Source organism: Pseudomonas nicosulfuronedens, assembly GCF_005877905.1.
In the GTDB taxonomy this organism is placed as follows: Bacteria; Pseudomonadota; Gammaproteobacteria; order Pseudomonadales; family Pseudomonadaceae; genus Pseudomonas; species Pseudomonas nicosulfuronedens.
Genome location: NZ_SWDV01000014.1, coordinates 113,716 through 170,270, shown reverse-complemented (window position 1 = coordinate 170,270; position 56,555 = coordinate 113,716). Strand labels below are relative to the sequence as shown.

Here is a 56,555-nt window from a genome sequence, read left to right as displayed (position 1 = left end):
TACCTGTGTGTGCACTGGAGCGATGGACACCGCAGCCAATTCGACCCAGGATGGCTGCGCGCCCATGCCTATGACGATGACTCCCGCGCCGAACGCCTGGCCGCACATCAGACCACCCGCGTCTGGCGCCGCGACTTCGAAGTGCCGGTGTTCCAGCACGACCAGCTGATGGAGGACGACTCGGCGCTGCTGGAGTGGATGCTCGCGCTGCGCGACCTCGGCCTCAGTCGCGTGGATGGCGTGCCCACCGCACCCGGCTCGCTGCACCGCATCGCCCAGCGCATCGCCTTCATCCGCGAGACCAACTTCGGCGTGTTGTTCGACGTGAAGTCCAAGGCCGCCGCCGCCGACAGCAACGCCTATACTGCCTTCAACCTGCCGCTGCACACCGACCTGCCGACCCGCGAGCTGCAACCGGGCCTGCAATTCCTGCACTGCCTGGTGAACAACGCCGACGGCGGCGACAGCGTGTTCGTCGACGGTTTTGCCATCGCCCAGGCGCTGCGCGACGAAGCGCCGGAAGACTTCCGCACGCTCTGCGAGATGCCCATCGAATTCCGCAACAAGGACCGCCGCAGCGACTACCGTTGCCTGGCGCCGGTGATCGCGCTGGACGCGCGGGGCGAGATCAGTGAAATCCGCATCGCCAACTTCCTGCGCGGTCCCTTCGACGCACCGGCCGAGCGCATGGAGGCGCTGTACCACGCGTGGCGCGCCTTCCTCTCGCTGACCCGCGATCCGCGCTTCCGCCTGCAACAGAAGCTGCGTGCCGGGCAGATGTGGTGCTTCGACAACCGCCGCACCCTGCACGCCCGCACCGCGTTCGACCCGGCCAGCGGCGAACGGCACCTGCAGGGTTGCTACATCGACCGCGACGAACTGCTGTCGCGCATCCTGGTGTTGCAGCGCGGGCGTTGACCTTTCCGGTCTGGGCCAGGCGTTGTAGGAGCGAGCTGCTCGCGAACCGCCCAGCGATGGAGTCGCCGGATAGCCTGTTCGCGAGCAAGCTCGCTCCTACCCTTTCGCTTTCACCTGGACAAAAAAATCCCCTGCGGCGCCCGACGCGCGGCAGGGGACAAATCGAGCCGATTCGGGCTCTCAGTGTGCGAGGCCCTGCAACCGGCGCCGGTGCCGGTTGCGGGGTATGGAATCCAGTCTGCGCGTCGTGCCGCCGTCTCGGTTAGCCGAAAACGACCTGCGCTTGCTCGCCGCGGACATTCTGTCGGACAGGTGCTTGCCGCGCTCCTCGGGGCTTACCAGAATCGATGCAGACCCCTGCCGCTCCCAAGGAGACCCGCGATGATGCACGCCGACCTGATCGACCAGGACGATTTCCGCGAACGCCTGCAAGCGTTGGGTTTCGCCGTGCCGCCGGGCATCACCGCCGAGCAGGCCTGCGAGTACGCTGTGCGCGGCCTGACGCCGGAGCGTTCGCTGGCGCTGCGCCACCTGGTGGAGGAAATGCTCGCTGGAAACGCGACCCTGCTGCCCGCCGTGCGCGAGGCGATCTCCCGGCAGTTGCTGCCGGCGTTGGTGCCCAAGCCCTTGTGATCGCTCAGTGCAGGTCGGCGGCTACTTCCAGCGGGATGAGCGGGAAGCTGTCGCCAATGGGGTCGCCCAGCAGGGCCAGGTAGCGTCGGCCCTGGTCTTCCACCGTGACCTTTCGGCCAGCGTCCAGCGGCAGGGTCGGACAAAGCACGCGCAGCTCGTTCGCCTCGGGCAGCAGCAGGGCATGGCGGGGAGCACTTTCCTGCAGCTTGCTGCGCAGGCTGAGGCGGCAGGGACGCGGCTGCGAGGATAGCCAGCGACCGCGCAACTCATAGTGATCGCCGCCGAGCAGGTGGAGGCTTTCCACGTTTGCCAGCTGCCAGGAACTCCTGGGAGAAAGGCGGATGCCGAGCAGTTCGCCGACCGCAGGCGGGGGGGAGTCTTCCCAGCGTCCACTGAAGTGCTGGCCTGTCGTACGAGGCTGTACCAGTGGCAGGACGGGTGGAAGATTGGGTTTGAGTGCGGGGCGGCTGAATTCGATGTCCTGCGAGTGCGCGACCACTTCGTCCAACCCGCCACGGCCGCCGGAGTGCTGGGACCAGACATCGCTCGCTTCTTGCTGGCGTTCGAAGTGGCGTGCGTCGAGTTGGGTGTCGTCCGTGATGCCAAGGTGCGCAAGCAGTGCCGGGAAGCCCAGGCAGATTTGCCAGGGCTCGGCGTCGGGCTCCGCCTCACTCCAGCAGGCAAGCAGGTGGGCATTGAGGTCGAAGGCTGCGCCACCCTCGCTGCCGGCGGTGAAGCGCTTGAGCATGTCCCGCAGTTCATCGAGCACCAGGGCGAGTCCGCCCTCACGGCCGGCGACGTCGGGATCCAGAAACGGATGGTCGTCTTCTCGCTCCAGTCGCCAGCGACTTCCAGGTCGTTCCGGTTGGACATGCACGACGGAGGCGAACACCTGGGTCGATTCGATCAACGCCGGCAGGTATTGCGTGGGAATCTCCAGCGGCCGGGAGCCGGCGATGAGCAGGCAGTGCAGGTAGCCGCCGGCAATGGTCTGGCTCTGTGGTTCGAAAGCTTCGCCGTCATCGATGGGCAGGTGCTGGACTTCGAGCTTCAGGGCGCGCCCGTAGACCTGGTGCAGCAGGCTCCACAGTCCCGGCGGGGCGGAGTGATGGTTCTGCAGGCAGTTGCAGTGGATTTCCTGCAGGCTGCGCACCATGCGTTGCATCAGCAGGGCGGCGGTCTTGCGCTCGGCGCGGCGGGTGCGCAACAGGTACCAGTAGCCGCTGAGCAGCCGTCGGTGGAGGGCAAGGATGAGCTTTTCCGCCTTGTCCGCCCGCGCCTGTTCAAGGGCACTGGAGTGCTCGCCGAAGAGTTCGGTGAGGTGGCGGCTGACGTCGAAGATCTGCGGGCGCAGGCGTTCGAGTTGGCGCAGCAACTGGATGCCGGTCAGGCGCGAGTAGTCCAGTTCGATGGCCGTGCGGTACAGCTCCCGCGTTTGCTGGGCCAGGTAGTCGAGGGCGGTGTCCATGTGTCCCGTGATTCCGAAGGATGCTGGCGAGCCCTTCGGAGACTGCGGGATTCGGGACGGTTTGCGATTCAGACGAATCTGAATGATGGGGAGTCATGCGTCACAGGCATGAAAAAGGGAGGCCACGGGCCTCCCTTTTCGTTTCCCGGCAACTCGGGCTCAGAGCACCCGTACGCTGGCGAAGGTGGATTCACCCTGGGCCTGGCTGAGGGCCGAGATGGCCGAGGAGTTGGGCATGAGGGCGAGGTCCTGCGGGATAGGCATGACCATGACCGGCTGGCCGATGGGCTGGCCCTGGCGCTCGTCGCGCGGTGGGATGCCGAAGTATTCGCGGTAGCACTTGGAGAAGTGCGGCGTGGAGACGAAGCCGCAGACCGAGGCGACCTCGATGATCGACATCGACGTCTGCTTGAGCAACTGGCGCGCGCGGATCAGGCGCAGCTTCAGGTAGTAGCGCGACGGCGAGCAGTGCAGGTACTTCTGGAACAGGCGCTCGAGCTGGCGGCGCGAGACGTTGACGTAGACTGCCAGTTCGTCGAGGTCGATGGGCTCCTCGAGGTTGGCTTCCATCAGCGCGACGATTTCCTGCAGCTTGGGCTGGTTGGTGCCGAGCATGTGCTTGAGGGGCACGCGCTGATGGTCCTGCTCGTTGCGGATGCGCTCGTAGATGAACATCTCGGAGATTGCCGCCGACAGCTCGCGGCCGTGCTCGCGGCCGATCAGGTGCAGCATCATGTCCATCGGCGCGGTGCCGCCGGAGGAGGTGAAGCGGTTGCGGTCGATGGAGAACAGGCGGGTGCTCATGGCGACGCGGGGGAAGGCTTCCTGCATGGCGGCCAGGCATTCCCAGTGCACCGAGCAGTCGTAGCCGTCGAGCAGGCCGGCGCGGGCCAGGGCCCAGCTGCCGGTGCACACGGCGCCGAGCTTGCGACCCAGGCGCGCCTGGGCCTGGAGGAAGGTGGTGTGTTCGCGGGTGACGCTGCGCTGGATACCGACGCCGCCGACCACGATCAGCGTGTCCATTTGCGGGGCGCTGTCGCAGGCCGCGTCAGGGGTGATCTGCAGGCCGTCGCTGGCCCAGACCTGGCGGCCGTCGAGGCTCAGGGTGTGCCAGCGGTAGAGTTCGCGTCCGGAGAGCTGGTTGGCCATGCGCAGCGGTTCCACCGCGGAGGCCAGGGAGATCAGGGTGAAGTTGTCCAGCAGCAGGAAGCCGATGGACTGCGGAGCTCGGTTTTGCGGGGGAACTCCGGGGTTGAACGCGTTCATTCAGTCACCTCACGCTAGTCACAGTCGCCTCGCTGGAGGCGTTTCTTATGCTTGTTCTTCTGTCGGGAAATTCGCTCCGGGATCGCCCGGGGCTATTCCTCTGATTGCTCGCTACCCAATAGCAAGGCAAATGCCGTGCCTAGGTTGAATGGGCGTTCAATTAAAAAAGAAAACGGCATGGGAATGCCGTTTTTGCAGGCCCGGATTGCGACGCCTCGAAGGTCGCAAATACGCATGGATCGTGGCCTGGGGTTTTTGGTAGCACTCGCCGGTCACGCGACTGTCGGTGCTGTGCCCGGAACGGTAACGCCCTGTGTGTCGTCGGGACGGGTGTTCCGTTTGCGCCATCGGGGGGCGCGCCGAAAGGCGCGTGGTCGATTGCGGGTCAGCACTCGATGATGCTGACGGCCAATCCGCCGCGCGAGGTTTCCTTGTACTTGTCGTGCATGTCGGCGCCGGTGTTGCGCATGGTGCGGATCACCTGGTCGAGGCTGATGAAATGCTGGCCGTCACCGCGCAGGGCCATTTGCGCGGCGTTGATGGCCTTCACCGCGGCGATGGCGTTGCGCTCGATGCAGGGCACCTGGACGAGACCGCCGACCGGGTCGCAGGTCAGCCCGAGGTTGTGCTCCAGGCCGATCTCCGCGGCGTTCTCCACCTGTTCGGGGGAGGCACCGAGCACTTCGGCGAGGCCCGCGGCGGCCATCGCGCAGGCTGAGCCGACTTCGCCCTGGCAGCCGACCTCGGCGCCAGAGATAGAGGCGTTCTTCTTGCACAGGATGCCGACGGCGGCGGCAGCCAGGAAGTAGCGGGTGACGTCGTCGTCGCTGGCATCGGGGTTGAAGCGCATGTAGTAGTGCAACACCGCCGGGATGATGCCGGCCGCGCCGTTGGTGGGCGCGGTGACCATGCGCCCGCCGGCGGCGTTTTCCTCGTTCACCGCGAGGGCGAAGAGGTTGACCCATTCCATGGCGGAGAGGGTCGAGCCGATGACGTTGGGCTTGCCGATGTCCTGCAGGCTGCGGTGCAGGCGTGCGGCGCGGCGTTGCACGTTGAGGCCGCCGGGGAGGATGCCTTCCTGGCTCAGGCCGTTGTTCACGCTGTCGCGCATGGCCTGCCAGATGACCTTGAGGCCTTCGCGGATGTCGGTTTCGCTGCGCCACATGCGCTCGTTGGCCAACATCAGCTCGGACACGCGCAGGTTGTGGCGGCGGCAGAGCATGAGCAGTTCGGCGGCGCTGGCGAAGTCGTAGGGCAGCACGGTGCTGTCGGTGTCGAGGCTGCCGGAGGCGGCCTGCTCCTCGTCGACCACGAAGCCGCCGCCGATGGAGTAGTAGGTGTCGCTGTGCAGCACGTGGTCGCCTTCGATGGCGGTCAGGCGCATGGCGTTGGGGTGGTAGGGCAGGTTCTCCTCGAGCAGGCGCATGTCGCGGACCCAGTCGAAGGGGATCGCACGGCTGCCGGCCAGCAGCAGTTCGCCGGACTCACGCAGCGCGGCCATGCGCGGTTCGATCTGGCGCGGGTCGATGCGGTCCGGCCATTCGCCCATCAGGCCCATGATCACGGCACGGTCAGTGCCGTGGCCGACGCCGGTGGCGGACAGCGAGCCGTACAGGCGCACTTCCACGCGGCGGGTACGTTCGAGCATCTGCCGTTCGCGCAGGGCGCCGACGAACAGCGCGGCGGCGCGCATGGGGCCGACCGTGTGCGAACTGGAAGGGCCGATACCGATCTTGAACAGGTCGAACACACTGATTGCCATGCCGGACTCCGGGCGAGCTGCACGTCCATGGGGAGGGGGATAGGCACGTCCCTGTGCCCGCGATGCCCGGCCATCATCGACTCAAGTTCGGCGCCGGCTGCGTCCATCGGCGACGCAGCCGTATCCAATAACGCCGCCTGCGCACCCCGTCGGTGCAGGGCGCCAGGCCTCCTGTTCCGGGGCCGACGAAAGCTTGCCTCTTTACGACGCGAGCGCTGCGAACCACGACCGGTCGATAGGCGCAGGCGGTTGCGCTGTTCCATGATCCGCCACCGACGAACGGCCACGTTCGCCCGTATCCACCCCCATTCTCCGCAGTCAGAGGCTGGTCTCATGAAGAGTCTTGTGTCGTCGCTGTTGGCGTTATCCGTGGTACTACCGGGCGCCGTGCGCGCCGCCGAACCTGAATCCTGCACCGTGGTGCGCTTCGCCGATGTCGGCTGGACCGACATCACCGTGACCACCGCGGTGACCCGCCTGGTGCTCAGTCACCAGGGCTACCGCACGCAAGTGGTCCGGCTGTCGGTGCCGGACACCTACAAGGCGATGTCGGAGAAGAAGGTCGATGTGTTCCTCGGCAACTGGATGCCGAGCATGGCGAACGACATCAAGCCTTTCGCCGACAAGGGCCAGGTGGAAACGGTGGGTGCCAACCTCGAGGGCGCCAAGTACACCCTCGCGGTACCGCGCTACGCGTATGAGGCGGGCCTGAAGACTTTTGCCGATATCGCAAAATTCAAGGAACAGCTGGGTGGACGCCTCTACGGCATCGAGCCGGGCAACGACGGCAACCAGCTGATCCAGAAGATGATCAAGGAAAAAGCCTTCGGCCTGGGCGACTTCAAACTGGTGGAATCCAGCGAGGCGGACATGCTGGCCTACGTCAAGCGAGCCGGGGCCTTGAAGCAACCCATCGTGTTCCTGGGCTGGGAACCGCATCCGATGAATACCCGAATCCAAATGAACTATCTGGAGGGAGGGGATTCCTACTTCGGTCCCAATTATGGCGGTGCGACGGTCTTCACCAACGTCAGAGCAGGCTATCTTCAGGAGTGCCCGAATGTCGCGCGGCTGCTGAAGAACCTGAAATTCGACCTGGCGATGGAGAACCAGCTGATGGATGCGGTGCTCAACGAGCGACGCAATCCCCGCCAGGCCGCCAAGAGTTGGCTGAAGGCCAACCCGCAGGTGCTCGACGGCTGGCTGCAGGGTGTCGCTCCCAGCACATCGGGCGTGGTGCCAGGGGGCCAGAAAACCGCCGCCATGGAATGATCCGGGCCTCTGGAAGTCGCTGGAACCGGGCCTTTCCACTGGATGCGACATGGCTGGTGCTGAATACGACTTCGCCTGCACTGGATGCGACCCACCCGGTAGGCGACGAAATTTTCCTGCTCCATGATCGTTTACGAAATGACAACAAAAGGACCTGCGCCCCGAGGTCCCACTCATAATTCAGACCGCCGCGCCCCACTGTGGGCAGCGCCGGCGCCCCACCCCGCAGAGGAGTACGCTCATGAATGGTTGCAAGTCTTTGCTGCTGGCTGCTGTGTCCGTTTGCGCACCGCTGGCGGTTCAGGCCGCTGAACCTGAGTCGTGCGGCACGGTACGCTTCTCCGACGTCGGCTGGACCGACATCACCGTGACCACCGCTACTACCCGTCAGGTGCTCGAGTCGCTTGGCTACACCACCAAGGTCACCATGTTGTCCGTGCCGGTGACCTACAAGTCGCTGGCGAACAAGGACCTCGACGTGTTCCTCGGCAACTGGATGCCGAGCATGGCCAACGACATCAAGCCCTACGCCGACAACGGTTCGGTGGAGACGGTGAAAGCCAACCTCGAGGGCGCCAAGTACACCCTGGCCGTCACCCAGGCCGCTTACGACGGCGGGCTGAAGTCCTTCGCCGACATCGCCAAGTACGCCGACAAGCTGGGCAACAAGATCTACGGCATCGAGCCGGGCAACGACGGCAATCGCCTGGTCCAGGGCATGCTGGACAAGAACCAGTTCGACCTGGGCAAGTTCAAGCTGGTGGAGTCCAGCGAAGCCGGCATGCTCTCGCAGGTTGGCCGCGCCGACCGTCGCAACCAGTGGATCGTGTTCCTGGGTTGGGAACCGCATCCGATGAACACCCGCTTCAAGATGAAGTACCTCGAAGGTGGTGATGACGTGTTCGGCCCCAACTACGGCGGCGCGACCATCTACACCAACGTGCGCAAGGGTTACACCCAGGAATGTCCGAACGTCGGCAAGCTGCTGAGCAATCAGACCTTCACCCTGGACATGGAAAACAAACTCATGGACGCCGTGCTCAACGGGGGCAAGAAGCCCGAAGAGGCGGCCAAAGCCTGGTTGAAGGACCATCCGGAACTGCTCGACGCCTGGCTCGCCGGCGTGACCACCCGTGACGGCAAACCGGCCTTGGCGGCAGCCAAGGTGGCGTTCTCGAAATAAGAGCCGAAGTAATTGCCGTTGGCCGATTCCTCAAGCTTCTGATGGGCCCGCATTATGTTTCTGACTGACCACAAGCTACCGCTGGGCGAGCATATCGCCGCCTTCGTCGACTGGCTCACGCAACATGGCGCGTCGGTGTTCGACAAGATTTCCGACACTCTCGAGTTCCTCATCCACGGCGTCACCAACAGCCTGCTCTGGTTCAACCCGCTGGCGCTGATCGCGCTGATGGTCTTCCTGGTGTTCTACATCCAGCGCAGCTGGGGCCTGGCGGCATTCGCCCTGGCCTCGCTGCTGCTGATCCTCAACCTGGGGTACTGGCAGGAGACCATGGAGACCCTGGCGCAGGTGATCTTCGCCACGGTGGTGTGTATCGCCATCGGGGTGCCGCTGGGCATCCTGGCGGCGCACAAGCCCTGGTTCTACACAGGACTCAGGCCGCTGCTGGACCTGATGCAGACGGTGCCCACCTTCGTCTACCTGATCCCCACCCTGACGCTGTTCGGCCTGGGTGTGGTTCCAGGCCTGATCTCCACGGTGATCTTCGCCATCGCCGCGCCCATCCGCCTGACCTGCCTGGGTATCCAGGACGTGCCGGCGGAGCTGATGGACGCCGGCAAGGCCTTCGGCTGCTCGCGCTGGCAACTGCTGACGCGCATCGAGTTGCCGCACGCCATGCCGAGCATCGGTGCGGGGATCACCCAATGCATCATGTTGTCGCTGTCGATGGTGGTTATCGCCGCGCTGGTGGGTGCTGATGGCCTCGGCAAGCCGGTGGTCAACGCGCTCAACACCGCGGATATTTCCCTCGGCTTCGAGGCCGGTCTGGCCATCGTCCTGCTCGCCATCCTGCTTGACCGGGTGTGCAAGCAACGTTCGCTGCGGGGGAGGTAAGCACTATGTCGGCGATTCGATTCGAACATGTGGATGTGATTTTCGGCACCCACACCAAGGAAGCGCTCAAGCTGCTGGACCAGGGCCTGGGTCGCGAGGAAATCCTCAAGCGCACCGGCCAGGTGCTGGGTGTCGAGGATGCCTGCCTGGACGTCGACCGCGGCGAAATCTGCGTGATGATGGGCCTGTCGGGCTCGGGCAAGTCCAGCCTGCTGCGCTGCATCAACGGCCTCAACCGGGTCAGCCGCGGCAAGCTGCTGATCGAGCACGAAGGCCAGCAGGTGGACATCGCCAACTGCTCGCCGGCGGCGCTCAAGACCATGCGTACCAAGCGCATCGCCATGGTGTTCCAGAAGTTCGCGCTGATGCCCTGGCTGACCGTGGCCGAGAACATCGGCTTCGGCCTGGAAATGCAGGGCCGCCCGGCCAATGAACGGAAGAAGGTGATCGACGAGAAGCTGGAACTGGTCGGCCTGTCGCAATGGCGCGACAAGCGTCCGGATTCACTTTCTGGCGGCATGCAGCAGCGCGTCGGCCTGGCCCGCGCGCTGGCCATGGATGGTGACATCCTGCTGATGGACGAACCTTTCTCCGCGCTGGACCCGCTGATCCGCCAGCAATTGCAGGACGAGCTGCTGGTGCTGCAACGGCAGCTGCACAAGACCATCGTCTTCGTCAGCCATGACCTGGACGAGGCGCTGAAGATTGGTACGCGCATCGCAATCATGAAGGACGGCCGCATCATCCAGCATGGCAAGCCCGAGGAAATCGTGCTCAGCCCGGCGGACGACTACGTGCGCACCTTCGTCGCCCACACCAACCCGCTCAACGTGCTGTGCGGCTCCAGCCTGATGCGTGGCCTGGACCAGTGCCGCCGCCAGGCCGACGAGGTCTGCTTCGACCAGGGCCGCGACTGCTGGCTGGGCCTGACCGAATCGAACCAGATCAAGACCGCGCGCCAGGGCAGCAACATCATCGACCTGCAGCAATGGCGCCCGGGCGACCCGGTGGAGAAGCTCAAGCACGAGCCGACCCTGGTGGACGTCAACATCCGCATGCGCGATGCGCTGCAGATTCGCTACCAGACCGGCCACAAGCTGGTGCTGCAGGAGCAGAGCCGCGTGGTCGGCGTGCTCGGCGACAGCGAGCTGTACCACGCGCTGCTGGGCAAGAACCTGGGCTGATCCTCGCCTGAATCAAGAACGCCGGCTCCCTGTGAGGGGAGCCGGCGTTTTTGTGGGCGCGGTGTGGTGGCTCTTTCGTAGGAGCGAGCTTGCTCGCGAACGGATTACCCGGCGGCACTGGCGCTGGGCGGTTCGCGAGCAAGCTCGCTCCTACAGGTCTGCCCTGTACTGCACTTGTAGGATGGGTGGAGCGCAGCGATACCCATGCGGTGGTTGCACGCCAATTGATGGGTATCGCTGCGCTCCACGCCATCCTACGGACTACCCGGATGGCTCGGGGCTGTCAGTGCTTGAGGTCCGCCAGCCCCTTGAGCAGCGCCTCGTGGAAGCGCTTCGGGTCCTGGATCTGCGGCGCGTGGCCCATGTCGTCGAACTCCACCAGGGTGGCGTTGGGGATGGCCTTGGCAGTCGCCTTGCCTAGTTCGGCGTAGTTGCCCAGCTTGGGTTTGAGCTCGGCCGGGGCGATGTCCTTGCCGATCGCGGTGTTGTCCTTGGTGCCGATCAGCAGCAGGGTCGGCATCTTCAGCTGGCCGAATTCGTAGACCACCGGCTGGGTGAAGATCATGTCGTAGAGCAGCGCCGAGTTCCACGCCACGCGCTCGTGACCGGCACCGTTGAACAGGCCGGCGAGCATGTTCACCCACTTGTCGTACTCGGGTTTCCACTGGCCGGCGTAGTAGGTCGCCTGCTCGTACTGGCGGATGCTCTCGGCGCTGGTCTTCAGCTCGCGCTCGTACCACTGGTCGGGGGTGCGGTAGGGCACGCCGAGGGCTTTCCAGTCTTCCAGGCCGATGGGGTTGACCATCGCCAGCTGCTCGACCTGTTGCGGGTACATCAGTGCGTAGCGGGTGGCGAGCATGCCGCCGGTGGAGTGGCCCAGCAGGGTGATCTTGCCGATCTTCAGGTGCTCCAGCAGGGCATGGGTGTTGGTCGCCAGCTGCTGGAAGCTGTACTGGTAGCGCTCGGGCTTGGTGGATTTGCAGAAGCCGATCTGGTCCGGCGCGACGACGCGGTAGCCGGCGTCGCTCAGAGCCGCGATGGTGGTTTCCCAGGTGCCGGCGCAGAAGTTCTTGCCGTGCAGCAGCACCACGGTGCGGCCGTTGGGCTGTTTCTTGGGCTTCACGTCGATGTAGGCCATGTGCATGTGGTGGCCCTGGGACGCGAAGCTGTAGTGACCGACCGGGTAGGAGTAGTTGAAGCGCTCCAGTTCCGGACCGTAGGTGGGTTTGGATTCGGCGGCGTGCAGTGGCAGGGCGGCGGCCAACAGCAAGGCGGGTAGCCAGCGTCGGGACATCGGGGAGCTCTCCTGGTGGTGGGGCACGGGTCAGACAGCGGGAAACGCCATAGGTTGGCAGATTTCCGGGCGCGATGCCGCATGCAACGGTATCGAGATTGTAGGAGCGAAGGGGGGAGGCACCGTCGACAAGCTGGAATCGTAGGATGGCGTGGAGCGTAGCGATACCCATCGATTGCGGACGCCAGCTGCATGGGTATCGCTGCGCACCACCCATCCTGCAACGCAGGGGTCAGGCAGCGCTGGCGTCGCCGGTCAGCCAGTCGATGAACAGCGAGAACAGCTCCGCCTGGGAGTTGATCGCCAGCTTGGTGTAGAGGTGCTTGCGGTGCATGCGCACGGTTTCCGGGGAGATATCCAGCACCCGCGCGCTGGATTTCACCGAGTGGCCGCGCAGCAGCAGGTGGGCGATTTCCCGTTCGCGCTCGGTGAGCCGGTCGGCGCCGAAATTCATGAATGCCGCGCGGATGTGCCGGTTCAGCGGCGCCTGGTCGTCCTGCACGCTGACTTTCACGCCGCGCCCGGCCAGCAGCAGGTCCAGCCCGCCATTGCGCTCGAACTGGCGGAACAGCTCACGCACCAGCGGCAGGGCGGTGGCCAGCAGGTCCAGCTGGGTTTCGCTGAAGCGCGCGCCGCTCTCGCCCTGGTACAGGCACAGCGAGACCTTGCGCGCTTCGCCCAGGTCGATGATGAAGTGGCAGTCCTCGGTGCAGCCGAACTTGAGGTAGTAGGTCTTGTAGTACTCGCTGGCGAAGAAGTCGTCCGGGGCGATGTCGGCCAGCGGATAGAAACCTTCGGTGAGGCCGTCTTCCATGGCCAGGCAGAAGGGGTCCAGCAGGTAGCCGCGGGCGTAGTAGCGGTCGACCAGCGCTTCGTGGTGTTCCGGGTGGACGCCGCGCTGGTACAGCGGTTGTGGCGGCTGGCCGCGCTGTTCCAGGCCGAGCATCACCGACTCCACCGGCACCAGGCAGCCCAGGGCGTCGGCCAGGCGCTCGACGAAGACGACTTCGCCGACGCTGGCCAGGGCGCGCGCCAGCCCCGCATGCCAGGCATGCAGGGCCGGTGCGTCGGACGTTTCGCTCAGTGCCTGAGATTCGCTCATGTCCGGCAGCATAAAGGGCTGCCGGGGTGTAGGCAAAATCCTCGGATCGATCATCAGTGCCCCGCGTAATCACCGCTGCGCTGAAGGTCTTCGGCAGCCTCCAGGATCGACTCGCGCAGCTTGTCGACGATCTCGTCGACCTGCTCACGGGTGATGGTCAACGGCGGCGACATCACGTTCAGGTGCACGATCGGCCGCACCAGCAGGCCCTTGGCCTGGGCACGCAGGTGAATCTTTTCGCCGATGTTCAGCTCCTCGGGGAAGAGCGCCTTGCTGCGCTTGTCGGCGACGAACTCGACGCAGGCCATCAGCTTCTGGCAACGCACGCTGCCTACCAGCGGCAGGCCGGCCAGTTCCTGCAGACGCTGCTCCAGGTAGCCGCCGACGTCCTTCACGTGCTCAAGAAGGTTCTCACGCTCGATGATCTCGATGTTCTTCAGCGCCGAGACGCAGCTCACCGGGTGCCCGCTGTAGGTGAAGCCGTGGGCGAAGCAGCGGCCCTTGTCGGCCTCGCCGATCACCTTCCAGATGCGGTCGGAGAAGATGCACGCGCCCAGCGGCAGGTAGCCGGAGGTCAGGCCCTTGGCGGTGGTGATGATGTCCGGCTGCATGCCGAACACGTCTTCGGAGGCGAAGAAGGCGCCGAGGCGGCCAAAGGAAGTCACCACTTCGTCGGCGACGTAGAGCACGTCGTATTGCTGGCAGACCTGCCACATGCGCTGGTGGTAGCCCTTGGGCGGAATGATCACGCCGCCCGAGCCCATGATCGGCTCGGCGAAAAAGGCGGCGACCTTGTCTTCGCCCAGTTCGAGAATCTTGTCTTCGAATTCCTTCACCAGGAATTCGAGGAAGTCTCCTTCTGTCATCCCTTCCGGGGCGCGGTAGGGGTTGGGGCAGGAAATGTGATGGATGACGTCCTTGAGGAAGTCGAACTCGGCCGGGTGGTCGGCGACCTTGCCGCCCAGGGACATGGTGAGGAAGGTCGAGCCGTGGTAGGCGTTGACGCGGCTGATGATGTGCTTCTTCTCATGCTTGCCGCGGCAGTTCTGGTAGTACTGGATCAGGCGGTAGGCGGTGTCCACTGCGGTGGAGCCGCCGGTGGTGAGGAACACGTGGTCGAGGTCGCCCGGCGCCAGTTCGGCGAGCTTCTCGCAGAGCTGGATGGCGGTGACGTTGGCCATGTCGCAGAAGGGATTGGAGTAGGCCAGCTGGCGCACCTGCTCCGCGATGGCGTCAGCCATTTCCGCGCGGCCCAGGCCGATGTTGGTGCACCACATGCCGCCCACGGCGTCCAGGTAGCGATTGCCCTTGGTGTCGTAGATGTAGGCGCCCTCGCCGGCGGCGATGTTCAGCGCACCGTTGACCCGGTGGTCGTCGAACACGTGGTAGCCGTGCATGTAGTGGGCTTTGTCGGCGGCGACCAGCTGCTCGTCGTTGAACTGGGCGAAGTAGGCTGGGGTGGTGGTGGTCATCGTCTGTACCTCGGACTTTCGGTTATTCGTGGTGGGGAGAGCCTTCTCCCCGTGCCCCGGCGCTCAGGCCGGGGCTTGTGATTGGCGATCCATCAGGTCCCGGTCTTCACCGCGTTCCAGGTGCGGGTGATCAGGCGGGTCGCCTTGGGGTTCTGCACTTTCTGGGTGAACAGCCGGGCGCGGGTTTCGGCGTCGGGGTAGATCGCCGGGTCGTTGCGTACTTCGGCGGCCAGCAGCGGGGTGGCGGCGGCGTTGCTCGAGGCGTAGCGGATGTAGTCGGCGACGTCGGCGGCGACCTTCGGCTGCAGCATGTATTCGATGAACTTGTGGGCGTTTGCCACGTGCGGCGCGTCGGCCGGGATGTAGAAGTCGTCGAACCAGATCAGCGAGCCTTCCTTGGGCACGAAGTAGCCCAGCTTGACCTTGGCGCCGGCTTCGTCGGCGCGGGCCTGGGCGGTGGCGTAGTCGCCGGACCAGGTCATCGCCATGCACTGGTCGCCGTTGGCCAGGCCGTTCAGGTAGCTGGTGGAGTCGAACTTGCGGATGTACGGGCGGATCGATTGCAGCAGGTCCTGAGCGGCCTTCAGGTCCTCGGGCAGCGCGCTGTTGGGGTCGCGCTTGAGGTAGGTCAGGGCCAGCGGGATCACGTCGGTGGGGGAGTCGATGATGGTCACCCCGCAATCGGCGAATTTCGACACGATCTTCGGATCGAACAGCATCGCCAGCGAGCCGATGGGCGCGTCGGGCATGCGCTGCTTGATCTTGTCGATGTTGTAGGTGATGCCGTTGCTGCCCCAGGTGTAGGGCGCCGAATACTTCACACCCGGATCGTAGTGGTCCAGGTGCTTGAGCACGTCCGCATCGAGGTTGTTCCAGCTGGGCAGCTTGGTCTTGTCCAGCGGCTGGAATACGCCCGCCTTGAGCAGCGGCGGCACCAGGGCGGCGTTGAGCACCACCAGGTCGTAGCCCGAGCGGCCGGGCAGCAGTTTGCCCTGCACGGTCTCGTAGGAATCGAAGGTGTCGTAGACCACCTTGATTCCGGTTTCCTTCTCGAAATCGGCGATGGTGTGTTCGCCGATGTAGTCGGTCCAGTTGTACAGCCGCAGCGTCTTCGCACCTTCGGCTTCCTCCCCGTGACCCAGTGCCGGCAAGGTCGCCAGCGCCGCGCTGAGTACTGCTGCGAGCGTTTTCTGCATGTCAGTCCCACCTTTGGTTTTCTTATGAATTGGAGTTGTCGCGGATGAAGCCACTCTCGACCAGGGGCGGTGCCCGGACCATTCCCCGAACGGGTAGGTACTGGCGCCTAATCGAACAATCGTTCAGATTGGCCACCTGAAACCTGAGGAGCCAGGCATGAACGAGGAAGTCCGCTTTACCCGACTGGAGCCGGAGCAGCGCAAGGCGCTGCTGATTGAGGCCACCCTCGCGTGCCTGAAACGCCATGGCTTCCAGGGAGCCTCCATACGCAAGATCTGCGCCGAGGCCGGGGTCTCGGTGGGGCTGATCAACCACCACTATTCGGGCAAGGACGAACTGGTGGCCGAGGCCTACCTGACGGTCACCGGGCGGGTCATGCAGTTACTGCGCGAGTCCATCGCCGAAGCGGCGCCCGACGCGCGTGCGCGACTGTCGGCGTTCTTTCGTGCCTCGTTCTGCGCCGAACTGCTCGACCCGCAACTGCTGGATGCCTGGCTGGCGTTCTGGGGCGCGGTGAAGACGGCCGAGGAAATCAACAAGGCCCACGACCATTCCTACGGCGAGTACCGCGCGTTGCTGGCGCAGGCGCTGAACGAGCTGGCGACGGAGCAGGATTGGGCCGACTTCGATGCCGAGCTGGCCGCCATCGCCCTTAGCGCCTTGCTCGACGGCCTGTGGCTGGAGTCCGGTCTGAATCCCAATACCTTCACCCCGGAGCAGGGCGTGCAGATCTGCGAAGCCTGGGTGGATGGCCTCCAGTACGGCGGTCGGCAGCGCTTCTGTCGGGCGTCGGGAGTCTGTTGATCGATTGTTCAGCGGGCGGTAACCTGCCGCCATCTGCAGGACAGTTCCTACAGCTCTACCTCCACGCATAACAAGAATGGCCCCGCCACGAGCGGTGGCCTCAGCAGGGTATTGCGATGACTTCCCGTGTACTGATCGTCGACGACGATCCGGTGATTCGCGAGCTCCTCCAGGCTTACCTCGGCGAGGAAGGCTATGACGTGCTTTGCGCCGGCACCGCCGAACAGGCCGAGGCAACGCTCGTCGAAGCCGAGCAGGCCGAGCAGCCCGTCGACCTGGTGATGCTCGACATCCGCCTGCCCGGCAAGGACGGCCTGACCCTGACCCGCGAGCTGCGCGTGCGCTCGGAGGTCGGCATCATCCTGATCACCGGGCGCAACGATGACATCGACCGTATCGTCGGCCTGGAATGCGGCGCCGACGATTACGTGATCAAGCCGCTCAACCCGCGTGAACTGGTATCCCGCGCGAAGAACCTGATTCGCCGCGTGCGCCACGCGCGCCAACCTGCCGCCACAGCCGCGCCGGGCAGCCGGCAGCACCACAAGCGCTTCGCCCACTGGACGCTGGACCCGGACCGCCGCCGCCTGATCGACCGCGATGGCAGCGAAACCCCGCTGACCCACGGCGAATTCCAGTTGCTCGGCGTGTTCCTGCGCAACACCGGCCACACCCTGAGCCGTGACCAGTTGATGGACCAGATCCGCAACCGCGAGTGGCTGCCCAACGATCGCTCCATCGACGTGCTGGTCGGCCGCCTGCGCCGCAAGCTGCGCGATGACCCGGCCGAGCCGGAGCTGATCATCACCATCCATGGCGCGGGATACCTGTTCACTGCCACGCCCGCCGACGCCTGAATGCATCTTGCCGTGAGCGTGTTGCAACGATTCTTCAGCCTCGCGCGGGAACGGCTTTTGCCCCCTCTCCCTTCAGGGAGAGGGCTGGGGAGAGGGCAATCGCCGCACAGATCTTTGCAGCATGTACTTGCCCTGCTCACGTTGATCTTCTGCACAGCTGTTCAGGCCGCGCAGCCCATCCGCTACTGCGACTACCCCGTCTACCCACCCATCTCCTGGAGCGACGGCCACGAAGTGCGCGGTCTGGCGCCACAAACCGTGCGCAGCGTGCTCGGCGAGCTGGGCTATGAAGTGAAGACCGTGGTGCTGGGCAACTGGAAGCGCTGCCTGCTGGACGCTGCCGAAGGCCGCGTCGACGTGGTGCTCGCCTACCAGACCCCGCAGCGCGACGACGGCCTGCTGTTCTCCCGTGTGCCGGTGCTGCGCGAAGAAGTAGCGATCTTCTACAACCGCCACAAGCCAGTGCGTTTCGACCAGCTGGGCGACCTAGGCCATTACCGCGGTGGACTGCTGTTCGGCGAGAGCTACGGGCCGGAATTCGACCGCTTCGTCGCCGAGCACGGCAACGTCGAATGGGTCTCCGACAGTCGCCAGAACTTCGGCAAGCTGATCCGCCAGCGCATCGACTTCATCGCCCACGAACGGCGCACCGGCACGCTGTTCGCCGAGCAACTGGCCGGTGGGCAGGACATCTTCGCGCTGTCCAGGCCGCTCACCGTGGATTACCTGCGCATTGCCGTCTCCCGCCATTCGCCGCTGGCCGCGCGGATGGACGAGATCGACGCGCTGCTGAAGAAACGCGTGGACGACGGCAGCGTCGCCCGCTGGCTGGAACAGAGCGAGCACGACTACCGCGCCATGCACGCCGGCGACGGGGTGCCGCGTTGAGGCTGCCCGGCGGCCTGGCCCGGCGCCTGCTGTTGCGGGTGCTGCTGTTCAGCCTGTGCTTCACCGTGTTGGCCAGCGCCGTGCAGTTGTACTTCGAGTACCGCCGCGAGATGCGCGACATCGATACGCGCCTGGAGCTGATCCGTGTCGGATACCTCGCCAGCTTCGAGCGCAGCCTATGGGACCTCAACCAGGAACAGCTGAACGTGCAGCTGCACGGCCTGGCCGACTTCCCCGACATCGCCCAGGTGCGCCTGCGCAGCGCCGACTTCAACCTGGTGCAGGACGCCGACGACCCGCGCGGGCCCTTCCGCATCGAGCGTTACTCCCTGGCCTTCCAGCCACCGGATGGCGAGCGCCGCGAGCTGGGCGAGCTGGAAATCAGCATCGACCTCGGCGCCGTCTATCTGCGCCTGCTCCATGGCGGGCTCGCCAGCCTGTTGTGGATGGGGGTGTTCCTCTGCGGCCTGGCGGTGGCGCTGAGCTGGCTGTTCCATAGCCTGGTCACCCGCCACCTGCGGGCCATGGCCGATTTCGTCCGCGGGCTCACCGGCGGCGACCTGGGCACCGAGCTGGTGCTGGCTAAAAAACGCTCAGGCGAAGAGGACGAAATCGACACCGTGGCCGATGCCCTCGACGGCTTGCGACGAGCCCTGCGCGCCGAGTTGCGCCGGCGCGAAGCCGACCGCGCGGCCCTGCAGAGCAAGCGCGACGAATTGCAGCGGCGGGTCGAGCGGCGCACCGCCAGCCTGCGCCGCGCCAAGGAGGAAGCCGAGGCCGCCAACCGCGCCAAGAGCCGCTTCCTCGCCACCATGAGCCACGAGATCCGCACGCCACTCAACGGCATCCTCGGCATGGCCGAACTGCTGCGCGCCGCGCCTATGGGCGAGCAGGACCGGCGCCGTCTGCAAGCACTGTCCACCGCCGGTGAAGGGCTGCTGGCGATCCTCAACGAGGTGCTGCACTTCGCCAAGCTGGAAGACGGCGCCAGCCAGCCCGAGCCGGTGGACTTCTCCCTGCGCCGCCTGCTCGACGACGTAGTGACCCTGCTGGAGCCGCGCGCCGAGGACAACGGCACCTGCCTGCGCCTGCGCGTCGATTCAGAGGTGCAGGACGCCTGCCGGGGCGCCGAGCAGTTCCTGCGCCAAGTGCTGAGCAACCTGCTGGCCAACGCGGTGAAGTTCACCGAGGAGGGCGAGGTGCTGCTGGAGGTCGCGCTACTGCAGAGCAGCGAGGCCGGGCAACGTCTGCGCTTCAGCGTCACCGACGACGGTATCGGCCTTTCCGCCGAGCAGCAGGAGAGGATCTTCCAGCGCTTCACCCAGGCCAGCGACGAGGTGGCGCGGCGCTACGGTGGCACCGGGCTGGGGCTGGCGATCAGCAAGCGGCTGGTGCAGGCCATGGGCGGCGAGATCGGTGTGGAGAGCCTCGAGGGCGAGGGCAGCACCTTCTGGTTCGAGATCGTGCTTGCGCCGGGTGCGCTGCCGCGCACCGGCCTGGCCGTCGCGCAGGCGCCGGCCTTGGACGTGCTGGTGGTGGAGGACGTCGCCCTCAACCGCGAAGTCGCCCAGGCGTTGCTGGAGCGCGACGGCCATCGCGTGCAGCTCGCTGGAGACGCCGGGCCTGCGCTGGCGCTGACTGTGGCGCGGCGCTTCGACCTGATCCTGCTGGACATGCACCTGCCAGGGATGACCGGCCTCGACCTGTGTCGCGCAATCCGTTCGCAGTCCGATGGACTGAATGCGACCACACCGATCCATGCCTTCACCGCCAGCGTGCAGCCGGGCATGGTCCGCCGCTACTTCGAGGCCGGCATGCAGGGCGTACTGGGCAAACCCCTGCGCCTCGACGACCTGCGCCTTGCGCTGGCCGGCGTGGCCTGGGAGCCGCCGTCCGAGGCGGTGGAAAAGGGACCGCTGGATCATCAGGTTCTGGAGACCCACCGTCGTCTGCTGGGCGAGCACAAGCTGAACGAGCTGCTCGCCAGCCTGTGGAAGCTGCTGGATGAGCAATGGCCATTGCTGCTGGATGCGCTGCGCCAGGACGATGCGGTGGAGGCCGCCAGCCTGGCGCACCGGCTGGCGGGGAGCTGCCGGTCCATGGGCCTGCGCGGGTTGGGGGATTGCCTGGGTGAGCTGGAGGCGGCGGCGCTGGCAGGGGCTTCGCTGGTGGATTGGGCGGAACAGCTTGAGCAGGAGAGGGCGGTTGCCGCTGAACGTCTGAAGAGCGCTCTGGCGTAAGTTCGGGATGGCATCGATGCCATCGTGGGGCGCCTGACCTGTAGGAGCGAGCTTGCTCGCGAACCCGCCCAGCTTCGGACTCCCCGGGGAAAACCGTTCGCGAGCAAGCTCGCTCCTACGAAAATCAAAAACGCTAAACCCCCCGCGCAGCAAGCCCTGCACAAAATCCTTACATCTTTCTACAACTTCGATCCTGGCGAACAACCCCGTCTTACATCGTCTTCCAATAATCCGGTGGCATCCGTGCCCGAGCCACGGCCTCTGATTGATTGGAGATAACAATAATGATCCAACGTAGAGTTCCGCTCAGCCGCGCCCGCCGTTCCCTGGAGGTGCGCCATGTCTGAGACCCATCACGCCGGTAGCGGCGAGAAGATCCAGCTCACCCGCGCGCTCAAGAGCCGCCACATCTTCATGCTGTCGCTGGGCGGTGTCATCGGCACCGGCCTGTTCATGGGCTCGGGCGTCACCATTGGCTCCGGCGGCCCGATGGGCGCCATCCTCGCCTACCTAGTCGCCGGCCTGCTGATGTACCTGGTGATGGTCTGCCTGGGCGAGCTGTCGGTGCAGATGCCGGTCTCCGGTTCCTTCCAGGCCCACGCCACGCGCTTTATCGGCCCGGCCACCGGATTCATGATCGGCTGGGTCTACTGGATGAGCTGGGCTTCCACCGTCGGGCTGGAATTCACCGCCGCCGGCATGCTGATGACCCGCTGGTTCCCCGAGGTGCCGATCTGGCTCTGGTCGGGCCTCTTCGTGGTTGTGCTGTTCTCCCTCAATGCCCTGGCCACCCGCGCCTTCGGCGAGGCCGAGTACTGGTTCTCCGGGATCAAGGTTGCGGCCATCCTCGGCTTCATCGTGGTCGGGGTGCTGGTGATCTTCGGCGCCATTCCGCTGAACGACGGCGCGGCCGCGCCGGGGCTGTCCAACCTGGTCAGCGACGGCCTGTTCCCCAACGGTCTGTCCGCGGTGTTCGCGGTGATGATGACGGTGGTCTACGCCTTCCAGGGCTGCGAGATCATGGGCGTCGCCGCCGGCGAGACCGACCAGCCGGAAAAGAGCATCCCGCGCGCCGTGCGCAACGTGGTGTTCCGCGTGCTGATCTTCTACGTGCTGGCGATTGTCGTGCTGTCCTGCATCGTGCCGTGGAAGCAGGCCGGCCTGATGGAAAGCCCGTTCGTGCAGGTATTCGACATGGTTGGCATTCCCTATGCCGCCGACCTGATGAACTTCGTGATCCTCACCGCCATCCTGTCCGTGGGCAATTCCGGCCTGTACGCCTCCACGCGTATCCTCTGGGCCATGTCCAAGACCGGCATGGCGCCACGCAAGCTGTCGAAACTCAGCACCCGCGGCGTGCCGCTCTATGCGCTGCTGATCAGCCTCGCCTTCGCCCTGCTGTCGCTGCTGACCAGCATCGTCGCCGCCGACACCCTGTTCATGGTGCTGATGGCGGTGAGCGGGATGTCCGGCACCGTTACCTGGATCGTCATCGCCTACGCCCAGTACCGCTTCCGCCGCGAGCACATGGCCAAGGGCGGCACTGTGGCCGACCTGAAATACGCAGCGCCGCTGTTCCCACTGATCCCGCTGGCGTGCATCGCGATCTGCTGTTCGCTGTTCGTCTTCCTCGCCCTGGACCCGACCCAGCGTCCGTCGCTGTACTGGGGCTTCGGCTTCATGGCGGCCTGCTACCTGGCGTACTACGTGCTCAAGCGCAAGCGTGGGCAAGTGTTGATGGATGAGGCAGTGCCGAGCATCGGCTGAGCCCTTCCGCTCCGGAGAAGCCCCGCCTCGCGGGGCTTTTCGCTTTGCGTAGGAGCGAGCTTTGTAGGATGGGTATCGCTTCGCTCCACCCATCCTACGGTTCCTGCATTGGCGAGCATTGCCTCGCGCCAATCCTGCTGAACGATTGTTCGAAGTTGTAACAAACCCGTCCACGATTCCCCGCGAAACCCCTCAGCCCCGCGCCGCGCGGCCTTCCCGTCGATAGGCAGGGCGTTACAAGCCACCCATTCGGGTGGATTGCCGGCTTGCTGAACAAGTGTTTAGTATTGGCTCCAACGCTTCATCCGCCTCAGCAAACGACTACAAGAACGAGGGCAGCATGACTCAGCCATCCCCGCTCAGCCGGGTCCAGCACGGTATCGCCTGGATCACCCTGAACCGCCCCGAGCAGCGCAACGCGCTCGACGTCCCCACGCTCAAGAGCCTGCTGGCCCTGCTCGATGCCTACGAGGCCGATGCGGCCGTACGCGTCATCGTGCTGACCGGAGAAGGCCGCAGCTTCTGCGCCGGCGCCGACCTCGCCGAATGGGCCGAGGCCGAAGCGCGTGGCGAGCTGGAAACCTACGGCTGGACCGAAACCGCCCACGCCCTGATGCGTCGCCTGCACAGCCTGGACAAGCCGACCATCGCCGCCGTCAACGGCACCGCTGTCGGCGCCGGGATGGACCTGACCCTGTGCTGCGACTTCCGCATCGCCGGCGCCTCCGCGCGCTTCAAGGCCGGCTACACCGGCATGGCCTACTGCCCGGATGCCGGCGCCAGCTGGCACCTGCCGCGTCTGATCGGCGGCGAAGCGGCCAAGCGCCTGCTGTTCCTCGACGAGCTGTGGAACGCCGAACGCGCGCTGAACGCAGGCCTGGTCGGCGAAGTGGTCGCCGACGATCAGCTGCAGGTCCACGCCGGAGAATTCGCCGCACGCCTGGCTGCCGGCCCGACCTACGCCTTCGGCCACACCAAGCGCCTGATCCGCGAAGGCGCCAGCCGCACCCTGGCTCAGCAGCTGGAAGCCGAACAGGCCGCCGGCCTGCTCTGCGGCCGCAGTGAAGATGCCGCCGAGGCGCTGTGCGCCGTGGCCGAGAAACGCTCCCCCCAATTCAAAGGCCGCTGACGGCTGCAGGTGATGTGATGGATTTCCAACTGACCCAGGAACAGGAAATGCTCGTCGAGGCGGTCAAGGCTTTCGTCGAGAAAGAGCTGCTGCCCTACGAGGAAGAAGTGGACCGCGCCGACGCGGTGTCTCCGGAGCTGGCCGCGAAGATTCGTGGCAAGGCCCTGGCGGCCGGCTTCTACGCCTTCAACATGCCCGAGGAAGTCGGCGGCGGCGGCCTGGACTACCTGTCCCAGGCGCTGGTCGAGCGCGAACTGTCCAAGGTCTCCTGGGCCCTGCACGTGTTCGTCGCGCGCCCCTCGAAGATCCTCATGGCCTGCAAGGGCGAGCAGATTCAGAACTACCTGCTGCCGGTGGTGCAGGGCGAGAAGATCGACTGCTTCGCCCTCACCGAGCCGGGCGCCGGCTCCGACGCCAACTCGATCAAGACCCGCGCCGTGCGTGACGGCGAGGACTTCGTGATCAACGGTTCCAAGCACTTCATCAGCCACGCCGGCCACGCCGACTTCGCCATCGTCTTCGCGGTGACCGACACCTTCGAGCGCAACGGCAAGAAGCGCAACGCCGTGACCGCCTTCCTGGTCGACAAGGGCACCGCCGGCATGACCGTGCGCCGCGGCCCGAAATGCGTGAGCAACAAGGGCTACCACACCTACGAAATCTTCTTCGACGACTGCCGCGTGCCGGCCTCCCAGGTCCTGGGCGAAGTCGACAAGGGTTGGGAAGTGGCCAACGCCTGGCTCACCGCCGGCCGTGTGATGGTCGCCGCCAACTGCGTGGGCCAGGCCCAGCGCGCGCTGGACCTGGCACTGCAATGGTCGGCCGACCGCAAGCAGTTCGGTCAGGCCATCGGCAGCTACCAGGGCATCTCCTTCAAGCTCGCCGACATGGCCACGCAGATTCGCGCCGCCGAGCTGATGACCCTGCACACCGCCTGGAAGATGGACCGCGGCAGCATGACCGACGGCGAAGCCGGCATGGCCAAGCTGTTCGCCAGCGAAGTGCTGGGCAAGGTTGCCGACGAAACCGTGCAGATCTTCGGCGGCATGGGCCTGATGGACGAAGGCCCGGTGGAGCGCATCTGGCGCAACGCGCGCATCGAGCGCATCTGGGAAGGCACCTCGGAAATCCAGCGCCACATCATTTCCCGCGAACTGCTACGTCCGCTGCTGCGCTGATTCTCGGCGCTTTTCGGGGAAGGCCGGCTGGTGTTGAAAGCCCCTCTCCCCAGCCCTCTCCCTGAAGGGAGAGGGGGCAAGAGCGATTCGGCACGCGGGCAGACACCGTGCGCCAAAGGATGACCCCGGAAGCTCCTCTCTCCCTTCACGGGGGGCGCCCAGTCAGAGGGGCTGGGGGAAAGGGCATAGCCCCGTATCGAGACCCGACATGAAAAGAGAAAACCTCCAGCGCCTGTTGGCCCCCCGTCACGTCGCCTTCATCGGCGGCCGCAGCATGGCGCGCGCGCTCAAGCGCTGCGCCGAAGGCGGCTTCGCCGGGCCGATGTGGCTGGTCAACCCGCAGTACGATGAACTCGAAGGCGTGCCCTGTGTGCGCAGCGTCGCTGAGCTGCCCGAAGGGCCGGATGCGGTATTCGTCGCCACCAACCGCGACCTGACCCTGCAGGCCGTCGCCGAGCTGGCCGCCAAGGATGCCGGCGGCGCCATCTGCTACGCCTCCGGCTTTGCCGAAACCGGTGCCGAGGGTGAAGTGCTGCAGCGCCGCCTGCTCGCCAGCGCCGGTGACATGGCCCTGCTCGGCCCCAACTGCTACGGCCTGCTCGACTACCTGCATGGCTCCGCGCTGTGGCCGGTGGCCCATGGCGGGCACATCGTCGAGAAGGGCGTGGCCGTTCTCACCCAGAGCGGCAACTTTGCCTACAACCTGTCCATGAGCGACCGCTCGCTGCCCATCGCCTACATGGCCTCGGTGGGCAACCAGGCGCAACTGGGCGTGGCCGAACTGATGGACGTGCTGCTCGACGAGCCGCGCGTCACCGCCATCGGCCTGCACCTGGAAGGCCTGAAGAACGTTCCCGGCTTCGCCCGCGCCGCCTTCAAGGCACTGCAGAAAGGCATCCCGGTGATCGCGCTGAAGACCGGCGTCTCCGAGATCGGTGCGGAACTCGCGCTCAGCCACACCAGCTCCCTGGCTGGCTCCGATGCGCTGTACGACGCGCTGTTCGATCGCCTCGGGGTGATCCGCGTCAGCGGCCCGGTGAGCTTCATCGAAACCCTCAAGGCGGCCGCCTGCGGCAACCTGCCGGCCGGGCCGAGCCTGGCTGCGCTGGCCTGCTCCGGCGGTGACGCCGGGCTGATCGCCGACTACGCCGAGCGCAACGGCCTGAGCCTACCCAAGCTGGTCGACGTGCAACGTACCGAGCTGGCGCAGGTGCTGCCGGACTACGCGAACATCGCTAACCCGCTGGACTTCACCACCGCCATCTGGGGCGACGGCCCAGCTCTGCAACGCATGCTCGACAGCGCCCTGCAGACCGAAGCCGACGCCGCCCTGCTGGTGCTGGACTACCCCGGCGAGGAAACCGGCGAGCGCCCGCAGTGCGACCTGCTGCTGGAGCTGTACTGCGCCGCGCTGGAGCGTCACGGCAAAGTCGGCTTCATCGCCTCCGCGCTGCCGGAGCTGCTGCCCAAACATGCCCGCGAACTGCTGCACTCCCACGGCGTCGCCGCGCTGCAAGGCGTGGAAGACGGACTCGCCGCCTGGGGCCGCATCGCCCATTACCGTCAGCGCCGCGAAGCGCTGCTGGCCCGTGGCGAAGCCGCGCTGGTACCGCTCTGCCCGCAGGCCCTGGAAGGTGCAGGCCGGCTGCTGGACGAGTGGCAGTCCAAGCAGGCGCTGAAACCCTTCGGCCTGCCGCTGCCGCGCGCCGCGCTGAGCACCCCGACCCAGGCCCGCGAAGCGGCTGCCGATGTCGGCTTCCCGCTGGCGCTGAAAGTCGTCAGTGCTCAGCTGCCGCACAAGACCGAGGCCGGTGGTGTGGCACTCAACCTGCGCAACGAGGCGGCGCTGGAAGCCGCGCTGTTCGACATGCGCGAGAACATCGCCCGTCACGCACCTGGCGTGCCCTTCGACCAGGTGCTGCTGGAGCGCATGGCCAATCCGCCACTGGCCGAGCTGATCGTCGGCATCAAGCGCGAGAACGGCTTCGGCCTGGCACTGGTGCTGGGGGCCGGCGGCATCCTCGTCGAGCTGCTCAAGGACAGCCGCAGCCTGCTGCTGCCGACCACCGACGCGGCGATCCGCGACGCCTTGCTGAGCCTGCGCAGCGCGCCGTTGCTCACCGGCTTCCGAGGTCGCGCACCGGTGAACCTGGAAGCGCTGGTGGAAGCCATCCGCGCCGTCGCCGACTACGCCTGCGAGCACGTGGACACCCTGCTGGAGCTGGACGTGAACCCGCTGCTGGCGGACGCCGAAGGCGCCGTGGCGGTGGATGCGCTGATCCGCACCGCTGAATGACCGTGCCTGTAGGAGCGAGCTTGCTCGCGAACCATGCCTCGCAGCGGGGTTTGTTCGCGAGCAAGGGCTAGGCGCCCCCCTCGGTCCTACGAAAAGAACTTCAGTGCTGGGCGTTGAAGAAAGTACACGAACGTCCCCCTCTCCCTGAAGGGAGAGGGAGCAAAAGCGGCGCACGCCGGACACTCGGCGTAGGCCCCAACGAGTAGGGCGAATAACCGCTTGCGGTTATCCGCCGAAGAACAGTTCGGGAGATCGTTCATGCAAAACAACAAGAACCTCACCGGCGGCCAGGCCCTGGTACGCCTGCTGGCCAACTATGGCGTCGACACCGTGTTCGGCATTCCCGGTGTACACACCCTGGAGCTGTACCGCGGCCTGCCCGGCAGCGGCATCCGCCATGTGCTGACCCGCCACGAACAGGGCGCCGGCTTCATGGCCGACGGCTATGCGCGCGTCAGCGGCAAGCCGGGCGTGGCCTTCATCATCACCGGCCCGGGGGTGACCAACGCCGCCACCGCCATCGGCCAGGCCTACGCCGACTCGATCCCGATGCTGGTGATCTCCAGCGTCAACCACACCGCCAGCCTGGGCAAGGGCTGGGGCTGCCTGCACGAGACCCAGGACCAGCGCGCCATGACCGCGCCGATCACCGCGTTCTCGGCCGTCGCTCTGAGCGCCGAGGACCTGCCCGAGCTGATCGCCCGTGCTTACGCCGTGTTCGACAGCGAGCGCCCCCGCCCGGTGCACATCTCCGTGCCGCTGGACGTGCTCGCCAACCCCGTCGCCCGCGACTGGACCCACGAAGTCGTGCGCCGCGCCGGCCGTGGCCAGCCCGCCGCCGATGCTCTGCAGCAGGCTGTGGATAAGCTCAAGGCCGCCAAGCGCCCGATGATCATCGCCGGCGGCGGCGCGCTGCACGCCGCCGATGCCCTGGCTGCGTTGAGCGAACGTCTGGCCGCACCGCTGTTCACCAGCGTCGCCGGCAAGGGTCTGCTGGCACCGGAAGCGCCGCTCGCCGCGGGCTCCACCCTGTGCACCCAGGCCGGTTGGGACATGATCGCCGAAGCCGACGTGGTCCTCGCCATCGGCACCGAGATGGCCGACACTGACTTCTGGCGCGACCGCTTGCCGGTCAGCGGCGAAGTGATCCGCGTCGACGTCGACTCGCGCAAGTTCAACGATTTCTACCCGAGCGCCGTCGCGCTGCTGGGCGATTCGAAAGCCACCGCCGAAGCCCTGCTTGCCGCGCTGCCCAGCGCGACCCGCGACGCTGCGAAGGCACAGTCGCGCATCGCCGAGCTGCGCGCGCAGATCGAAGCCGGCCACGCGCCGCTGCAACGCATCCACCAGTCGATCCTGCAGCGCATCGCCAAGGTCCTGCCGGACAACGCCTTCATCGCCAGCGACATGACCCAGCTGGCCTACACCGCCAACTACCTCTACCCGAGCAAGGCCCCGCGCGGCTGGTTGCACCCCACCGGCTACGGCACCCTCGGCTACGGCGTGCCCGCCGGCATCGGCGCCAAGTTCGGCGCGCCGGAGCGCCCCGGCCTGGTGCTGGTCGGCGACGGCGGCTTCCTCTATACCGCGCAGGAACTGGCCACCGCCACCGAAGAGCTGGACAGCCCGCTGGTGGTGCTGCTGTGGAACAACGATGCGCTGGGGCAGATCCGCGACGACATGATCGGCCTGGACATCGAGCCCATCGGCGTCCTGCCGCGCAATCCGGACTTCGCCTTGCTCGGCCGTGCCTACGGCTGCGAGATGCGCCAGCCGCAGAGCCTGGACGAACTGGAGCGCGACCTGCGCGAAGGCTTCGCCCATCCGGGCGTGACCCTGATCGAGCTGAAACACGCCTGCGCGAAGTAGGCCCGTCGTACTCGCCGGGGCCGCACAGGTCCCGGCGCCGCAAGGAGTTCCCCATGCGCTATTCGAATTTCACCCAACGCATCGCCGGCGACGGCGCCGCCGCCTGGGACATCCACTACCGTGCCCTGGCGCGAATGGAGCAGGGTGACGACATCCTGCTGCTGTCGGTAGGCGACCCGGACTTCGATACCCCGGTGCCCATCGTGCAGTCGGCCATCGACAGCCTGCTGGCCGGCAACACCCATTACGCCGATGTGCGTGGCAAGCGTTCGCTGCGCGAAGCCATCGCCCGTCGTCACAGCGAGCGCAGTGCCCAGGCGGTCACCGCCGATGACGTGGTCGTGCTGGCCGGCGCCCAGTGTGCGCTGTATGCCGTGGCGCAGTGCGTGCTCAATCCGGGCGACGAGGTGATCGTCGCCGAGCCGATGTACGTCACCTACGAAGCGGTGTTCGGTGCCTGTGGCGCCAAGGTCATCCCGGTGTCGGTGCGCTCCGAGCACGGCTTCCGCGTGCAGGCCGAGGATGTCGCCGCACTGATCACCCCGCGCACCCGCGCGCTGGCGATCAACAGCCCGCACAACCCCTCCGGCGCGAGCCTGCCGCGGGCCACCTGGGAAAAGCTCGCCGAGCTGTGCGTTAACAACGACCTGTGGATGATTTCCGACGAGGTCTACAGCGAGCTGCTGTTCGACGGCGAGCACATCAGCCCCGCCAGCCTGCCGGGTATGGCCGAGCGCACTGCGACCCTCAACAGCCTGTCGAAATCCCATGCGATGACCGGTTGGCGAGTAGGCTGGGTGGTCGGCCCGCAGGAACTCTGCGCGCACCTGGAAAACCTCGCCCTGTGCATGCTCTACGGCTCACCGGACTTCATCCAGGACGCCGCCTGCACCGCGCTGGAAGCGAAGCTGCCGGAACTGGAAGCCATGCGCGAGGCCTATCGCCAGCGCCGCGACCTGGTGCTCGACTGCCTCGCTGATTGCGTCGGCGTGCGCGCCCTGCGCCCGGACGGCGGCATGTTCGTGATGGTGGATATCCGCGCCACCGGGCTCTCCGCCCAGGACTTCGCCGATGTGCTGCTGGACCGCCACGGCGTTTCCGTACTGGCCGGCGAAGCCTTCGGCCCCAGCGCCGCCGGGCACATCCGCCTGGGCCTGGTGCTCGGCGCCGAGCCGCTGCGCGAAGCCTGCCGCCGCATCGCCTTGTGCGCTGCCGAATTGCTCAAGGAAAAACGCTATGCATGATCGTACGCAGCTCTACATCGACGGCGCCTGGGTGGTGCCGCAAGGGCAGGGCATGGCCGAGGTGCAGAACCCGGCCACCGAGGAATGCGTCGGCCGCGTTCCCCTGGGTGGCGAAGGTGACGTGAACCGCGCGGTGGACGCCGCGCGCCGGGCTTTCCCGGCCTGGTCGCAGACGCCTTCCCACGTCCGCGCCGGCTACATCCGTGCCCTCGCCGAACAACTGAAAAGCCGCGCCGATGAGATGGCCGGGCTGATCACCGCCGAGCTGGGCATGCCCGTGCAGTGGTGCCGCATGGTGCAGGTCGACGGGCCCATCGAGGGCCTGGAAAGCTACGCCGCCATGGCCGCGCACATGGACGAAGTACGCGAGGTCGGCAACTCGCTGGTGGTGAAGGAAGCGGTGGGCGTCTGCGCCTTCATCAACCCCTGGAACTACCCGCTGCACCAGCTCATCGGCAAGCTCGCCCCGGCCCTCGCCGCCGGCTGCACCGTGGTGGTCAAGCCGAGCCAGGACACCCCGCTGCACGCCTTCCTGCTCGCCGACATGGTCCACGCCATCGGTCTGCCGGCCGGTGTGTTCAACCTGGTCAGCGGCCCCGGCTCCAAGGTCGGCGAAGCGCTGGCGCGGCATCCGGATGTGGACATGGTGTCGTTCACCGGTTCCACCGGCGCGGGTGTGAAGGTCTCCGAAGCGGCAGCACCGACGGTCAAGCGCGTGTGCCTGGAGCTGGGCGGCAAGTCGCCGTTCCTGATCACCGCCGAGGCCGACCTGGCCGCCGCCGTGCGCCACGGCGTGCAGGACGTGATGATCAACTCCGGGCAGACCTGCACCGCGCTCACGCGCATGCTGCTGCCGGCCCATCGCTATGCCGAAGCCGTCGAGATCGCCCGCGCCGAAGCCCTCGCGCTGAAGATGGGCGACCCGCTGGACGCCGACAGCTTCCTCGGCCCGATGTGCTCGGGCGGCCAGCGCCGCACCGTGCTCGATTACCTGCGCGTTGGCCAGGAAGAGGGCGCACAGCTAGTCTGCGGCGGCGCCGAACGCCCGGCTCACCTGGAGCGCGGGCACTATGTGCAACCGACGATCTTCGCCGGCGTGACCAACCAGATGCGCATCGCCCGAGAGGAAATCTTCGGCCCGGTGCTGTGCCTGATTCCCTACGCCGACGAGGCCGAGGCGATTGCCATCGCCAATGACTCGCCGTTTGGCCTGTCCAGCGCCGTGTGGGCAGGCGACCGCGAAGATGGCCTGCGCCTCGCCCGGCAGATGCGCGCCGGCCAATGTTTCGTCAACGGTGGTGCCTTCAACTATCGTGCGCCCTTCGGTGGCTACAAGCAGTCCGGCAACGGCCGCGAATGGGGCGAGCAGGGCTTGCACGAGTTCGTCGAGCTCAAGGCCATTCAACTCTGAGCGACTGAAGAGCACCCTCTCCCCAGCCCTCTCCCGCCAGCGGGAGAGGGAGCCGTTCGGAGTTTCCGGATGGAAGGGAGTTGGCCGGCGAGCACGGGAATTCCCGTTCGCACCGGCCAGTCCCCTCTCCCTTCAGGGAGAGGGTTAGGGAGAGGGCAACGCCCAGCGCCAATACCCGACCATTCAGGACCCGACATGAACGTACTGATCGTCCACGCCCACAACGAACCGCAATCCTTCAGCACTGCGCTCTACCAGCTCGCCGAAGAGACCCTGCGCGGCCAGGGCCACGAAGTGCAGGTCTCCGACCTCTACGCGATGAACTGGAACCCGGTGGCCAGCGCCGCCGACTTCGGCGCCCGCGCCAACCCCGAGTACCTGGTCTATGCCCTGGAACAGCGCGAAGGCGCCAAGGCCAAGACCATCGCCGCCGACATCCAGGCCGAGCTGGACAAACTGCTCTGGGCGGACCTGGTGGTCTTCAACTTCCCGATCTACTGGTTCTCCGCGCCAGCCATTCTCAAGGGCTGGTTCGACCGCGTGCTGGTCTCGGGCATCTGCTACGGCGGCAAGCGCTTCTACGACCAGGGCGGCCTGGCCGGCAAGAAGGCTCTGGTCAGCGTGACCCTCGGCGGGCGCGACCACATGTTCGGTGACGGCGCTATCCACGGCCCGCTGGAGGACATGCTGCGACCGATCCTGCGCGGCACCCTGGCCTACACCGGCATGAGCGTGCTGCCGCCCTTCGTGGCCTGGCATGTGCCCTACATCAGCAACGAGGCGCGCCAGGACTTTCTGCGCCAGTACCAGGACCGTCTACAGAACCTGGAGAGTGATACGCCGCTGGAGTTCGTGCGCCTGGATCAGTTCGACGAGCGCCTCTACCCGCTGCCGCGCTGATCGGCTTTCTGTAGGACCGAGGGGGCGCCCAGCCCTTGCTCGCGAACCGCTCAACTTTGGCGCCGCCGTTTGACCTGTTCGCGAGCAAGCTCGCTCCTACACCATCCGGCTCGGCTCCGTTGCTGTGGCCAGCAACGAAAAAGGGCGGTCATCCGAAGATGGCCGCCCCTGGAGAAAGAGTCAGTCGCTGCAGCCAGGTATGCGCGGGGGAGAGGGCCGTCGATTGGTGTATCGGCGGCCGTACGATGAGCCTGGTATGCCCAACGTTGCTGCAGCGACTTGTCCGGCACTATACGTGGTAACAATCGGCAAAAAACGACCCTATACTGCGATTCAGTTTTGCGGCGCGGACAACAATGGTTGTCATCTCCTACAGGCGCCTACGACAAGATCAACAGGCAGGGGGAAGCATGGACGTACTTCACGCGATGCGGGCATTCGTCCGGGTGGTGGATGCCGGCAGTTTCACCGCCGCCGCCAATGCCCTGGGGCTATCCACAGCCCAGGTCTCCCGCGTGGTCTCCGACCTCGAAGCCCAGCTTGAAGCACGTCTGCTGCACCGCACCACAAGGCGCCTGGCGCTGACCGAAACCGGCGAGCGCTACCTGCTGCGCTGCCGGGAAATTCTCGCCGATGTCGATGAAGCCCAGGCCGAAGCCAGCGGTGCGCATCTCAAGCCGCGCGGCCGCCTGCGCGTCCATTCACTCACCGGCCTCGGCCAGCAGCATCTGATCCCCCTGATCTCGCGCTACTGCGAGTCCTTCCCCGAGGTCTACATCGAGCTGACCCTGGCCCAGCGCCAGCCGGACATTCTCGAAGAGGGCCAGGACGTGGTGATCACCCGCGACCGCGAGCTGCCCGACTCCGAGTTCGTCGCCCAGACCCTGGGCACGATCTACAGCGTGCTCTGTGCCAGCCCCGAATACCTCAAGCGGCGCGGCACCCCGACCAGTGTCGCCGACCTCCACCAGCACCAGTGCCTGCGCCTGCAGGACCCGACCTTCCCCGAGGGCTGGGCCTTCGAGGAGGGCAACGAGGAAAGCGTGATCCGCCCGCGCGACACCTTCATGGTCAACGTCGCCGAAGCGCTGACCGGTGCTGCGGCCGCCGGCATGGGTATCTGCCTGTTACCCAGCTACGTCGCCGCGCCCGCGCTGCGTCGCCGCTCACTGGTACGCGTGCTGCCCCGGCACAGCCTGCACGTGCGGCAGATCTATGCGCTGTACCCGTCGCGGCGCTTCCTCGACGCGAAGATCCGCACCTGGGTCGAGTTTCTCAAGGCGGAGCTGCCGCGGGTCTTCGAGGACGACGAAGCAGCGCTCAACGATCCCGTCAACTGGGCATAAGGCAAAGGGCTAGCGTGGCGGGTCGTCGCAGCCGCTCTATGTCGGCATTCTCGGACGATCGGCGCGGATTGTTGCTTTTTAGGCAATGCTTTGTTGGTTAGCTAGCTATTTTTCGATCCACTGTTGCGCCGTAACCTTTCAACAACCCCGACCAACCGGGTGTTCAGAAAGGATCACCGTCATGTCCCGTTCTCTTTATGTTGCTGCCCTGCTGTCCCTCTGCTCGCTGTCCTTCACTCAGCTGAGCTTCGCCGAAGAATCGCGCCTGATGACCGACAAGATGGTCAAGGCCAACGAAGCCGTGATTGCCCAGCAGCAGGCCCAGTCCGCCGAGCAGACCGCCAAGGCCGCCGCTGGCAGCAACGCCGATTCCTGATCGGCCGCTTCCCCCGGGAGGTCCGGAGCGTGAGCCGGGCTTCTCAACACCTTGCGCCGCATAAGACATGCGGCGTTTTTTTGCCTGCGTTTTCTTCACTGGAGAGACGACTATTACAGAAGCTGTAACAGTCTTTCGCTGCCCGTGATCTGTATTCCTGTCTTATCGGTCAATATACTTGACCCAACAGCGCGGCTTTCGAGCAGCGCCGTTACCGGCCTCACCGCCGGCAAGCTTCCCGACGCCGATTCTTGATTGCTCCAGATCGACGTCCGTCTCAAGGCCGCTGTTTCCAGCGGCCTTTTTTTATGCCGCTGGAAAAGCGCAGGCGGGCTGGTAGGCTGGGCGCACTCCGCGCCCAGGGCCGGATTCGACAAGGATGCCGAGATGACCACTGATAATCCCTTCGCGACGCCCCATGCCCCGCTTACCGCACCGGTAGCCGCCACGACGTCGGTCGGCCGTGAGCCTCTGCAATTCGTCGCCGCCATGATGGTGGCGGCGGCAGTGGTGTTCTTCGGCAGCAATGCCATGCAGTGGCTCTTCGATCTGGGCGGTTTCCGCGAGCGCCTGCTGCAGTACCTGCCTACCATGCTGGCCAACTGGCTGGGAGGGCTGATCCTCTACTCGGCGGCGGTCCTGCTGCTGGTGCATGACCAGCGCGAGCGCCACGGTATCGCGCGCTTCAGGCCGCTGGCCGGGTTGCTGGTGGGCTTCGGCGTGACTTATCTGGTCGCGACCATGATCGTCAGCACGGCCGTGTCCTACCTGAGCGTGTCCTTCTATCAGTGGGCGTTCGAGCAGGGCTCCCGGACCCTCTGGATGGTCCTGTATGGCCAGGTCAATTCGCTGCTCAACCTGATCCTGGGGTGCCTTCTGCCGCTCTGGCTGGTCCTGCACCTGGCGCGCTCGCGATCCGCACCGATGGCGCCGGGCCTGGCCGTCGCGCTGCCGTCCTGGCACGTGGCGCTGGCGGTAGCATTGTGCTTCACCGCAGTGATCTACAAGCTGTTTGCGGCACTCAGCTACGGAGCGCTCTACCTGTACAGCGGCGCAGACGGCTGGCAGTCGGTATTCATGCTGTCGAGCTGTGTACTGCCTTTCGCCATTGTCATGACGGCGGTGAGGACTCGCTTGCCTGCCCAGGTCTCGCGCTTCGCCGCTGGCCGTGTGCTGGCCTGCGCGCTGGTGTTGCTGGCGTTGTGGCTGGTGGCGATTGTGCTGGTGTCGACCCTGGTGGCCTTCGCCGCCTACAGCTCACTGAACGCCAGTAGCCTGCCGCTCTACCTGCTGCCGCCGGCGATCCTGCTGCTGGCGCTGCTCTGGCCGTTGGCGCGCTGGTGCACCGGCTGGTTCTTCGCCGAGCAGCTGGTTCAGTCCTCGCCCAGGTAATCCCCGCGGCTCAGCCCATGGCGCTGCATCTTCTCGTTGAGGGTGCGGCGCGGCAGGCCGAGCAGTTCCATCACCGCCTTGATGTCGCCCTTGCACTGTCCCAGTGCCTGGCGGATGCACTGCGCCTCGTAGGCTTCCATGCGTTCGAACAGGCCGTTGCCGGCGGGCTCGATCGGCAGCTCGGCGCGGTCCAGGCCGAGCACGTGGCGCTCGGCGGCGTTGGCCAGTTCACGCACGTTGCCCGGCCAGTCGTGGGCGAGCAGGCGGGCCAGTTCGCTGGCCGATAACGGCGCGGCCTCGCGGCCGAACTTCTCGCTGGCCAGCAGCGCGTAGTGCTCGAACAGCAGCGGGATGTCCTCGCGGCGCTCGCGTAGCGGCGGCAGGCGCAGTTCGGCGACGTTCAGGCGATACACCAGGTCCTCGCGGAAGCGTCCGGCGCGGGCTTCTTCGAGCAGGTCCGGCTTGGTCGCGGCGATGACCCGCAGGTCGACCTTGATGCTCTGGTTCGAGCCCAGGCGCTCCAGCTGCTGCTCCTGCAGCACGCGCAGCAGCTTCACCTGCTGGGCCAGCGGCATGCTCTCGATCTCGTCGAGGAACAGGCTGCCACCGTTGGCGTGCTCCAGCTTGCCGATGCGCTTGCCCTGGGCGCCGGTAAAGGCGCCGCTTTCGTGGCCGAACAGCTCGGTCTCGAACAACTGCTCGGGGATCGCCGCGCAGTTCAGCGCGACGAAGGGCTTGTCGGCGCGCGGGCCGAAGTCGTGCAGGCAGCGTGCGACCAGCTCCTTGCCGCTGCCGGTGTCGCCACGGATCAGCACGTTCACCGGCGTACCGGCCAGCGCCATGATCTGCCGGCGCAGGGTTTCCATGGGCCGCGAGACGCCGAGCAGCCGCGATTCGATCTGGTCCTTGAGCGCCGCCTGTTCGCGCAACTGGCGGTTCTCCTGCACCAGCCGGCGTTTCTCCAGGGCGCGGCGCAGGCTGTCGAGCAGGCGTTCGGGGGTGAAGGGTTTCTCGATGAAGTCGTAGGCACCCTGGCGCATCGCCTGTACCGCCATGGGTACGTCACCATGGCCGGTGACCATGATCACCGGCAGGTCGCGGTCGATCTGCTGCAGGCGTTCGAGCAGGGTCAGGCCGTCGGTGCCGGGCATGCGCACATCGCTGATGACTACGCCGGGCAGCTCGCGGGAGACACTTTTCAGGCACTCGTCGGCGCTGCTGCACAGGCGCACTTCGAAGCCTGAAAGTTGCAGCCACTGCTGCACGGCGTCGCGGATGGCGGCTTCGTCGTCGACGAAGAGGATGGTCTCGCTCATGGTCTTCTTTCTTCGCTGGCGGCCGGCAGGTTCAGGCGGAACACCGCGCCGCCGGTGGGCTGGTTGGCGGCGCCGAGGCGCCCGCCGAGTTCGTGGACGATGCCATAGGATACCGCCAGCCCCAGGCCCAGTCCTTCGCCCATCGGCTTGGTGGTGAAGAAGGGGTCGAAGACGCTGGCCAGGTGTTCGTCGTCGATGCCCGGGCCGTTGTCGGCCACCTCCAGGCACCATTGGTCGTCTTCGCGGCGCAGGGTCAGCTCGATGCGTGGCCGGTCACTGCTGGCCACCGCGTCCAGGGCATTACGGATCAGGTTGACCAGCACCTGTTCCAGGCGGATCGCGTCGCCCAGCACACAGGCGGGCAGGTCGAGGTGCTGATGGATCTCCACGCCCTCGCTGCGGATGCGCACGGCCAGCAGCTGCAGCGCCTGTTCGATGACGTGGCCCAGCTCGATGCGCTCGCGCAGGCCGCCGGGTGTCTTGCGGGCGAAGGTCTTCAGGTGGCCGGTGAGCGCGGCCATGCGTTCGAGCAGTTCATCCACGCGCACCAGCGCGGCGCGGGCGTCGTCCTGGCGGCCGGCGTCGAGCAGCAGGCGTACGCTGGCCAGCTGCATGCGCTGGGCGGTGAGCGGCTGGTTGATCTCATGGGCCAGCGCGGCGGACATCTGCCCCAGCGCGGCCAGCTTGGCGGCCTGTACCAGGCCATCCTGGGCGGTGCGCAGGGCGGCGGTGCGCTGTTCGACCAGACGCTCCAGCTCTTCCTGATTGCGCTGGCGCAGGCGGGCGAGGCGGCGGCGCTGTTGCAGCCAGAGCACGAGGAACACCAGCGCCAGCCAGACGCCGGCGGCGGCCAGCCGCGCACTGGTGACGTCGGACTGCACGCCGTGGGGATTGCGCAGCAGGTGCAGGGTCCACTCGTCTTCCGGCAGACCGACCGATTGCCAGAGGTAGTCGCCGCTGATGTCCTGGCCGTCGACGCGGACCATGCGCGCGTGTTCGCCGAGGGTTTCCAGCGTCCGGTGCGGCAGCGCGCTGAGTGGCTGCTTGTGGTACTGGCGGGTGTCGGCCATCTCGGCGCGGGCCACGGCGTCCAGCGGCATCAGTTCGCGGTAGCGCCAGCGCGGGTGGTTGGCGAGGAACACCACGCCCTTGCTGTCACTCACCAGTACCACGTCCGGGGTCTGGCTCCACTGCCGCTCGAGGTCGGGGAACTCCAGCTTGACCACGATGGCGCCGAGGAAGCGGCCGTCGTCGTCGCGCAGGGCGTTGGACAGGAAGTAGCCGGGAATCCCGCTGGTCACGCCGACGGCGTAGAAGCGCCCGGCGCCCTGGGCAATGGTCTGGCGGAAGTAGGGGCGGAAGCCGTAGTTGTGGCCGACGTAGCTGACCGGCAGGTTCCAGTTGCTGGCGGCCACGGCGAGGCCGGTGTGGTCCAGCAGCTCCAGGGTCGAGGAGCGCGCCGCGCCGTTGATTTCCTGCAGCTTGAGGTTGAGCCGGTGCTGCAGCTCGCCGGTCACCGGGCCGCGCATGGCCGCGCGCAGCTCCGGGTCCAGCGCCAGCACGGCGGGGATGCTGCGGAAACGCTCGATCAGGGTGTGCAGGGAGTTGGCATAGAGGCCGAGCTGTTCGTGGGCGGCTTCTGCCTCGGCCAATAGCGCGCGGTGCCGCGCCTTTTCGCCGGCCCAGAATACCGACAGCACCAGCCCGGCCAGCAGGAGCAGGCAGATCAGCAGCAGGCGAAGAGGGCGGGCAGGCGACATGTTCGACGGTGTTCGACCAACGGTCGGCGACAATAGCATGACCACGCGCTGGTCCGGCGCCCCGCTGCCTCGCTAAACTGCCGCATCCCGATGGAGAGCTTCGATGCAGTTGTCGTCCTGGACCCACGAAGGGTCCGCCGGTTTCACCCTGCGCGGTTGGCGCAGCGAGCCCAGTGGCAAGCCGCTGCTGCACTTCCTGCATGGCAATGGCTTCTGCGGCCGCGCCTACGAGCCGATGCTCAAGGTGCTGGCCAAGGATTTCGACCTCTGGCTGTGCGACGTCCAGGGCCATGGCGACAGTGACCATGGCGGGCGTTTCCACGGCTGGAACCGTAACGCCGAGATGGCGGTGGAGGCCTTCCAGGCCGGCAACCCGGTATTCGGCGACGTGCCGCATTACGCTGCAGGGCACAGCTTTGGCGGCGTGCTCAGCAGCCTGATCCTCGGTCGCCATCCCGAGTTGTTCCGTCGCGCCGTGCTGCTCGACCCGGTGCTCTTCACCCCGGCGATGATCGGTGTGATGGCGCTCTCCGAAGTGCTCGGCCTGCACAAGCGCCGCACCATGGTGCAGAAGGCGCGCTCGCGGCGCAGCCAGTGGGCGGACCGCGAAGCGGCCTACGCCGGCCTGCACGGTCGCGGCATCTTCAAGGGTTGGACCGACGACGCGCTCTGGGCCTACGTGGAGAACGCGATGAAGCGTACCGAGGCCGGTGTCGAGCTGAAATGCCGGCCCAGCCGCGAGGCGGAAATCTTCAGTTCCTTCCCCAAGCGCCTGTGGCCGACGCTGAACAAGGTGGTGACGCCGACCCAGGTACTGTTCGGCGAGCGCACCTATCCCTTCGTGCCCAAGTCCGTGGCGCGCTGGTGCGCTTCGAACACCGTGGTGAGCGGCCAGTGCGTCGACGGCGGCCACTGCTTCATGCAGGAATTCCCCGAGGAGAGCGCCGAGCGAGTCTCGCGCTTCCTGCTGGGCCACGAATGAACGACCCGGCCCGCGAGTCCGTCTGGCTGGCGCTGTCCGAGTTGTGGCTGGACACCGAGCTGGACGCAGCGGACCTTGCTGCCATTGCGGGGACCCTGGCGATCAGCGGCTTGCCCGTGGACGAGCTGGAGGCGATCTACCGTCTGGAAGTGGCGCCGGTGGTCTGGAGCAACGCCTGGGCGACGGCGGGAGTGTGGGACGGCTTCGATCCGGACTGGCTGTTCGAGGCCTGCCGGCGCAACCAGCGGCGGCGCCATGGACTCTGGCACCGGTTGCGCTGCCGGGTTCTGCGGCGTGCGATGACCTATGCCACCGAGGACCACTGGCAGAAGATCCGCGTGCAGCTCTAGTCGCCGACTTTCTTGTCCTGGTGCGCGCGGCGCCATTCGTCCAGGCGGATGACCTCACCCTTGGGGCGCGCTGGCGGCGGGGTGTCGTCGAAAACCGCATCGATGATCTCTTCATCCACCGGAGCCGCGGCGGGATGGAAGGTGGCGACGGGGGAAACCGGCATGCGCGGCTCGGGCTCCATGCGGAACGGCGCCAGCTCTACGCGGCCCAGGTGCTGGCCGAACATCGCAATGGTGCCGGCGTAGCGCTCCTGCCCGGTGGCGGTGAACTCGAACGCGTACTCGCGGGCCAGGCGCAGGTTGCCGCGGCCGTCGCGCTGGAAGCGGAAGCGCTGCAGGGCCATGGCGTCATCGAGCAGCTCCACGCCCTCGCGCGCGCAGTGCTGCTTGGCCAGTGCCAGCGCACGCTCGCGGATGCCGTGGGCGCGCCACCACCAGGCGGCGCCGGCAATGACCAGCATGAAAATGAATAGATTGCCCAGGTCCACTTCGGCTTCCTCGGAATCGGCGCACCAGCTTACTCACTCCACTGCCGGGCGGCGAGTGGCGGATGTTCACAGCGTGTGAATTGCGCCCCATACTGGCCCATTCTGCAACAGGACACCGTTATGCCGCGCACTCCCCACGTTCTCGCCATCCAGTCCCACGTCGTCTTCGGCCATGCAGGCAACAGCGCTGCCGAGTTCCCCATGCGACGCGTCGGGGTGAACGTCTGGCCGCTGAACACCGTGCAGTTCTCCAACCATACCCAGTATGGCCACTGGACCGGCCAGGTGCTGCCGCCGGAGCAGATTCCCGCGCTGGTGGATGGCATCGCCGCCATTGGCGAGCTGGGCAACTGCGATGCGGTGCTCTCGGGCTACCTGGGCAGCGCGGCGCAGGGCCGCTCGATCCTCGAAGTGGTGCGCCGCATCCGCGAAGTGAACCCGCGCGCCGTTTATCTGTGCGACCCGGTGATGGGCCATCCGGAGAAGGGCTGCATCGTCGCCCCGGAAGTCGGCGAGTTCCTGCTCCACGAGGCTGCTGCCGTGGCCGACTACCTGTGCCCCAACCAACTGGAGCTGGACAGCTTCTGCGACCGCCAGCCGACCTCCCTGGAGGACTGCGCGGCGATGGCCCGTGGCTTGCTGGTACGTGGCCCGAAGGCGATCCTGGTGAAGCACCTGAACTACCCCGGCAAGCCGGCGGACGCCTTCGAAATGCTGCTGGTGACCCTGGACGAGACCTGGCACCTGCGCCGCCCGCTGCTGGCCTTCCCGCGCCAGCCGGTGGGCGTGGGCGACCTGACATCCGGGCTGTTCCTCGCCCGCCTGCTGCTGGGCGATGATCTGCGCACTGCCTTCGAGTTCTGCGCCGCCGCCGTGCACGAGGTGCTGCTGGAAACCCAGGCCTGCGGCAGCTACGAGCTGGAGCTGGTGCGCGCGCAGGATCGCATCGCCCACCCGCGGGTGAAGTTCGAGGCGGTGAAGATGGGGTGAGGGCATGTCCAGCTCGCCGTACTTCCCCTGTAGGAGCGAGCTTGCTCGCGAATTAATTTACCGGTGGCTCTGGGCGTTGGGCGGTTCGCGAGCAAGCTCGCTCCTACGAAGAACGGTTCAGAGCATGTACTTGCCCAGCAGCAACCCGCCCACCACCATCGCCGTCAGCAGCCCGAACGCCAGCCCCAGGCGCTTCTCGATGGCTTCGCGCAGTGCCGGGCCGGCCCAGAACAGCAGCGCGCAGGTGGCGGCGAAGCGCAGGGTGCGCGCCACCACGCTCAAGGCGATGAACAGCACCAGGTCCAGCTGGGTCACCCCGCTGGTCAGGGTGATCAGCTTGTAGGGCAGCGGCGTGAAGCCGCCGCCCAGCAGCACCATCAGCCAGCCGAGCTCGTTGTAGCGCTCGGCGACCTCGGCGAAGTTCTCCTGCAGGCCGTAGAAGGCGAGGATCGCCTGGCCCACCGTTTCGAACAGCAGCAGGCCGATGAAGTAGCCGGCGATACCGCCCAGCACCGAACTGACGATGCAGATCGCCGCATAGCGCCAGGCCTTGGCGCGGTTGGCCAGGACCATCGGCACCAGCAGCGCGTCCGGTGGGATGGGGAAGAACGAACTCTCGGCGAAGGTCACCCCGCCCAGCGCCAGCTCTGCCCGCGGATGTCCCGCCAGGCGCATGGTCCAGTCATAGAGCCGGCGCAGCATGGCGTCAGGCCGACTGCGGCAGGTGGTCGTCGCTGGGCGCCGTGGTGGCGTCCTCGCGCTCGACCCGCTCGACCATGCCGCGGGCGATTTCCCGCTCGCCCATGATCACCAGGTTGGCACCGTTCTGCTCCAGGTAGTCCACCTCGGCGTCGAAGTGGGCGCGGGCGATGATATCCAGGTTCGGGTTGATCGCCCGCGCATGGCTGGAGATCGTCCCGGCCTCGAAGCCGTTGGGGATGGCGATCAGCAGCCAGCGCGCCGAGGTGATGTTGGCCTGGTTCAGGACATCGGGATTGGCGGCATTGCCGACCACCACGCAGAGACCGTGCTCGCGCAGTTCGGCGGCCTTCTCGCGCTTGTCCTCGATCACCACCACCGGGACCTTGTCCTTGCGCAGGCGCTCGCTGACCAGCGCACCAACGCGGCCGTGGCCAATGAGGATGGCGTGGTTCTCTTCCAGCACCGGTGGCGGCAGATCCGGCGCCTCCACCTGGACCACGCCGGGGTCGTTCTCGGCCTTCTGCTCCTGGCGCGCCTGCAGGCGGTCGATGGCGATGAACAGCAGCGGGTTGACCAGGATCGACAGGATTGCGCCGGCCAGCACCAGGTCGCGGCCGGCTTCGGGCAGCAGGTTCAGGGTCACGCCCAGACCGACCAGGATGAAGGAGAACTCGCCGATCTGCGCCAGGCTCGCGGCGATGGTCAGCGCGGTGCTGTTGGGGTGGCCGAACATGCGCACGATGACGTAGGCCGCCACCGACTTGCCGAAGACGATCACCAGGAAGGTGGCCAGCACCGGCAGCGGCTCGTGGATCAGGATCGCCGGGTTGAACAGCATGCCGACGGAGACGAAGAACAGGACGGCGAAGGCGTCGCGCAGCGGCAGCGAGTTTTCCGCCGCCTCGTGGCTGAGCTCGGATTCGTTGAGGATCATCCCGGCGAAGAAGGCGCCCAGGGCGAAGGACACGCCGAAGATCACCGCCGAGCCATAGGCGATGCCCAGCGCGATGGCCAGCACGGCGAGGGTGAACAGTTCGCGCGAGCCGGTTTTCGCGACACGCTCCAGTACCCAGGGTACGAAGCGGCGGCCGCCCAGGATCATCACCGCAACGAAGGCGGCGACCTTGCCCAGGGTCAGCAGGATCGGCATCAGCAGGCCGCCGTCGCCACCGTCGGAGGTGCCGCCCAACGAGCCAGCCAGCGCCGGCAGCAGGACCAGGGTGAGGACCATGGCGAGGTCCTCGACGATCAGCCAGCCGATGGCGATGCGCCCGCGCTTGGTGTCGATCAGCTGGCGCTGCTCCAGCGCTCGCAGCAGCACGACGGTACTGGCCACCGACAGCGCGAGGCCGAAGACCAGACCACCGCCGAAGTTCCAACCCATCATCCAGGCCAGGCCCAGGCCGAGCAGGGTGGCGACGCCGATCTGCACCACCGCGCCGGGAATGGCGATGGCTTTTACCGACAACAGGTCCTTGAGCGAGAAGTGCAGGCCGACGCCGAACATCAGCAGGATCACGCCCAGTTCGGCGATCTCCGTGGACAGCGCCTGGTCGGCGACATAACCGGGGGTGAAGGGGCCGGCCAGTACGCCGGCGAGCAGGTAGCCCACCAGTGGCGAGATGCGCAGGCGGTTGGCCAGGGCGCCGAGGACGAAGGCCAGCACGAAGCCGACGGCGAGGGTGGTCAGTAGCGGGGTGTGATGCATGGTCTGGGCTCCGGGCACTCAGGGAGCGACCGGACTGCGTATCAGCACCGGGTCGCTCGACGGTGGGTCACGGGGGCAAACCCGCGTGTGAAAAGTTTAGGCGTAGTAATGAATTCCTACCTTGCTTTCACGCAAGGGTAACCTGTTGACGCATTGGGAAATTTCCGCGACACGCGGGATTTCTTTTCAGGAAATGTCGTGAACGTCGCTTATTCGTCGCGAAGCTCCTGGTAGCGCTGTTCCAGCTCCTGGCGAATCTGTCGGCGTTGCTGGGCCTGGGCGAAGCGACGTTTCTCGTCCTTGGTCTGTGGGTCGAGTTGTGGCACCTCGATCGGCTTGCGGTCGTCGTCCAGCGCCACCATGGTGAAGAAGCAGCTGTTGGTGTGGCGCACGGATTTCTCGCGGATGTTCTCGGTGACCACTTTCACGCCGATCTCCATGGAGGTGCGGCCGGTGTAGTTCACCGAGGCAAGGAAGGTGACCAGTTCGCCGACGTGGATCGGCTGGCGGAAGATCACCTGGTCCACCGACAGTGTCACCACGTAGTAGCCGGCATAGCGGCTGGCGCAGGCGTAGGCGACCTCGTCGAGGTACTTGAGCAGGGTGCCTCCGTGGACATTGCCGGAGAAGTTGGCCATGTCGGGGGTCATCAGGACGGTCATGCTGAGCTGGTGGTTGCCAGGTTCCATGGAATTCTCTTCGGAATCATCTTGGGAAAAGGAAAGGGCCTCACTCTGGACAACCGGAGTGCGGCTGGCGACACAGTTTTTTCTATATCCCTGATTGGCCAGCGGCGCCAGTGGACCCTTCGCCAGCGGTGCATCCGCCGTTCGATCAACGCTTCGAACGAAAACGGGCGACCCCTGGTCGCCCGTTCGTTTGTTGGCCGGTTCAGCGCCCGGCGGAAAGGCCGAAGTCGATGGCCAGGTCCGCGCCGGTGATGGCCTCGGATTCCGGCTTGCACAGGTACCAGACCAGTTCGGCGACTTCCTCGGGACGGATGAAGCGCGCCACCTTGCCCTGTGGATAATCCTTCAGCAGGGCTCGCTTGTAGCCGTCCGGATTGCCCTGCCCGTAGCGCTCGGCCTGGTAGTCGAGCATCGGCGTGGCAATGTCGGCCGGGGAGATGGCGTTGACCCGGACCTTCTGCTCGGCCAGTTCCAGCGCCAGGGTGCGGGTCAGCATGGTCAGCGCCGCCTTGCTTGCGCAGTAGGCCGCCGAGCCGCGATAGGCCTGGCGGCCGGAATCGCTGGAGATGTTGACGATGCAGCCGTGGTTTTCCTTGAGGTACGGCGTGGCGGCCTGGCACATGTAGAACGCGGCCTTGAGGTTCACGCCCATGACCAGGTCGAAGTCGTCCTCGTTGAAGTCTTCTACCGGGCCTTCGCGCCAGACACCGGCGGCGTTCACCAGGGCGTCGAGGCGACCGGTGCGGGCGAGAATGTCGGAGACCAGGCTGTGGCAGTTGTCGGAGCGTCGCAGGTCGGCAACGGCGCTGGCGTCCAGCGGGACCTGGGCATTGAGGGCATGCAGGCCGGCTTTGTCCACGTCGGTGGCGGCGATGCGCCAGTGGCTTTGGGCGAAACGTTTGGCGATGGCTTTTCCGAGGCCACCGGCGGCGCCGGTGATCAGTACGACAGGAGTGCTCATTGTCTACGGGTTCTCCCTGCCTGAGAGGGAACGGCGGCCGGCAGGCAGACCGGCGGCGCCGCTTTGACCACGGAAACGCTCAGCCGCGCCCCGTGGAACTACTGACCAAGAAAAGACCAGAATCTTCACTCTGGCAGGGTAAATTTTTCGTAAGTCTTTTGCGTGTCGGCGGGTGAGCGGATCGGAGGCATCGAGGGTTGCTGTCCCTGTGGGAGCGAGCTTGCTCGCGAACGCCTCAGCGTTGGAGCTTGTTCGCGAGCAAGCTCGCTCCTACAAGAGCCGTTTCGTCTTTGCCGATACGGCCTGCGATCACGCGTGGTGCAGGTACCAGCGCCAGTCCTGCTCGCCGACTTCGCCCATGAACTGGCGGAACTCTTCCCACTTGATCGCCAGGAACACCTTGAGGAACTCCTCGCCCAGTGCTTCGCGCGCCCAGGTGGAAGACTCCAGCGCGCGCAGCGCAGTGAGCCAGTCGGTGGGGAGGAACTCGGTGGCCTGCTCGTAGCCGTTGCCGACGATGGGCGCGCCCGGATCGATCTGCTCGCGGATGCCTTCGTGGATGGCCGCGAGGATCGCCGCCGCGGCGAGGTACGGGTTGGCGTCGGCGCCGCAGATGCGGTGCTCGATGTGCCGGCTCTTGGCCGGGCCGCCGGGCACGCGGAACGACACGGTGCGGTTGTTCACGCCCCAGCTCTTGGCCAGTGGCGCGTAGCTGTTGGCCTGGAAGCGGCGGAAGGAGTTGGCGTTGGGGCAGAAGATCGCCAGGGAGTCCAGCAGACGCGCCATCATGCCGCCGATGGAGTGGCGCAGCAGCGGGGTGCCGTGAATGTCTTCGCTGGCGTAGAGGTTGTTGCCCTCGGCATCCGCCAGGCTGACGTGCAGGTGCATGCCGGAGCCCGCGCGGTCGCCGAACGGCTTGGCCATGAAGCAGGCCTGCAGCCCGTGCTTGTTCGCCACGCCCTTCACCAGGCGCTTGTAGCGCACGCCTTCGTCGATGGCCTGCATGACGTCGAAGCGGTGCTCCAGGGTCAGCTCGACCTGGCCCGGCGCGTATTCGGAAATCGCCGTGCGTACCGGCAGGCCCTGGACTTCGCAGGCGGCGTAGAGGTCGTCGAGGAACGGCTGCAGCTGCTCCAGCTCATAGACGCCATAGACCTGCGGCGCCTCAGGGCGGATGCCGTTCATCTGCACCGCCGGCTGCGGGCGGCCATTGGCGTCGCGCTGCTTGTCCAGCAGGTAGAACTCCAGCTCCACCGCCATCACCGGGTGGAAGCCTTCGGCTTTCAGCCGGTCGACCACGCGGCTCAGCGCCTGGCGCGGGTCGGCGGGTGTGGCGGGCAGGCCCTGGGTCGGGTGCATGCTGACCTGCAACTGGCCGGTGGGCGAGCTGCGCCAGGGTTGCAGAGTCAGGCTGCCGGGCAGCGGGTAGGTCCAGCAGTCGGCGTCGGCCACTTCCCAGACCAGCCCGGTGCCTTCGACGTCTTCGCCCTGCACGGTCAGCGCGAGGATCGAGCTGGGCAGCGGACGGCCGTTGTCGTAGATCGCCAGTAGCTCGTCGCGGTGCAGCAGCTTGCCGCGCGGGATGCCGTTGGAGTCGATGATGAACAGTTCGATGCTGCGCACGTCCGGGTGGGCGGCGAGGAAGGCTTCGGCTTCCTGACGATCGGCGAATTGCATGGTGGTCCTCGGTGGCGCGGGGCGCCGTAATCTCTTTACTGCGAGAGCGGAGTTTGTCCGCGATTCGTTTCGCCAGCGCTAGGGTTTCACGTAGGGCGCATAACGCGTCAGCGTTATCCGCCAACACAACGGACGGCGGATAACCTGTTCCAGGTTATGCGCCCTACGGTTCTATGCGCTTAGGCCCCGCGTGCGCCGGGAATCGCCAGCAGCTCGGTGATGCCGGCATCCAGCGTCGCGATCAGGCGATCCACGTCTTCGGCGGTGGTGTCCGGACAGCACAGCGTCATGTTGTGGAACGGCGTGATCAGGATGCCGCGGTTGATCAGGTACAGGTGCAGTGCCATCTGCAGCTCGTCATGGAAGGCTGCTTCAGCCTCGGCGCCGGTGCGCGGGGAGACGGGGCAGAACTGGAACTCGCTGCGCGCGCCCAGCTCGGTCACCGACCACTTCAGGTCGTGCTTGGCGATCAGCCGGCGGAAGCCGTCGGCCAGGCGCTTGGCCAGCGGCAGCATGTGGTCGTAGGCCGCCTGGGTCATGACCTGCTCCAGGTTGGCGCGCATGCAGTGCATGGCCAGGGCGTTGGCCGAGAGCGTGGTGCCCATACCGCTGTGGCCGTGCCCGTGGCTGTCTTCCTGGGCACTCTTGCGCGAGGCGGCCATGCGCTCGGCCATCTCTGCGCTGCAACCGAAGATGCCGCAGGGCACGCCACCCGCGATCGGCTTGCCGACCACGAAGAAGTCCGGCTCAAGGTTCCACAGCTGGGTGCAGCCACCGATATTGGTGGAGATGGTGTGGGTTTCGTCGATGATCAGCAGCGCGCCGTACTTACGCGTCAGCTCGCGGCACTTCTGCATGAAGCCCGGATCGGGCAGGACCATGCCGATGTTGGTCATCGCCGGCTCGCACAGCAGGGCGCAGACGTCGCCCTGGGCCAGCGCGGCTTCCAGCGCCTCGACGTCGTTGAAGGGGATGGAGCGGCTGTGCTGGGTCAGGTCATAGGCCTGGCCGACCAGGCCGGAGCGGTGCACGGTCTCGCCATCGCGGTAGCGCACCATCACGTCGTCGACGGTGCCATGGTAGCAGCCGTCGAACACCAGCAATGTTTTGCGCTTGGTCACTGCGCGGGCCCAGCGCAGCACGTAGCGGTTGGAGTCGGTGGCGGTGGCGGTCACCTGCCAGTAGGGCAGGCCGAAGCGGGCGGCGAGCAGTTCGCCGCAGACCACGGCGTCCTCGCCGGGGAGCATGGTGGTCAGGCCGCGGGCGCCCTGTTCGGCGAGGGCGCGGGCGATCGGCGCCGGCGAATGGCCGAACATGCTGCCGGTGTCGCCCAGGCAGAAGTCCACGTAGTCATGGCCGTCCACGTCATAGAAGCGGGCGCCCTGGGCGCGTTCGACGAACAGCGGGCAGGGTGTGGACCAGTCGGCCATCCAGTGCATCGGCACACCGGCGTACAGCGACTGGTGCGCGCGCTCGGCAAGGGCGACGGACTTGGGATTCTGTTCCAGGAAGCGCTGGCGCTCGCGGGCGGTGAAGAGATCCACGGCCTGTTGGGCGATTCCGCTGGCGGTCATGTTGCACACCTCGTTTGTTATTTCGCACATCTTCCATTTGTGATCACAAAAATGTCAATACAGCGGATCAACTGCCTGATAATCTGCCCTGTAACGAATTCTGTGATCACAGAACGAGAAGATGCCCATGAAAGATGTCACGAATGAGTCCGCTTGGGCCGGCCAGGTTGCCCTGGTCAGCGGCGCCGGCAGCGAGTCCGGCATCGGTTTCGCCAGCGCCCGCCGGTTGGCGCGCCATGGCGTGAAACTGCTGCTGACGGCCAGCAGCGAGCGCGTCCTGCAGCGGGCGGACGAGCTGCGCGCCGAGGGCTTCGAGGCCCGCGCGCTGCTCGCCGACCTGACCAACGAGAACGACGTTCGTCAACTGGCCGACTGGGCCCAGACGCAATGGGGAAGGGTAGACGTGCTGGTGAACAACGCCGGCATGGCCATGCAGGGCAGCCCGGAGCCTTTCGCCGAACTGGCCGCGATGGACCTCGCGACCTGGAACCTGTCGCTGGCGCGCAACCTGACCAGCGCCTTCCTGCTCACCCGCGCGCTGCTGCCGGGGATGCTCGAGCGCGGCTACGGGCGCATCGTCAATGTCAGCTCTACCACCGGCGTTCGCGCCAGCAATCCAGGCGAGTCCGCCTACAGTGCGGCGAAGGCCGGAATGCTCGGCATGAGCATGGGCCTGGCGCTGGAAGTCGTGCGTCGCGGGGTGACGGTGAACAGCGTGGCGCCGGGCTGGATCGCCACCGGCTCCAGCAGCGAAGAAGAAATACAGGCCGGACGGCGCACGCCGCTCGGCCGTTCCGGGCGACCGGAGGAGGTGGCGGCCGCCATCGCCTTCCTGGCCTCGCCCGAAGCCAGCTACATCACCGGCGAAGTGCTGGTGGTGGATGGCGGCAACTGTCTGATCGAGAACAAGGGATAAGCAAGATGAAGCACGACTGCAGCCTGACCTTCGCCCAACTGCCGGCACCGCCGGCCGGCCGGGAGTGATTCACGATGCCCGACAACCTTCAGGAACAGCTGTACCAGAACCTGCGCCAGGCCCTGCTGAGCGGGCGCTTCCAGCCCGGCGAGCGGCTCAAGATCCGCGACCTGGCCGATGAGTGGGGCACCAGCCCGATGCCGGTTCGCGCCGCCCTGCAACGGCTGGTGGCCGAGGGCGCGCTGGAAGGCGAGCCGCAGCGATCGCTACGGGTGCCGGTGATGACCCGCGAGCGCTACCTGCAGATCCTGCAGGTGCGGCAATCCCTGGAGGGACTGGCGGTGGAGGACGCAGCCAGGCACCTGAAGCCCGCCGACATGGCGGTGCTGCGCGATTGCACCGAACGCATGGAAACCGCGCTGAACGCCCGCGATGTCCACGGCTACCTGGAAGCCAACAGCCTGTTCCACCTGACGCTCTACCGTGCCTGCGGCAACCCCACGCTGCTGCGCATGATCGAGGCGCTGTGGCTGCAGGTCGGGCCCTTCTTCAACCGGTTGTTCACCGAGGCCGACCTGTCGCTGCGCCTGAACGACTTCCACGAAGACACCCTGCAGGCGCTGGAGCGAGGCGATGGCGCGGGCGCGCGCAAAGCCATCGAACAGGACCTGGGCTACTGCGGCCAGTACCTGCTCAACCTGCTGGAGCTGGAAAGCGGGGGAAGGCTCGGGGCGCGCTAGGGCGCCCTTCACGGGGTCTTGATGAAGCGGACGTTGTCCTTCTTGATCAGGATCGTCTCGCCGTTGAGCTGTTCGAATTCGTAGTAGTCATTGTATTTGTCGTAGTCGGAGTGATCCTTCACCAGGATTTCGCTGCCGTCCTGCAGCGTCACCACGGCCTTGTCGGCGCATCCGGCGAGGCCGAGCAGCAACAGGCAGGTGAACAAGGCTTTCAACTTCATAGTTTCTCCACGGGGCATCGTACCCGCCCGGGCAGCAAGGGCTGGAGGTACGCTGGGTTGCCTGTGTGACCATGGAAGTTTCAGGAAATTCCGACACCGGGCTTCAAGTATCCAGCCATACGTCGCGTGCCCAGGTCCAGACGGAGTCCCAGGTTTCCTCGGTGAGCTCGCCGTCGGCCCAGAGGATCACCTCGCCGTCCTCGGCAACCGCGTAGTAGTCGTCACCATCGGCGCAGAGCGGGATCAGCTCGCGCGGCAGGCCACTGGCCCAGGCTACGGCGGCCACTTCCGGCAGGTAGGTATGGGACTGCGGATCGGTCACGGTGACCGGCTCCAGGCGGCCGTAGATCACGTCGCTGACCTGCAGGAGGAATTCGCGGAATTCCGACGGAATGCCGATCAGCAGCTCTTCCTCGATCTCCACCAGCAGTTCTTCGTCCGGCAACTCCAGCGGGACCGGCACCGGCTCGTTCACTTCACGCAACTTCTCGATCACATCTTCCACAGGCGGGGCCTCTCTACATTCGACGGTTGGCGCGCTTTATACAGTAGTAGCCGGCCATCCGCGCAAGACCACTGCGTGGGCGTCGTCCGGACGAGCGGCGGGCCCGAGGGAAGTGCTGTACTGCGCCGCCGAGGTGGGCGACGGAAACGAAAAAGCCCGGCAATCGCCGGGCTTTTTCTTCACGCGCAGGATCAGTTCTGGCGGATGCCAGCGACCAGCCAGGGCTGGTTCTCGCCCTGGGCACGCTCCATGCGCCAGCTTTCGCTGAAGGGCTCGCCCTGGTCAAAGCGCGAGGACTTCGACACGCCGCTGAAGGTCAGGGTGGCGATGGTCTTCTCGGCCTGGTCGTCCACGCCCTCGAGTTGCACGTCGAGGTTGTCGATGTAGGTGGACTGGTAGCCGTCGCCCAGGTCAGCGCGTTCCTGCTTGAGGAACTGCAGCATCTGCGGGGTGACGAACTCGGCGATCTTGTCCATCTCGTTGGCGTCCCAGTGCTGCTGCAGGGACATGAAGTGCTCGCGGGCGGCGCCGACGAAACGGGTCTCGTCGAACCAGCTCGGTGCGTTGATCACCGGGCGGCTGTCCATCACCGGGCGCGAGGCACCGCCGAAGATCGACGGCGGAGCGGCCGGCATTTCACGCTGCATCGGCGCATGACCACCGGCCATGGCGGGCTGGTTGCCCTGCTGTTGGCGGCGACGGGAGGCGATGAAGCGGAAGGCGATGAACGCGATCAGCGCGATGATCAGGATGTCGAGGAATTGCATGCCCTGGAAGCCGTCGCCCATGAACATGGAGGCGAGCAGGCCACCGGCGGCGAGGCCGGCCAGCGGGCCGAGCCAGCGCGAAGCGCCGCTCTTGGCAGCCGCGCCGGCAGCGCCAGCGGCGGCACCGGTTGCAGCCGGGCCTGCGGCGGCGGGGGAATTCGGGGTGGCGGCGGGTTGCGCCTGGCGGGTCTGGTGGCTCGGCGCCGAGCCCATGCTCTTGCCGCCACCGAAACGCTTGGCGGCGTTGACGTCGAGGCTGAGCGTCACGGCGACACAGAAGGCCATGGCAAGGCTGAGAAAGCGCTTCATCGTTGTCATTCTCTTGGTTGGTATACGACGCACGTCATGTTGCAGGCGGCGCTGCATGAGGGCCAGCCAGATTTTGTTTCGTGCTGTTGCCCACAGGTTGCGGGCCGATGCTTGATATGGGGGCGATTGAATCCCTTTCCAAATCAGTCTGTTACTGATTTTTTCAGAGCCGCCTGTCGGAGGACTCGGATGGTAGGCTTCGCTGAGCGAGGCCGTCAGCCGCGCGATCCCCTGACCCCACGCCGCGAGGACCGCCGACCATGCATGCCATCGACTTCATCCAGGACCTCGCGGTGATCATGCTGATCGCCGGTTTCGTCACCATCCTCTGCCATCGCTTCAAGCAGCCGGTGGTGCTGGGCTACATCATTGCCGGGGTGATCATCGGTCCGCACACCCCGCCGTTCGCCCTGGTGCACGACGAGGAAACGATCAAGACCCTCGCCGAGCTGGGGGTGATCTTCCTGATGTTCTGCCTGGGGCTGGAGTTCTCCCTGCGCAAGCTGTTCCAGGTCGGCGCCACGGCGTTCATCGCCGCGTTCCTGGAAATCACCCTGATGATCTGGGCCGGCTTCGAGATCGGCCGCCTGTTCGACTGGAGCACCATGGACTCGCTGTTCCTCGGCGCAATCCTGGCGATGTCCTCCACCACCATCATCATCAAGGTCCTGGGCGACCTGAAGATGAAGAACGAGCGCTTCGCCCAGCTGATCTTCGGCGTGCTGATCATCGAGGACATCCTCGGCATCGGCATCATCGCGCTGTTTTCCGGCATCGCCGTGAGCGGCACGGTGGAGGCCGACCAGGTGTTCTCCACGGTCGGCAAGCTCAGCCTGTTCATGGTCGTCGCGCTGGTCGTCGGTATCCTGCTGGTGCCGCGCCTGCTGGCCTACGTGGCGAAATTCGAAAGCAACGAGATGCTGCTGGTGACGGTGCTGGGGTTGTGCTTCGGCTTCTGCCTGCTGGTGGTGAAGCTGGAGTACAGCATGATCCTGGGCGCCTTCCTGATCGGCGCGATCATGGCTGAGTCGCGTCAGCTGATCCAGATCGAACGCCTGATGGAGCCGGTGCGCGACATGTTCAGCGCGATCTTCTTCGTCGCCATCGGCCTGACCATCGACCCCAAGGTCCTGGTGGACTACGCCGCACCGATCCTGGTGATCACCTTCGTGGTCGTGGCCGGCAAGCTGATTTCCTGTGGCGCTGGCGCCTTCATCGCCGGTAACGACGGGCGCACTTCGATGCGCGTGGGCATGGGCCTTTCGCAGATCGGAGAGTTCTCCTTCATCATCGCGGCGCTGGGCATGAGCCTGGGTGTGACCAGCGACTTCCTCTACCCGGTGGTGGTCGGTGTGTCGGCCATCACCACCCTGCTGACGCCCTACCTGATCCGTTCCGCCGACCCGCTGGCGCTGTACCTGGGTCGCAGCCTGCCCTCGCCCATGGTGCGGGTGTTCAGCCTGTACGGTGAGTGGCTGCGCAGCATCAAGCCGCGCGGCGACAAGGCGATCCTCGCCGGGATGATCCGGCGCATCCTGCTGCAGGTCGGGGTCAACCTGACCCTGGTGATCGCGATCTTCTTCGCCCTGGCGTTCTTCGCCGGCCAGATCGGCCAATGGCTGGCGCAGTTCGTCGAGCCCGAAGCGCTGCACAAGGCGCTGATCTGGGGCGCTGCGCTGCTGCTCTCGCTGCCGTTCCTGATCGCGGCCTACCGCAAGCTCAAGGCGCTGGCGATGCTGCTGGCGGAGATGGGAGTGAAGGCCGAAAGCGCCGGGCGCCACACGGCCCGCGTGCGCCGGGTGATTTCCGAGCTGATCCCGCTGCTGTCGCTGGGCGGCATGATGTTGCTGCTGGCGGCGCTCAGTTCGAGCATCCTGCCGCCGGGCGAGCTATTGGTGGTGGTGGCGCTGATCGCCGCGCTGGTGATCGCGGTGTTCTGGCGCTGGTTCATCCGCGTGCATTCGCGGATGCAGGTGGCGCTGATCGAGACCTTCGAGCAGAACGGCGGCGGGCATCACTGAGCCCGCCGGCTTTTACTGCTGGACTTCGAGCGTTTGCTGAGCGGCCTTGCGCTCTCGTTCGACCTTGTGCATTTCACGCACCGCCTGGCGAACAGTCTCGTGGTAGCCGCTGATCACGGTTTCTGCATCGCTGCAGATGATCGATTTGCCCCGCTCGATCCAGAGTACTCGCTGACAGAGTTCGCGGATCGCCTCCATGCTGTGGGATACCAGGATCACGGTCTTGCCCTGTTTGATCTTGGCGCGCATGGCCGCGTGGGATTTCTCGCGGAAGGTCTGGTCGCCCACGCCCAGTACTTCATCGATCAGGAGGATATCCGGATCGGCGTGGATCGCCACGGCGAAGCCCAGGCGGGCGCGCATCCCCGTGGAGTAGGTGCCTACCGGGCGTTCGAAGAAGTCGCCCAGATCGCTGAATTCGCGGATGTCATCCATCTGCCGGCGGATGTCAGCACGCTTCATGCCTAGCAGCAAACCGCTGATAACAACGTTGTCGCGGCCGGAAAGCTCCGGCTTGAAGCCCACGTTGAGGGCCAGCAGGCTGGCACTCAACGGCTTGCTGCGGTGCAGCACCCCGCGATCGGGGTCGACGATGCCGGCGATCATGCGCAACAGCGTGCTCTTGCCGGCACCGTTGTTGCCGATCACGCCCAGGGTTTCGCCTTCGTAGAGCTCGAAGCTGACGTTCTGCAGGGCCCAGAAGGATTCATAGCGCAGCATGCCAACCCGCTGCCGGTAGGACAGGCCGACGTGTTCGGCCTGGAGAATCAGATCACCGGACATGTCTCACCTCAGAACAGCAGCTTGGGATACTTGCGCTCGTTGCGGTGGAGGATCCACAACGCGGCAGCCAGCAGGGGTACAGCGACGGCCAGCACATAGAACTGTTCGCCCCAGGACGGCCACTGGTTGTGCAGCAGCACATCGCGGAAGGCGGTGATCATCACGGTCATCGGATTGAGATTCAGGAACGGCGCCATGGAGGCAGGAATCTCGTGGATGCTGAAGAACACGCCGGACATGAACATCATCAGCATCAGGAAGTTGTCCACCACCTGGCGCAGGTCCGGCACGAACGGCAGCACGGAGGCCAGCAGGAAGCCGAAGCCGATGATGAACAGCAACTGATTGAGGATCAGCACCGGCAGTGCGAGCCATTCCAGCGACGGGCGGTATCCGGACAGCAGCAAGGAGAGGATCAGCAGGGTCAGGATGATCAGGAACTTGAAGGTGTTGCTGAGTATCGGGATGAGCGCGAACACGTACTTGGGCACATCGATCTGCTGGATCAGGCCGGCGTTGCTCTGGATGGCATTACTGGCCTGGCGCACCGAGCCGTCGAACCACTTCCAGGCCACCATGCCGCTGAGCAGCAGCGGGACATAGCCCGGGCGGCTGTGGCCCAGGGCCAGGCCAAAGACAATGTAGAAGGCACCCATGTACATCACGGGTTCGAGGATCCACCAGAGGAATCCCAGGAAGCGCCGCGCCACTTCGGTGCGCAGGTCGCTGTAGACGCCGAATAGAATGATGTCCCTGTGCTTCATGTCGTTCTTGTTGGATTGAAAAGGGTGGGGTATTTAAACACAATGCGCCGCAGCAAGCCTGTGTGCCAATTACGGCGCATTCTGTGCGGATCATCGCCCAAACATAAGAAAAAGAGCTGGTATGCGCCTATTTGATGTCTTGTTCGGCTCCTCCCGGAAAGCCGCTCCCGCCCAGGAAGACCTGGTCCTCATGGTTGTCGGCATGCACCGCAGCGGCACCAGTTTCCTCACCGGCTCCCTGCAGGAGGCCGGCCTGGAGCTGGGCAAGCACAGTACATGGAACCCTCACAATCTCAAGGGCAACCGCGAGAACACCGATATCGTTGCCTTCCATGACGCGATGCTCGCCGAGCGTGGCGCGGCGTGGGACAACCCGCCCGCCGTGGCGCCGCATTGGACGCCGGCCGAGTACGCCGCGGCCCGCGAGCTGATCGGTGGTTACGATGGCGTGAAGCGCTGGGGGTTCAAGGATCCGCGCGCGCTCCTGGCCGTCGAAGGCTGGCAGGAACTGATTCCCAACCTGCGTTTCGTCGGCATCTTCCGCCACCCTTCGGCCGTTGCCGATTCCCTCCAGGCCCGTGGCGGCATGCCGCGTGAACAGGCGCTAGGCCTGTGGAAGGCCTATAACAGCCGCCTCCTCGAACTGCATGGTCGGGTGAAGTTCCCGGTACTCTGCTTCGACCAGGACGAGGACAGCTTGCACCGGCAGCTGGATGAGGTGCTGCGCAGATTCGGCCTCGAGCCGCCGGCTACGGAGCGGTTCTTCAGCTCCGAACTCAAACATCATCGGCACGGCGACGAGAAACTCGCGCCCGAGCTGGATGCCCTGTACCAGGCTCTCAAAGCCATCGCTGATTGACCCGGGGGTTGTGTCATGCCCATCTTTCGTCGCGCGCCGCGCCTGAGCGTCGTGGTCATCGTCTACAAGATGCCCGAGCAGGCCGACAAGACGCTGTATTCGCTCAGCCCTGCCTATCAGCATGGTGTGAA

At 66.0% G+C, this 56,555-nt stretch carries 49 protein-coding genes and 1 pseudogene (2 of these 50 only partly in view); 29 read left to right on the top strand and 21 right to left on the bottom strand.

Going from position 1 to position 56,555, the window contains the following annotated elements; translation table 11 throughout:
• Positions 1–918: the 3' portion of a gamma-butyrobetaine dioxygenase gene (locus FAS41_RS14615; RefSeq protein WP_138523391.1), read on the top strand. 261 nt of this gene lie to the left of the window's left edge; 918 of the gene's 1,179 nt are visible here — the last part of the coding sequence; its start codon lies off the left edge, out of view; its stop codon occupies positions 916–918.
• A gap of 381 nt (positions 919–1,299) precedes the next feature.
• Positions 1,300–1,551: a hypothetical protein gene (locus FAS41_RS14610; protein WP_138523389.1), complete on the top strand. Its 252-nt coding sequence runs from the start codon at positions 1,300–1,302 to the stop codon at positions 1,549–1,551.
• 4 nt (positions 1,552–1,555) lie between these two features.
• Here the strand turns inward: FAS41_RS14610 and FAS41_RS14605 are convergent, their stop codons facing one another.
• From FAS41_RS14605 to FAS41_RS14595, 3 genes are all read right to left on the bottom strand, one after another.
• Positions 1,556–3,019, bottom strand: a complete 1,464-nt coding sequence (locus FAS41_RS14605; RefSeq protein ID WP_138523387.1) for a hypothetical protein — start codon at positions 3,017–3,019, stop codon at positions 1,556–1,558.
• Positions 3,020–3,178: 159 nt separating this feature from the next.
• The gene (gene gbdR, locus FAS41_RS14600) at positions 3,179–4,285 is read right to left on the bottom strand and encodes a choline metabolism transcriptional regulator GbdR (protein WP_024766695.1); all 1,107 of its coding nucleotides are present in this window, start codon (positions 4,283–4,285) and stop codon (positions 3,179–3,181) included.
• A gap of 385 nt (positions 4,286–4,670) precedes the next feature.
• A complete protein-coding gene (locus FAS41_RS14595) occupies positions 4,671–6,047 on the bottom strand; it encodes an L-serine ammonia-lyase (RefSeq protein ID WP_138523385.1) in 1,377 nt (458 codons plus the stop codon).
• A gap of 333 nt (positions 6,048–6,380) precedes the next feature.
• On the opposite strand from FAS41_RS14595, the gene FAS41_RS14590 reads away from it, so the two are divergent.
• From FAS41_RS14590 to choV, 4 genes are all read left to right on the top strand, one after another.
• Positions 6,381–7,319 carry a choline ABC transporter substrate-binding protein gene (locus FAS41_RS14590; protein WP_138523383.1) on the top strand — a complete coding sequence of 313 codons (939 nt, stop codon included), beginning with the start codon at positions 6,381–6,383 and terminating at the stop codon, positions 7,317–7,319.
• Positions 7,320–7,560: 241 nt separating this feature from the next.
• Positions 7,561–8,502, top strand: coding sequence for a choline ABC transporter substrate-binding protein (locus FAS41_RS14585; RefSeq protein WP_138523381.1), 942 nt, complete (start codon positions 7,561–7,563; stop codon positions 8,500–8,502).
• A 54-nt stretch (positions 8,503–8,556) separates the two neighbouring features.
• Positions 8,557–9,396 (top strand): choline ABC transporter permease subunit, encoded by an 840-nt coding sequence (choW, locus tag FAS41_RS14580; protein ID WP_138523379.1) that lies wholly within the window; start codon positions 8,557–8,559, stop codon positions 9,394–9,396.
• Positions 9,397–9,401: 5 nt separating this feature from the next.
• Positions 9,402–10,580 carry a choline ABC transporter ATP-binding protein gene (gene choV, locus FAS41_RS14575; protein ID WP_138523377.1) on the top strand — a complete coding sequence of 393 codons (1,179 nt, stop codon included), beginning with the start codon at positions 9,402–9,404 and terminating at the stop codon, positions 10,578–10,580.
• A 283-nt stretch (positions 10,581–10,863) separates the two neighbouring features.
• Here the strand turns inward: choV and FAS41_RS14570 are convergent, their stop codons facing one another.
• The 4 genes from FAS41_RS14570 to FAS41_RS14555 all read right to left on the bottom strand — a co-directional run bounded on the left by FAS41_RS14570 (position 10,864) and on the right by FAS41_RS14555 (position 15,644).
• Positions 10,864–11,874: an alpha/beta fold hydrolase gene (locus FAS41_RS14570; protein ID WP_138523375.1), complete on the bottom strand. Its 1,011-nt coding sequence runs from the start codon at positions 11,872–11,874 to the stop codon at positions 10,864–10,866.
• Between the two features lie 232 nt (positions 11,875–12,106).
• Positions 12,107–12,976: a helix-turn-helix transcriptional regulator gene (locus FAS41_RS14565; protein ID WP_138523373.1), complete on the bottom strand. Its 870-nt coding sequence runs from the start codon at positions 12,974–12,976 to the stop codon at positions 12,107–12,109.
• Positions 12,977–13,029: 53 nt separating this feature from the next.
• Positions 13,030–14,448: an aminotransferase gene (locus FAS41_RS14560; protein WP_138523371.1), complete on the bottom strand. Its 1,419-nt coding sequence runs from the start codon at positions 14,446–14,448 to the stop codon at positions 13,030–13,032.
• A gap of 92 nt (positions 14,449–14,540) precedes the next feature.
• Complete coding sequence (locus tag FAS41_RS14555; protein ID WP_138523369.1) at positions 14,541–15,644, bottom strand: polyamine ABC transporter substrate-binding protein; 1,104 nt, start codon at positions 15,642–15,644, stop codon at positions 14,541–14,543.
• 157 nt (positions 15,645–15,801) lie between these two features.
• Between FAS41_RS14555 and FAS41_RS14550 the strand changes: the two genes are divergently transcribed.
• The 15 genes from FAS41_RS14550 to FAS41_RS14480 all read left to right on the top strand — a co-directional run bounded on the left by FAS41_RS14550 (position 15,802) and on the right by FAS41_RS14480 (position 35,342).
• Positions 15,802–16,449: a TetR family transcriptional regulator C-terminal domain-containing protein gene (locus FAS41_RS14550; RefSeq protein ID WP_138523367.1), complete on the top strand. Its 648-nt coding sequence runs from the start codon at positions 15,802–15,804 to the stop codon at positions 16,447–16,449.
• A gap of 110 nt (positions 16,450–16,559) precedes the next feature.
• Positions 16,560–17,306, top strand: a complete 747-nt coding sequence (locus tag FAS41_RS14545) for a response regulator (protein WP_138523365.1) — start codon at positions 16,560–16,562, stop codon at positions 17,304–17,306.
• Between the two features lie 114 nt (positions 17,307–17,420).
• Positions 17,421–18,194: a substrate-binding periplasmic protein gene (locus FAS41_RS14540; protein ID WP_138523363.1), complete on the top strand. Its 774-nt coding sequence runs from the start codon at positions 17,421–17,423 to the stop codon at positions 18,192–18,194.
• Complete coding sequence (locus tag FAS41_RS14535) at positions 18,191–20,434, top strand: ATP-binding protein (protein ID WP_138523361.1); 2,244 nt, start codon at positions 18,191–18,193, stop codon at positions 20,432–20,434. Before FAS41_RS14540 ends, FAS41_RS14535 begins: the two co-directional genes overlap by 4 nt.
• A 339-nt stretch (positions 20,435–20,773) precedes the next feature.
• Positions 20,774–22,201 carry an amino acid permease gene (locus FAS41_RS14530; protein ID WP_138523359.1) on the top strand — a complete coding sequence of 476 codons (1,428 nt, stop codon included), beginning with the start codon at positions 20,774–20,776 and terminating at the stop codon, positions 22,199–22,201.
• A gap of 340 nt (positions 22,202–22,541) precedes the next feature.
• On the top strand, positions 22,542–23,330 hold the full coding sequence (locus FAS41_RS14525; protein WP_138523357.1) for an enoyl-CoA hydratase/isomerase family protein: 789 nt from the start codon (positions 22,542–22,544) through the stop codon (positions 23,328–23,330).
• Between the two features lie 17 nt (positions 23,331–23,347).
• Entirely contained in the window at positions 23,348–24,508 is a 1,161-nt protein-coding gene (locus FAS41_RS14520) for an acyl-CoA dehydrogenase family protein (protein WP_138523355.1), read from the top strand.
• 208 nt (positions 24,509–24,716) lie between these two features.
• Positions 24,717–26,804: an acetate--CoA ligase family protein gene (locus FAS41_RS14515; RefSeq protein ID WP_138523353.1), complete on the top strand. Its 2,088-nt coding sequence runs from the start codon at positions 24,717–24,719 to the stop codon at positions 26,802–26,804.
• Positions 26,805–27,062: 258 nt separating this feature from the next.
• On the top strand, positions 27,063–28,673 hold the full coding sequence (locus FAS41_RS14510; RefSeq protein ID WP_138523351.1) for a 5-guanidino-2-oxopentanoate decarboxylase: 1,611 nt from the start codon (positions 27,063–27,065) through the stop codon (positions 28,671–28,673).
• 53 nt (positions 28,674–28,726) lie between these two features.
• Entirely contained in the window at positions 28,727–29,917 is a 1,191-nt protein-coding gene (locus tag FAS41_RS14505; protein WP_138523349.1) for a pyridoxal phosphate-dependent aminotransferase, read from the top strand.
• Positions 29,910–31,328: an aldehyde dehydrogenase family protein gene (locus tag FAS41_RS14500; RefSeq protein WP_138523347.1), complete on the top strand. Its 1,419-nt coding sequence runs from the start codon at positions 29,910–29,912 to the stop codon at positions 31,326–31,328. Before FAS41_RS14505 ends, FAS41_RS14500 begins: the two co-directional genes overlap by 8 nt.
• Before the next feature lie 195 nt (positions 31,329–31,523).
• A complete protein-coding gene (locus tag FAS41_RS14495) occupies positions 31,524–32,228 on the top strand; it encodes an NAD(P)H-dependent oxidoreductase (protein ID WP_138523345.1) in 705 nt (234 codons plus the stop codon).
• Between the two features lie 410 nt (positions 32,229–32,638).
• Entirely contained in the window at positions 32,639–33,574 is a 936-nt protein-coding gene (locus FAS41_RS14490; protein ID WP_138523343.1) for a LysR family transcriptional regulator, read from the top strand.
• A 181-nt stretch (positions 33,575–33,755) separates the two neighbouring features.
• Positions 33,756–33,950, top strand: coding sequence for a hypothetical protein (locus tag FAS41_RS14485; protein WP_138523341.1), 195 nt, complete (start codon positions 33,756–33,758; stop codon positions 33,948–33,950).
• Positions 33,951–34,337: 387 nt separating this feature from the next.
• Entirely contained in the window at positions 34,338–35,342 is a 1,005-nt protein-coding gene (locus FAS41_RS14480) for a hypothetical protein (protein ID WP_138523339.1), read from the top strand.
• Here FAS41_RS14480 and FAS41_RS14475 read toward each other — a convergent pair.
• The gene (locus FAS41_RS14475; protein ID WP_138523337.1) at positions 35,324–36,658 is read right to left on the bottom strand and encodes a sigma-54-dependent transcriptional regulator; all 1,335 of its coding nucleotides are present in this window, start codon (positions 36,656–36,658) and stop codon (positions 35,324–35,326) included. The genes FAS41_RS14480 and FAS41_RS14475 overlap by 19 nt on opposite strands.
• Positions 36,655–38,418 (bottom strand): sensor histidine kinase, encoded by a 1,764-nt coding sequence (locus FAS41_RS14470; RefSeq protein ID WP_138523335.1) that lies wholly within the window; start codon positions 38,416–38,418, stop codon positions 36,655–36,657. The genes FAS41_RS14475 and FAS41_RS14470 overlap by 4 nt, the downstream gene beginning before the upstream one ends.
• A gap of 103 nt (positions 38,419–38,521) precedes the next feature.
• Here FAS41_RS14470 and FAS41_RS14465 point away from each other — a divergent pair, with 103 nt between their 5' ends.
• The gene (locus FAS41_RS14465; protein WP_138523333.1) at positions 38,522–39,400 is read left to right on the top strand and encodes an alpha/beta fold hydrolase; all 879 of its coding nucleotides are present in this window, start codon (positions 38,522–38,524) and stop codon (positions 39,398–39,400) included.
• Positions 39,397–39,750 (top strand): DUF7079 family protein, encoded by a 354-nt coding sequence (locus FAS41_RS14460; protein WP_138523331.1) that lies wholly within the window; start codon positions 39,397–39,399, stop codon positions 39,748–39,750. The genes FAS41_RS14465 and FAS41_RS14460 overlap by 4 nt, the downstream gene beginning before the upstream one ends.
• Here FAS41_RS14460 and FAS41_RS14455 read toward each other — a convergent pair.
• A complete protein-coding gene (locus FAS41_RS14455; protein ID WP_425049006.1) occupies positions 39,747–40,211 on the bottom strand; it encodes a DUF3301 domain-containing protein in 465 nt (154 codons plus the stop codon). The genes FAS41_RS14460 and FAS41_RS14455 overlap by 4 nt on opposite strands.
• 147 nt (positions 40,212–40,358) lie before the next feature.
• Here FAS41_RS14455 and pdxY point away from each other — a divergent pair, with 147 nt between their 5' ends.
• On the top strand, positions 40,359–41,228 hold the full coding sequence (pdxY, locus tag FAS41_RS14450; RefSeq protein WP_138523327.1) for a pyridoxal kinase PdxY: 870 nt from the start codon (positions 40,359–40,361) through the stop codon (positions 41,226–41,228).
• Positions 41,229–41,345: 117 nt separating this feature from the next.
• Here pdxY and FAS41_RS14445 read toward each other — a convergent pair whose 3' ends face one another.
• The 6 genes from FAS41_RS14445 to FAS41_RS14420 all read right to left on the bottom strand — a co-directional run bounded on the left by FAS41_RS14445 (position 41,346) and on the right by FAS41_RS14420 (position 48,539).
• Positions 41,346–41,930 (bottom strand): YqaA family protein, encoded by a 585-nt coding sequence (locus FAS41_RS14445; RefSeq protein WP_024766834.1) that lies wholly within the window; start codon positions 41,928–41,930, stop codon positions 41,346–41,348.
• A gap of 4 nt (positions 41,931–41,934) precedes the next feature.
• On the bottom strand, positions 41,935–43,638 hold the full coding sequence (ybaL, locus tag FAS41_RS14440; RefSeq protein ID WP_138523325.1) for a YbaL family putative K(+) efflux transporter: 1,704 nt from the start codon (positions 43,636–43,638) through the stop codon (positions 41,935–41,937).
• A 209-nt stretch (positions 43,639–43,847) separates the two neighbouring features.
• Entirely contained in the window at positions 43,848–44,327 is a 480-nt protein-coding gene (locus tag FAS41_RS14435) for an acyl-CoA thioesterase (RefSeq protein WP_138523323.1), read from the bottom strand.
• 202 nt (positions 44,328–44,529) lie between these two features.
• Positions 44,530–45,288 carry an SDR family NAD(P)-dependent oxidoreductase gene (locus tag FAS41_RS14430; protein WP_138523321.1) on the bottom strand — a complete coding sequence of 253 codons (759 nt, stop codon included), beginning with the start codon at positions 45,286–45,288 and terminating at the stop codon, positions 44,530–44,532.
• Positions 45,289–45,597: 309 nt separating this feature from the next.
• On the bottom strand, positions 45,598–46,965 hold the full coding sequence (locus FAS41_RS14425; RefSeq protein ID WP_138523319.1) for a glutamine synthetase family protein: 1,368 nt from the start codon (positions 46,963–46,965) through the stop codon (positions 45,598–45,600).
• A 179-nt stretch (positions 46,966–47,144) separates the two neighbouring features.
• Entirely contained in the window at positions 47,145–48,539 is a 1,395-nt protein-coding gene (locus tag FAS41_RS14420; protein ID WP_138523317.1) for an aspartate aminotransferase family protein, read from the bottom strand.
• A 127-nt stretch (positions 48,540–48,666) separates the two neighbouring features.
• On the opposite strand from FAS41_RS14420, the gene FAS41_RS14415 reads away from it, so the two are divergent.
• A complete protein-coding gene (locus tag FAS41_RS14415; protein WP_138523315.1) occupies positions 48,667–49,455 on the top strand; it encodes an SDR family NAD(P)-dependent oxidoreductase in 789 nt (262 codons plus the stop codon).
• 74 nt (positions 49,456–49,529) lie between these two features.
• On the top strand, positions 49,530–50,195 hold the full coding sequence (locus FAS41_RS14410; RefSeq protein ID WP_138523313.1) for a GntR family transcriptional regulator: 666 nt from the start codon (positions 49,530–49,532) through the stop codon (positions 50,193–50,195).
• An 8-nt stretch (positions 50,196–50,203) separates the two neighbouring features.
• On the opposite strand, the gene FAS41_RS14405 is transcribed toward FAS41_RS14410, so the two are convergent.
• The 3 genes from FAS41_RS14405 to FAS41_RS14395 all read right to left on the bottom strand — a co-directional run bounded on the left by FAS41_RS14405 (position 50,204) and on the right by FAS41_RS14395 (position 51,997).
• Positions 50,204–50,416: a YgdI/YgdR family lipoprotein gene (locus FAS41_RS14405; protein ID WP_017521498.1), complete on the bottom strand. Its 213-nt coding sequence runs from the start codon at positions 50,414–50,416 to the stop codon at positions 50,204–50,206.
• 103 nt (positions 50,417–50,519) lie between these two features.
• A complete protein-coding gene (locus FAS41_RS14400) occupies positions 50,520–50,921 on the bottom strand; it encodes an SMI1/KNR4 family protein (protein WP_138523311.1) in 402 nt (133 codons plus the stop codon).
• A 191-nt stretch (positions 50,922–51,112) separates the two neighbouring features.
• The gene (locus FAS41_RS14395) at positions 51,113–51,997 is read right to left on the bottom strand and encodes a Tim44 domain-containing protein (RefSeq protein ID WP_138523309.1); all 885 of its coding nucleotides are present in this window, start codon (positions 51,995–51,997) and stop codon (positions 51,113–51,115) included.
• A gap of 260 nt (positions 51,998–52,257) precedes the next feature.
• On the opposite strand from FAS41_RS14395, the gene FAS41_RS14390 reads away from it, so the two are divergent.
• Positions 52,258–54,018 (top strand): cation:proton antiporter, encoded by a 1,761-nt coding sequence (locus FAS41_RS14390; protein ID WP_138523307.1) that lies wholly within the window; start codon positions 52,258–52,260, stop codon positions 54,016–54,018.
• Positions 54,019–54,030: 12 nt separating this feature from the next.
• Here the strand turns inward: FAS41_RS14390 and FAS41_RS14385 are convergent.
• Positions 54,031–54,681: pseudogene (locus FAS41_RS14385) on the bottom strand (ABC transporter ATP-binding protein); the annotation flags it as partial.
• A gap of 128 nt (positions 54,682–54,809) precedes the next feature.
• On the bottom strand, positions 54,810–55,565 hold the full coding sequence (locus FAS41_RS14380; RefSeq protein ID WP_171049487.1) for an ABC transporter permease: 756 nt from the start codon (positions 55,563–55,565) through the stop codon (positions 54,810–54,812).
• Between the two features lie 121 nt (positions 55,566–55,686).
• Here FAS41_RS14380 and FAS41_RS14375 point away from each other — a divergent pair, with 121 nt between their 5' ends.
• Together FAS41_RS14375 and FAS41_RS14370 are read left to right on the top strand one after the other, a co-directional pair.
• A complete protein-coding gene (locus FAS41_RS14375; RefSeq protein WP_246084878.1) occupies positions 55,687–56,424 on the top strand; it encodes a sulfotransferase family protein in 738 nt (245 codons plus the stop codon).
• Between the two features lie 15 nt (positions 56,425–56,439).
• Positions 56,440–56,555, top strand: the 5' portion of a protein-coding gene (locus tag FAS41_RS14370) for a glycosyltransferase family 2 protein (protein ID WP_138523303.1). Its footprint extends 808 nt past the window's final position; only the first 116 of its 924 coding nucleotides appear in the window; it begins with the start codon at positions 56,440–56,442; its stop codon lies off the right edge, out of view.

Bases quoted from the DNA above. Each gene is read 5' to 3' on its own strand.
- FAS41_RS14405 (WP_017521498.1), bottom strand. From the start codon at position 50,416: ATGAAGTTGAAAGCCTTGTTCACCTGCCTGTTGCTGCTCGGCCTCGCC.
- FAS41_RS14510 (WP_138523351.1), top strand. From the start codon at position 27,063: ATGCAAAACAACAAGAACCTCACCGGCGGCCAGGCCCTGGTACGCCTG.
- FAS41_RS14555 (WP_138523369.1), bottom strand. From the start codon at position 15,644: ATGCAGAAAACGCTCGCAGCAGTACTCAGCGCGGCGCTGGCGACCTTG.
- FAS41_RS14380 (WP_171049487.1), bottom strand. From the start codon at position 55,565: ATGAAGCACAGGGACATCATTCTATTCGGCGTCTACAGCGACCTGCGC.
- FAS41_RS14395 (WP_138523309.1), bottom strand. From the start codon at position 51,997: ATGAAGCGCTTTCTCAGCCTTGCCATGGCCTTCTGTGTCGCCGTGACG.
- choV (WP_138523377.1), top strand. From the start codon at position 9,402: ATGTCGGCGATTCGATTCGAACATGTGGATGTGATTTTCGGCACCCAC.
- FAS41_RS14425 (WP_138523319.1), bottom strand. From the start codon at position 46,965: ATGCAATTCGCCGATCGTCAGGAAGCCGAAGCCTTCCTCGCCGCCCAC.
- FAS41_RS14565 (WP_138523373.1), bottom strand. From the start codon at position 12,976: ATGAGCGAATCTCAGGCACTGAGCGAAACGTCCGACGCACCGGCCCTG.
- FAS41_RS14505 (WP_138523349.1), top strand. From the start codon at position 28,727: ATGCGCTATTCGAATTTCACCCAACGCATCGCCGGCGACGGCGCCGCC.
- FAS41_RS14375 (WP_246084878.1), top strand. From the start codon at position 55,687: ATGCGCCTATTTGATGTCTTGTTCGGCTCCTCCCGGAAAGCCGCTCCC.
- FAS41_RS14595 (WP_138523385.1), bottom strand. From the start codon at position 6,047: ATGGCAATCAGTGTGTTCGACCTGTTCAAGATCGGTATCGGCCCTTCC.
- FAS41_RS14445 (WP_024766834.1), bottom strand. From the start codon at position 41,930: ATGCTGCGCCGGCTCTATGACTGGACCATGCGCCTGGCGGGACATCCG.
- FAS41_RS14570 (WP_138523375.1), bottom strand. From the start codon at position 11,874: ATGTCCCGACGCTGGCTACCCGCCTTGCTGTTGGCCGCCGCCCTGCCA.
- FAS41_RS14480 (WP_138523339.1), top strand. From the start codon at position 34,338: ATGACCACTGATAATCCCTTCGCGACGCCCCATGCCCCGCTTACCGCA.
- FAS41_RS14410 (WP_138523313.1), top strand. From the start codon at position 49,530: ATGCCCGACAACCTTCAGGAACAGCTGTACCAGAACCTGCGCCAGGCC.
- FAS41_RS14525 (WP_138523357.1), top strand. From the start codon at position 22,542: ATGACTCAGCCATCCCCGCTCAGCCGGGTCCAGCACGGTATCGCCTGG.
- FAS41_RS14435 (WP_138523323.1), bottom strand. From the start codon at position 44,327: ATGGAACCTGGCAACCACCAGCTCAGCATGACCGTCCTGATGACCCCC.
- FAS41_RS14470 (WP_138523335.1), bottom strand. From the start codon at position 38,418: ATGTCGCCTGCCCGCCCTCTTCGCCTGCTGCTGATCTGCCTGCTCCTG.
- FAS41_RS14460 (WP_138523331.1), top strand. From the start codon at position 39,397: ATGAACGACCCGGCCCGCGAGTCCGTCTGGCTGGCGCTGTCCGAGTTG.
- FAS41_RS14520 (WP_138523355.1), top strand. From the start codon at position 23,348: ATGGATTTCCAACTGACCCAGGAACAGGAAATGCTCGTCGAGGCGGTC.
- FAS41_RS14495 (WP_138523345.1), top strand. From the start codon at position 31,524: ATGAACGTACTGATCGTCCACGCCCACAACGAACCGCAATCCTTCAGC.
- FAS41_RS14605 (WP_138523387.1), bottom strand. From the start codon at position 3,019: ATGGACACCGCCCTCGACTACCTGGCCCAGCAAACGCGGGAGCTGTAC.
- FAS41_RS14550 (WP_138523367.1), top strand. From the start codon at position 15,802: ATGAACGAGGAAGTCCGCTTTACCCGACTGGAGCCGGAGCAGCGCAAG.
- FAS41_RS14560 (WP_138523371.1), bottom strand. From the start codon at position 14,448: ATGACCACCACCACCCCAGCCTACTTCGCCCAGTTCAACGACGAGCAG.
- FAS41_RS14420 (WP_138523317.1), bottom strand. From the start codon at position 48,539: ATGACCGCCAGCGGAATCGCCCAACAGGCCGTGGATCTCTTCACCGCC.
- gbdR (WP_024766695.1), bottom strand. From the start codon at position 4,285: ATGAACGCGTTCAACCCCGGAGTTCCCCCGCAAAACCGAGCTCCGCAG.
- FAS41_RS14590 (WP_138523383.1), top strand. From the start codon at position 6,381: ATGAAGAGTCTTGTGTCGTCGCTGTTGGCGTTATCCGTGGTACTACCG.
- FAS41_RS14585 (WP_138523381.1), top strand. From the start codon at position 7,561: ATGAATGGTTGCAAGTCTTTGCTGCTGGCTGCTGTGTCCGTTTGCGCA.
- choW (WP_138523379.1), top strand. From the start codon at position 8,557: ATGTTTCTGACTGACCACAAGCTACCGCTGGGCGAGCATATCGCCGCC.
- FAS41_RS14515 (WP_138523353.1), top strand. From the start codon at position 24,717: ATGAAAAGAGAAAACCTCCAGCGCCTGTTGGCCCCCCGTCACGTCGCC.
- FAS41_RS14500 (WP_138523347.1), top strand. From the start codon at position 29,910: ATGCATGATCGTACGCAGCTCTACATCGACGGCGCCTGGGTGGTGCCG.
- FAS41_RS14610 (WP_138523389.1), top strand. From the start codon at position 1,300: ATGATGCACGCCGACCTGATCGACCAGGACGATTTCCGCGAACGCCTG.
- FAS41_RS14415 (WP_138523315.1), top strand. From the start codon at position 48,667: ATGAAAGATGTCACGAATGAGTCCGCTTGGGCCGGCCAGGTTGCCCTG.
- FAS41_RS14465 (WP_138523333.1), top strand. From the start codon at position 38,522: ATGCAGTTGTCGTCCTGGACCCACGAAGGGTCCGCCGGTTTCACCCTG.
- pdxY (WP_138523327.1), top strand. From the start codon at position 40,359: ATGCCGCGCACTCCCCACGTTCTCGCCATCCAGTCCCACGTCGTCTTC.
- FAS41_RS14455 (WP_425049006.1), bottom strand. From the start codon at position 40,211: ATGCTGGTCATTGCCGGCGCCGCCTGGTGGTGGCGCGCCCACGGCATC.
- FAS41_RS14430 (WP_138523321.1), bottom strand. From the start codon at position 45,288: ATGAGCACTCCTGTCGTACTGATCACCGGCGCCGCCGGTGGCCTCGGA.
- FAS41_RS14390 (WP_138523307.1), top strand. From the start codon at position 52,258: ATGCATGCCATCGACTTCATCCAGGACCTCGCGGTGATCATGCTGATC.
- FAS41_RS14475 (WP_138523337.1), bottom strand. From the start codon at position 36,658: ATGAGCGAGACCATCCTCTTCGTCGACGACGAAGCCGCCATCCGCGAC.
- FAS41_RS14485 (WP_138523341.1), top strand. From the start codon at position 33,756: ATGTCCCGTTCTCTTTATGTTGCTGCCCTGCTGTCCCTCTGCTCGCTG.
- FAS41_RS14490 (WP_138523343.1), top strand. From the start codon at position 32,639: ATGGACGTACTTCACGCGATGCGGGCATTCGTCCGGGTGGTGGATGCC.
- FAS41_RS14530 (WP_138523359.1), top strand. From the start codon at position 20,774: ATGTCTGAGACCCATCACGCCGGTAGCGGCGAGAAGATCCAGCTCACC.
- ybaL (WP_138523325.1), bottom strand. From the start codon at position 43,638: ATGCATCACACCCCGCTACTGACCACCCTCGCCGTCGGCTTCGTGCTG.